Genomic DNA, 56872 nt, shown 5'->3' with positions numbered 1-56872 from the left:
GCACGGTGGTCATCGGATCGCTCGCGCACGGCTTCGAGCTCCTGGCGTCGGATCCGCCGCTGCGGGTGCTCACGGACCACGAGATCTTCCGGCGCGCTCGGCGGGTTCGGCGAGGCCGGCGCTTTCGCGGCGCCGTGGCGTTGGAGTCACTCGCCCAGCTCACTCCGGGGGACTACGTGGTCCACATGGACCACGGGATCGGGCGCTTCAAGGGGCTCGAGACGCTGACCGTCGGGGACGAGTCGCTGGAGGTGCTGCTGATCGAGTACGCCGGGGACGAGACGCTGCGCGTCCCGGTCTACAAGATCGATCTGCTGGAACGGTGGGTAGGCGCCAGCGACGAGGGTCCCGCGCCTGCCCTGCACCGCATCGGTGGGAAGCGCTGGAAGGGCCTCAAGGCCAAGACCGAAGCGGCCATCCAGAAGATGGCGCAGGAGCTGGTGGAGCTGTACGCCACGCGCGCCACGGCGGACGGACATGCCTATCCGCCCGACACACAATGGCAGCGCGAGATGGAGTCGTCCTTCCTGTACGAGGACACACCCGACCAGCGTCAGGCCAGCCTGGACGTGAAGGCCGACATGGAATCGTCCCGGCCGATGGACCGCCTGGTGTGCGGCGACGTGGGATACGGCAAGACCGAGGTGGCGATCCGCGCCGCGTTCAAGGCCGTCCAGGATGGACGGCAGGTCGCGGTGCTCGCCCCCACCACCATCCTGGTGGAGCAACACCGGCACACCTTCGAGGAGCGGCTCGCGGACTATCCCGTGCGCATCGGCGCGCTGTCCCGGTTCCGCCCGGCAGCGGAGCAGGTGCAGCTCCTGGAGCAGGTCGCCGCCGGGGAGATCGACATCGTCGTGGGCACGCACCGCCTGCTGTCCAAGGACGTGCGCTTCCGTTCCCTGGGGCTGCTCATCGTGGACGAGGAGCAGCGCTTCGGCGTGCGCCACAAGGAGCGACTGAAGGAGCTGAAGCACTCCGTCGACGTCCTCACCCTGACCGCCACACCCATCCCGCGCACGCTGCACCTCGCGCTGTCCGGGCTGCGCGATCTGTCGCTGATCCGCACGCCCCCGCGCGACCGCATGCCCATCCTGACCACGGTGCTGCCGTGGCGCGATCCCATCGTGGCCGACGCCATCCGCCGCGAGCTCGATCGCGGAGGCCAGGTGTACTTCCTGCACAATCGGGTGGAGACCATCCACACCGCGGCCGAACGGGTCCGCCAGCTCGCACCGGATGCCCGCATCGGGGTCGCGCATGGGCAGATGCGGCCGGGTGAGCTGGACCACGTCATGCGCGACTTCGTGGAAGGGGACCTGGACGTGCTGGTCTGCTCGTCCATCATCGAGAACGGTCTGGACGTCCCCAACGCCAACACGCTGATCGTCGACAACGCCGACCGGTTCGGACTGTCCCAGCTCTACCAGATCCGCGGCCGTGTGGGTCGCTCCGACCGCCGCGCCTTCTGCTACCTGATCGTGCCCGAGCGCATGACCGACGACGCCGAGAAGCGGCTCCGCGTGCTCGAGCACTACACGGAGCTGGGCAGCGGATACTCGGTGGCCCTCAAGGACCTGGAGCTGCGCGGCGCGGGCAACCTCCTCGGGGCCGACCAGTCGGGATTCGCGCACGCGGTGGGACTGGACACCTACCTGCGGCTGCTCAAGGAGACCATCGAGCGCCTGCAGCGCCCGGACGAACAGCCGGACTTCGATGACCCCGAGATCATCATGGACGGCCCGGCCCTGCTGCCGGACGAGTACATCGCCGACTCGGGACAGAAGCTGCACTTCTACCGCCGGCTGGCCGGCACCGGCACGCTGCCGGAGGTCGACGCCCTCGGCGAGGAGCTGGCGGACCGCTATGGACCGCTGCCCGCGCCCGCGGCAAGGCTGCTCGCCCACGAGCGGCTGCGCATCCTGGGGCGGCGCCTGGGGGTCGAACGGGTCTTCCTCAAGCCCGATCAGGCGCGTCTCGGATTCCGCGCCGAGGCCCGCCCCCGGCTGGCCGCGCTGGCCGGCCCTCTCGGGAACCGCCGGGTGGAGGTGGAGGTACGCCGCATGGCACCGCTTTCCCTGGCGCTGCGCCGCGAGGGACCGGAGCCGCTTTCCGCGACGGTCATCGAGGCGCTGGAGGCGCTCGGGGCCGACGGCGGAGACCCCACCTGAACCCCGGCCGGGCCGTTCGTGGACGGAGCGAAGGCCTGCCCGTGACCCCCCGCAGGCGCGGGGAGGAGATTTCCTTCGGATGAAGAGGACGCTCGCGCTGGTGGTGTGCGCCGCGCTCGTGGCGTGCGGCGACCGGCCGCCGGCCGACGCCGTGGCGGTAGCCGCGGATCACGTGCTCACGGTGGACGAGACCGTCGCACTCCTGGCCGACCATCCCCAGATCCCCGCGGAGCGGGACGTCGTCGCCCAGGTGGCCGACCTGTGGATCGACTATACGCTCCTCGCCGAGACGGCCGGGTCGGACTCGGCCCTGGGCGCGCTCGACCTGAGCAGCGTCGTGCGCCCACAGTTGGAGCGCGAGCTGGTGCAGGCGCTCCGCCAGCAGGCGGTCCAGGTGGACACGGTCCTCGCGGAGGATCAGCTGCGCGCGCTCTACGAGCAGGAGCTGCCCGGCGCGCGCGTCCACGCCCGGCACATCCTGCTCCAGTTCGATCGCCAGCGGGAGGCCTCGCGCGACTCCGCCGTGGCCCTCGCGCAGGCGCTCAAGCGACGCGCGGAGGGGGGCGAGAGCTTCGCCGCGCTGGCCCGCCAGTACTCGACGGACACGGGATCGGCCTCCGACGGCGGCGACCTCGGCTTCTTCGAGCGCCAGACCATGGTGCCGGCATTTTCGCAGGTGGCGTTCGCGTTGGCGCCCGGTCAGGTCTCCGAGCCCGTGATCACGGAGTTCGGCGTCCACGTCATCCGTGTGGACGAGCGGCAGGTGGCTCCGTTCGACACCGTGCGCGAAGCGTTCGCGAACGCCGTCAAGAACCGGCGGGTGGGCGAGGCGGAGCAGGCGTTCGTGCGCTCGCTCCAGGACAGTGCCGACCTCGCCGTGCAGGCCGGCGCCGCGGACGCCGCGCGCGAGCTGGCCGCAGATGTGCCCCGTCCGCTCCCGCGCGCCGAGCGCGAGCGGGTGCTGGTACGCTACGCCGGCGGGGCTCTGACGGTGGGGGACCTGCAGGCCTTCCTGCTGGCGCAGCCACGCGCGCTGCGGGTGGAGATGATCCAGGCCACGGACGAACAGATGGAGCCGTTCCTGGAAGGGGTCACCCGCGGGCGGCTGTTGATCGACGAGGCGCGGCGTCGTGGGATCGAGACCCCCGAGGCGCTGCGGAACTCGCTCACGCTGGACGCGCGCGTGCAGCTCGTCACGGTGGCCGACCAGCTGGGTCTGCGCGACCTGGGGGTGGACGGACCGGGCCGGGCCGCCGCCGTGGATTCGGCCGTGACCGCCAGCCTGGACCGGATCATCCGTGGCGAGGGCGAGTTCGTGGAGCTGGCCGCCCTGTCGGTGACCCTGCGGGAAGCCGCGGGAGGCCGTCTGGTGGAGCCGGGGTTGGACCGGGCCCTGGAGACGCTGCGCGAGGAGCGCCGCGCCCGTGCGCCCGAGTCGTCCACCACCGGCGAGGCCGGGTTGGCGCCGCCGCTGCCGGGCGCCGCCCTCGACTCCACCGCCGCACCCGACACCACCGGCGGAACACGTTGACCCCGCTCCGGTTCTAGGAACGCATGAAGATCTCTCCGATGCGCCCGTTCTCCGGACTGCTGCTCGCCCTTCCGCTGGCGTTGGCGGGCACCGCCCCGGCGTCGGCCCAGGTGCCGCTCCAGACCTCCGAGGAGGTGGATCGCATCGTGGCGGTCGCCCAGGACTCCATCATCCTGCTGTCCCAGCTCCGGGAGCGGGAGCTCCAGCTCGAGCTGAACGGCGCCCCGCTGCCCTCCGATTCGGCGGCGCGCCGCGAGGCGCGCCGGCAGATCCTGGACCAGATGGTCAACGAGCAGCTGGTCATCCAGGCCGCCCTGCAGGATTCGACCATCCAGGTCAACGACGAGCAGCTGGACGAGCAGGTCCGCCAGGACGTCGACGCGCGCATCCAGCGCGCCGGTGGGCAGACCGCCTTCCAGCGCATCCTGGACGATCAGGACCTCAGCCTGCAGGCCTTCCGGGACATGCTCAAGCAGGACGCGCGCGCGCAATCCCTGCAGCAGCAGTACATGGCCAAGCAGCAGCGCACGGTGCGCGTGGCCGAGGTCGACGAGTCGGAGATGCGGGCGTTCTTCGACGCCAACCGCGGACAGCTGCAGCGCCGACCCGCCACGATCACCTTCCGGCAGATCATCGTGGAGCCCTCGCCTTCGGAGGAGGCGGACTCGCTGGCCCTGCAGAAGGCCGATTCGCTCTACTTCGCCCTGCTGGAGGGAGCCGACTTCGAGGAGGTGGCGCGCCGCTGGTCGGACGACCCCGGCTCCAAGCAGCTCGGCGGCGACCTGGGGTGGTTCAAGCGCGGATCGGGCTTCGTGCGCGAGTTCGAGGACGCGGCGTTCGAGCTGTTCAGCGGACAGGTCAGTCCCCCCATCCGCACCCAGTTCGGCTACCACATCATCAAGGTGGACCGCGTGCGCGGTCCAGAGCGCAAGGCGCGGCACATCCTGATCGGCTTCAACCTGGGCGCCGACGACGACACCCGGGCCCGGGCCCTGGCGGACAGCCTGCTGGTGCGCGCCCGGGCGGGCGAGTCGGTGAAGGAGCTGGCCGACACGTACGGCAGCGAGGAGCTCCCCGACTCGCTCACCACCACGCAGGACCAGCTGAGCAGCCTGCCACTGGGCTACGCGGCCGCGCTGGGGAACGCCTCGGCGGGCGACGTCGTCGGTCCCATCCGGCTGGCCAACGGCGGCCAGAACGCCTACGCGGTGGTGCAGGTGGTGGAGATCCGCGAGGAGGGCGACTACACCTTCGCGGACCTGGAATCGAACATCCGGCAGCGGTTGACCCAGGAGAAGGTGCTGGAGGAGCTCATGCGCTCCCTGCGTGAGCGCTCCTACGTCGAGATCCGGATGTGACGACCGCACGGACCCGGGGGCTGGTCCTGACGACCGGCGATCCCCGGGGCGTGGGACCGGAGCTGCTCCGCCGCTCGCTCGAGCAGCTGTCGGAGGACCTGCGCGGGGTCCCGCTCCATGTGCTCGGCGCGCGGGATGCGGGGCCGTTCCCCGGCGCCACCTTCGAGGCGGTCGGTCCGTTCGACGGGTCCGAGCGCTCCGCCGGGGCCGTGTCCGGCCTGGCGCTGACACGGGCCGTCCAACTCTGCCTGGCGGGAGAGGCGGACGCCATCGTGACGGGTCCCGTGCACAAGGGTGCCCTGCACGTGGCCGGGTATCGCACCCCGGGCCAGACGGAGATGCTGGGTGCGCTGGCTTCGGCCCCCCGGGTCGGCATGCTGATGGCGGCCGAGCGCACGCGTCTGGGGGGGCCGCTCCGGGTGCTCCTGGTCACCACGCACGTCGCGCTGCGGCGCGTCCCGGAGCTCCTCACCACGGAGCTCCTGGTGGAATCGGCACGGCTGACCTCGCGTTCGCTCGCGGAACGGTGGGGGATCGGCGCCCCGCGACTGGCCCTGTGCGCCCTCAACCCCCACGCCTCCGACGGAGGCCTGTTCGGGGACGAAGAAGCGCGGGTGCTCATCCCGGCGGTGGACGAAGCTCGGCGGAACGGAGTGGAGCTCACGGGACCCATCCCGGCCGATACGGTCTTCCACCGGGCGCTCCAGGGGGAGTTCGACGCCGTGCTCGCCCCCTACCACGACGTGGGGATGGCCGCCTTCAAGACGGCGTCCTTCGGAGGTGGGGTCAACGTCACGCTCGGGCTGCCGTTCGTCCGCACGTCCCCCGATCACGGCACGGCCTTTGATCTGGTGGGCACCGGTCGGGCCGACCCGTCGTCCTTCATGGAGGCCATCCAGCTGGCGCGCCGGTTGTCGGATCCCACGCTTTGACACGGATTTGGACCGCGGGTAGCATGGGGCCACCGTCCGGCCGGGCCCGGTCGGACACGCAGCGGCCACCCGGCGCCCGGAACGGAACGCCAGGGCACGGAGCGCCGTGATCAAGTTCAACCACGTGACCAAGGACTACCCGCCCCGGGGAGCGGCGCTGAGCGACGTGTCCTTCCACGTCCGCAAGGGTGAGTTCGTCTTCCTGACCGGTCACTCGGGCTCCGGCAAGTCCACCACCATGCGGCTGATCCACATGGCGGAGCGTCCCAGCCAGGGCGAAGTGCGGGTCAGCGGCTTCTCCTCGCTGCGCACCCCGGAGCGCGATCTCTGGAAGGTGCGCCGCCGCGTGGGCTACGTCTTCCAGGAGTTCCGCCTGCTCCCGGGCCGCACCGCGGCCGAGAACGTCGCGTTCGCCCTGGAGGTGACGGGCACGTCCCGCGGGGAGATCGGCCCCAAGGTCCAGCGTCTGCTCTCGCAGGTGGGCCTCGCCGCCAAGGCGGGCGCCCACATCGAGGAGCTGTCCGGTGGAGAGCGCCAGCGCGTGGCCATCGCGCGCGCCCTGGCCAACGACCCGCTGGTGCTGCTGGCCGACGAGCCCACGGGCAACCTGGACGACCGCGCCACCCGCGGGATCCTGGACCTGTTCCTGGAGATCAACGCGCTCGGCATGTCCGTGCTGATGGCGACGCACAACCTCGAGCTGATCCAGAAGCACCCCGAGCTACGCATGATCGAGCTCGACCAGGGGCGGCTGGTCTACGACTCGGAAGCGGCCTGATGCCCTACGCGCTGCGCGAAGCGCTGGCGGCCTTCCGCCGCGCTCCGGTGCTGACGGGACTGTCCGCCGCCATGGTGGGGCTGGCCCTCTTCGTGGTGGGCATCTTCTCGTTGGCCGCGTTCAACCTGAGCGAGGCGCTGGCCACCATCGAGGAACGCGTGGAGATCGTCGCCTACCTGCGCGACGACGCACGTGCGCTCGACGTCACCATGGGGCAGGATCAGCTGCGTCGCCGGCCGGAGGTGCTGGAGGTGCGGCTGGTCACCAAGGACCAGGCGCTGGCGCGGGCCCAGGCCGACCTGCCCGAGTTCCGCGACGCCTTCCGCGGCCTCGACGACAACCCCCTGCCGGCGTCGCTGGAGATCCGCCTGCAGGAGGAATTCCGCACGGAGGAGGCCATCGAGGAGGTCGCGCACGAGGCGACGCTCCTCCCCTTCGTCGAAGACGTGCGCTACGGGCAGGAGTGGGTGCAGCGGCTCTTCCTGCTGCGCCGGATCGCGGGCTTCACGTCGCTCTTCCTGGGCTTCGCGTTCGCATCGGTGGCGGCGCTCATCATCGGGACGGCGATCCGCATCGCCATCTTCGCGCGCAAGGACGAGATCGCCATCATGCGGCTGGTGGGCGCCACCAACGGGTTCGTCGCCCGCCCCTTCCTGCTGGAGGGTGCCGTCACGGGGTTGGCGGGCGGGCTGCTGGCACTGGGGCTCACCTGGCTCACGCACCGCACCATCCGCGGCTTCCTGTTCGAGGTGGCCTTCCTGCCGTCGTCGTGGATCCTGATCGGTCTGGGCGCCGGTGTCGTGTTCGGTACGGCCTCCAGCGCCCTGGCGCTGCGGCGGTACCTGCGGGAAGTTTGAGGATGCGTGCCCTCGTCCCCCGCGCCGTCGCCGTCTTCGCGTTGCTCGCGGCCCCGCTCTCCGCCCAGCAGCAACCGCCGGCGGACGTGCGGCAGCAGATCGCCGAGAGCCAGCGCCGGCTGGAGGAGATCCGCTCCGAGCGGGCTCGGCTCAACACCGAGCTGAACAACCTCCGCTCGCAGGTGCGCGACGTCTCCTCCGAGATCCAGAACATCGAGCGGCAGCTCAACACGTCGCGCTCGGCCGTGGTGGAGATGGACTTCCAGCTGGAGACCGTCTCCTCCGAGGTGACCCGCATCACCACGTCGCTCAGCTCCACACGCGAGGATCTGACCCGCAAGCGACGCGCGTTGGGGACGCGGCTACGCGAGGTCTTCAAACGTGGACCGCTGAACGCCGTGCGCGTGCTGCTCGGAGCGGAATCGTTCGCGGACCTGCTCAACCGCTATCGCTACCTGTATCTGCTCACGTCGTTGGACCAGACGCTCGTGGACCGGGTCGCCACGCTCGAGCGTTCGCTCGTGGATCAGGGCGCCGAGCTGGAGGGTCAGCTCGCCGAGCTCGGCCGCCTGCGTGACGCCAAGCTGCAGGAGGAGCGCGAGCTCGTACGCGTGCAGCGCACCCATCAGGCGACGCTCTCCACGTATCGCCAGAGCGCGCAGGCAGCCGAAGGCCGCCTGGCCGAGCTGGAGGCGCGCGACCAGCGCATGACCGCGCTGGTGGAAGACCTGGAGGAACGGCGCCGCACCGAGGAGCAACGCACGCGGGTGGCGGGAGGACCGGCTCCGGCGGCCTCCACCCTGTCGGCCGCGGACGTGGGGGCGCTGGACTGGCCGGTGGATGGACAGATCCTCTACCGCTTCGGGCTGGAGCAGCGTCCGAACGGCACGGCGCTCCGGTGGAACGGCCTCGGCATCGCGGCCCCGGTGGGCACGCCGGTCCATGCCGTACGGCCCGGGCTGGTCGTCCACGCGGGCCCGCTCGAGGGCTACGGGCCCACCGTGATGCTCAGCCACGGGGAAGGCTTCTACACCCTCTACCTGTACCTGGACGGGGTCACGGTGGCGGAAGGGAGGTCCGTCACGGACGGACAGGTGCTGGGGACGGTCGGGGGCGCCAACACACCCGAAGGGCCCCACCTCGAGTTCCAGGTCCGCATGCGGATCGGAGGCAGTTCGCCCCAGGCGACCGATCCGCTGCAGTGGCTGAAGGCGCGCCCCGGCTCGTGACGCTCCATCCGGTCCTGGGCCACGACGCGCTGCGCCGGAGCCTCGCGGGCGCCTTTGCGCGCGGCGCCCTGCCGGCGGGGCTGCTCCTGCACGGACCCGCCGGGGTGGGCAAGCAGCGCCTGGGCCTGTGGCTGGCCCAGCTCCTCCTCTGCGACGCCCCCGACGCGGAGCGAGGGCCCTGCGGGGCCTGCCGCGCCTGCCGGCTCGTGCTCCGCCTGGAGCACCCCGACCTGCACTGGTTCTTCCCCCTGCCCCGCCCCAAGGGTGCCAGCAGCCCCGAGCGGCTGGAGGACAAGCTGGAGGAGGCGCGGCAGGAGGCGCTTGCCGAGATCCGCGAGGCTCCGCTCCGGGCCGCCGCCCAGGACGAGCCCGTCGGCCTGTTCGTGGCCACGTCGCGCACCATCCGCCGCCTGGCCCACAAGCGCTCCTCCGAGGGGGGGCGTCAGATCTTCCTGGTCGGGTCGGCAGAGGCCCTCGTGCCTCAGGAATCGAGCCCGGAAGCCGCCAACGCCCTGCTCAAGCTGCTCGAGGAGCCGCCGGGGTCGACCCACTTCATCCTGACGTCCGCCGAGCCCCACGCACTGCTGCCGACCATCCGGTCACGGCTGCTCCACCTCCACCTGGCACCCCTTCCCACCCCCGACGTGGAGCGCGCGCTGATCGAGTGGGCCGACGCAGCGCCCCCCGCCGCCGCGGTCGCGGCCCGCCTGGGGCGCGGCTCCCTCGGGCGCGCGCTGGGCTTCCTGCCGGACGCGGGGGGGCCGGGAGCGCTGGAGCGCGTCCGCTCCGAGGCGCTGGGTTTCGTGCGCGCCGCCTTGTCGCCCCGGCCGGACGGCGCCTACGCCTACGCGGTCGGTGCGTCCGTGGCCGGCGGACGCGGCCTGGCGCCGCTCCTGGACGAGACGGCCCAGTGGCTGCGCGACCTGGCGGCGGTGGCCGCGGGACTGGAGGACCAGGTGGTCAGCGTGGACCAGCTGGAGCTGCTGGGGCGGATCCAGCGCGCGCTGGGCACGCCCGCGGATCGGTACGGCCCGGCGGTGGACGCGGTCTTCGAAGCCCGGGCGCTGGCCCAGGGCAACGCCAATCCCCAGCTTCTGCTCTTCCACCTGTCCCAACGGCTGCGCGAGCTCCTGCACGCGCAGGCCGTCGCCTCCTGACCCCGCCTCCCATGGACGCCTCCGGTCACCCGCCCGACGACGACGCCTTGACCCACCTGCGCACGGACGGATCGGCGCACATGGTGGACGTGGGCGGCAAGGCCATCAGCGGTCGCACCGCGATCGCGGAAGGGCGGATCCGCATGAGCGCGGAGGCGCTCGAGCGCGTGATCCGGGGCGACGGCAAGAAGGGCGAGGTGCTGGGGACGGCGCGCCTGGCCGGCATCCTGGGCGGCAAGCGCACCGCGGACCTCATCCCGTTGTGTCACGCCCTGCCGGAGACCTCGTTCGACGTGGACGTCCAGCCCGCCCCGGAGCTGCCCGGCGTGCGGGTGACGGCCACGGCGCGCGTGCACGGCCGGACCGGCGTGGAGATGGAGGCGCTGATGGCGGCCAGCGTGGCGCTGCTGACCGTGTACGACATGGTCAAGGCCGTGGACCGGGGGATGGTGATCGAAGCGGTGCGGCTGGTGGAGAAGTCGGGCGGGCGCTCGGGGACCTGGCGCGCCGGCACCGACTGACGGGTGTGTGAGCCCCGGCCGACGAGGCGGGGCGGCGCACCGACAGCCGTCTGAAGCCGGCTAGTTCCCCCCCACGGGGATCTTCATCTGGTCGCCCGGCCGGATCACCGACCGGAGCGTGAGCCCATTGGCGTCCGCGATCGCACGCGCGCTCACGCCGTGGCGGGCGGCGATCCCCGACAGGGTGTCCCCCGACTGCACCCGGTAGAGCACCACGCGGGCGCCCCGCACCTGGAGACGCGTGCCGGGATGGATCGTCTCGCCCTTGGTCAGCGAGTTCCAGGCGAGCAGATCGTCCACCGGGACGCCGTAGCGCCGCGAGATGGTCCAGGGGTTCTCGCCGCGTTGGACCACGTGGGTGACGTCCGCCCCGCCCGGTGTCGCGACGGCGACGGTGGTCGTCGTGGTCTCCCCGCCGCCCTCGGCCGCGTCCGCGCGGCCCGCGCTCGGCGGAGCGGCCGGCGTGGCGGCCGCGATGCGCGCACGGTCCACCCCGCCGGTCGGGATGATCAGCGTCTGCCCGATCCGCATGCGGCGCGGGTTCACGTTGGGATTGGCCGCTTGCAGGGTGGACACGCGGATGCCGTAGCGGCCGGCGATGTGGGAGAGCGTCTCGCCGCGCGCCACCTGGTGCTGCAGGAAGGTGACCCGCTGGCGTTGGGGCACCTCGGCCAGGCGCTCGGCGAAGCCGACGGTGCGTCCCCGGGGCACGCGTACCGTGAAGGGACGGCCCGGAGGCGTCACGCGCTGCCGCAGATGCGGGTTCAACTCGAGGATCACGTCCTCCTCGGCGTCGATCAGCTCGGCCACCACGTCCAACGACACCGCATCGTCCACCTCCACGGTCTCGTAGTCGAACGCCTCGATCTCGGCGGGGAGCCGGAACCCGTAGCGCTCCGGGTCCATGGCGATCTCGGTGGCCGCGAACAGGCGGGGCACGAAGTGGCTGGTCTCGTTGGGCATGCGATCGGAGAGCGCCCAGAAGAGCGAATCCGTGCGCGGCGCATCCGGCGCGTGACGGCGGATGATGCCGCCGATGCGGCCCGGACCCGAGTTGTAGGCGGCGAGCGCCATGAACCACGATCCGAACTGTTCACGCAGCTCGGCCAGGTAGTCCAGCGCCACCGGTGTGGCGGCCACCGGATCGAGCCGCTCATCCACGATGCCGTCGACGCGCAGGCCCTTGAAGCGGGCGGTGCCGCTCATGAACTGCCACAACCCCACCGCGGCGGCGCGGCTCTGCGCGCCCGGGTTGTAGCCGGACTCGACGATCGGGAGATAGCGCAGCGAACGGGGCAGGCCCCGCGCCTCGATCTCCGCATCCACGAGCGGCTGGTACCGCCCCATGCGGTCGAGATAGCGCTGGAAGTGAGCCGATCCGCGCGTGCTCCAGAAGTTGACCCAGAAGTCGATCCGCTCCCGGATCTCGGGCTGGTTGCGGAGCGGCGAGGAGAGGATCTCGTCCAGGTGGGGATCCTCGGCCGCCGCTTCGGCGACCTCGTCGGGCACGTCCACCCAGACCGGGGCTTCCCCCGCGGGAGTCTCGGTCTCTGCGACGGGAGGTTCGGGCAGCTCGAGCGGCAGGACCTCGTCCGCCACGGGCGCGGGGGCGGGAGCGGGCCCGCCGCCGACCGGCGCGCAGCCCGTCAGGGCCGCGAGCGCGAGGAGACCGGTCCGGGCCCTCACGCGAGCGCCTCCACCGCAACCACGGCGTCCACCCCTTCCAGCAGTCGGTCCACCACGGACGTGCGCGCGCCTTCTCCCATCAGCCCGATCCTCCAGATGCGTCCTTTGGCGGGTCCCAGCCCTCCGCCGACCTCGATCCCGTGCCGCTCCAGGAGCGCGCGTCGCAGCGGCGCCTCGTCCCGACCGCCCGGCAGGGACACGGCGGTGAGCTGCGGAAGCCGGAACCCCTCGGTGGCGAAGAGCCCGAAGCCGCGCTCGACCAGCGCGGCCTGCAGGGATTCGCCTGCGGCGCGGTGGCGCGCGAACCGGGCCTCGAGGCCCTCCTCCTCCACGAGGGCCAGCCCCTCCCGCAGCGCGTACAGCATGTTCACGGGCGCCGTGTGATGATACCGCCGCTCCTCTCCCAGGTAGCCCGCGATCAGCGTCACGTCCAGATACCAGCTCGGACAGGGAACGGTCCGCCGGGCGATCCGGTCCATGGCCTTGGGCGAGAACGTGATGGGCGCCAGGCCCGGGGGGACGCCCAGGCACTTCTGCGTGCCGGCGTAGCAGATGTCGATCCCCCGTGCGTCCACCTCCACGGGGATGCCCGCGAGCGAGGTGACCGCGTCGACCAGGAACAGGGCGTCCGTGTCCGCCAGCGCGCGGCCCACCCCATCGAGAGGCTGCTCGACCCCGGTCGACGTCTCGGCGTGCACCAGGGCGGCGACGCGCGCACCCGGGAGACGACGTACCGCGTCCAGGAAACGCTCCTCCGGGATCGGCTCCCCCCAGGGGGCCTCCACCTCGACGACCCGGGCCCCCAAGCGCCGGGCCATCTCGGCCAGCCGGCCTCCGAAGACGCCGTTGACGCCGATGACCGCGCCGTCTCCCGGCTCCAGCACGTTGGCGAGCGCGGCCTCCATGCCCGCCGACCCGGTGGCCGACAGCGCGAACGTCATGGGGTTCGTGGTGCCGAACACCCGGCGCAGACCCTCCTGGATCTCGTCCATCAGGGCCAGCAGCTGCGGATCCAGGTGCCCGACGGTCGGTCGGGCCAGGGCCGCGAGCACGCGCTCGGACACCGGCGAGGGGCCGGGACCGAGCAGCAACCTCGGGCGGATCTCGTGCGGGCGCATGGCGTGCGGGCTACAGGTGGTAGTTGGGCGCTTCGCGTGTGATGGTCACGTCGTGCGGGTGCGACTCCCGCAGCCCTCCCGATGTGATGCGCAGGAATCGGGCCCGCTCGCGCAGGTCCTCCAGGTCGGACGCGCCCACGTAGCCCATTCCGCTGCGCAGGCCACCCACGAGCTGGAAGACCGTGTCGCCCACGGGACCCTTGTAGGGCACGCGCGCCTCGATGCCCTCCGGCACCAGCTTCTTCGCGTTCTGCTCCCCCTCCTGGAAGTATCGGTCGGCGGAGCCCTGCTCCATCGCGGACAGGGAGCCCATGCCGCGCACGATCTTGAAGCGCCGCCCCTCCAGCAGGAAGCTCTCTCCGGGGGCCTCCTCCGTGCCGGCGAACATCGAGCCCATCATGACCGACGACGCGCCGGCGGCCAGCGCCTTGACGATGTCGCCCGAGTAGCGGATCCCCCCGTCGGCGATGATCGGCACGCGGCCGTCGACGCCGTCGACCGCGTCCATGATGGCGGTCAGCTGCGGCAGTCCCACGCCGGTGACCACCCGCGTGGTGCAGATCGAGCCGGGTCCCACGCCCACCTTCACCGCATCGGCACCCCGCTCGACCAGCGCGCGCGCCGCCTCCGCGGTTCCCACGTTGCCGGCCACGATCTGTGCGTCCGGTAGCGCCGCCCGCGTCCGCTCCAGCGCCTGCAGCACCCCTTCCGAATGTCCGTGCGCCGTGTCGATGACGAGCACGTCCACGCCTGCCGCCACCAGGGCGTGCGCCCGATCCAGGTCTCGGGGGCCGGCGCCGATGGCGCCACCCACGCGCAGACGACCGTGATCGTCCTTGCAGGCGTCGGGGAACTGACGCCGCTTGTAGATGTCCTTGACCGTGATGAGGCCCCGCAGGATGCCGTTGTCGTCCACGACCGGGAGCTTCTCGATCCGGTGCTTGTGCAGGATGCGCTCGGCGTCGTCCAACGTGGTGCCGACCGGAGCCGTGACGAGCCGCTCGGAGGTCATCACGGCGTCGATGGACTGCGACAGGTCCGTCTCGAACTGGAGATCGCGGTTCGTGATGATGCCGACCAGCCGACCGCCTTCCTCCACGATGGGCACGCCACTGATGGAGAAGCGCGCCATCAGGTCGTGCGCGTCCTTCAGCGTCGCATGCGCCCCCAGCGTGATGGGATTCAGGATCATGCCGCTCTCGGAGCGCTTGACCCGGTCGATCTCCTCCGCCTGGCGCTCGATGGACATGTTCTTGTGGACGATCCCGATCCCGCCTTCCCGCGCGATGGCGATCGCCATGCGCGCCTCCGTCACGGTGTCCATCGCCGCGGACAGCAGCGGGATGCGCAGCGGGATGGCCCGCGTCAGGCGCGACTCGAGGACGGTGTCCTTCGGGTGGATCGTGGAGTGGCCGGGGATCAGGAGCACGTCGTCGAACGTCAGGCCCTCGCCGACGATGTGGGACGCGCGCGGGCGCTTGGTGGGCATGCGGATGACGTCGGCGGAGCGGGACGAACGCAGGGTCATGGACAGGGCAGAACGGCGTGGAGGGTGGATACAAAGCGCCCGCCGAACGTCCGTGCCCGAGGCACGACAGTCGGCGGGCGAGAGCCGCTGGGAAACACTGGTCTTCCCATGGGCCATCCTACCGGCGCGGACGCCGGAGTGTCAAGGCGACGAGGGTCCGCCGTTGCCGGGGGCGGGCGGGCGCGGATCGGAGGGCGTCGCGGTTCCCGCGGGACGTTCGTCTTCCACGCCCCCCAGCTCGTTGAGGAGCTTCTTGCCGGCGTTCGACACGCCGGAGAGCACGCGGTCCGCTGCCGAGATCAGCTGGAAGGCCTCGCGCAGGGTGCTCGGGTTCAAGGCCTTGCGCCGGAGCTTGTCCTCGAGGGTGTCGGCGAAGCGCTGCAGGCTGCTGGCCTCGGTTCCGGCGGCCGGGGCGTACTTGGACTGCAGGAACTCGATGTAGTCGAGGACCTGGTAGACCTGGTTCTCCGGCAGGCCCTCGATGGTGCGGAGCAACCGGGTTCTGAGCATGTCGTGCATGTCCGCTCCCTGCGGCTGACGGCGTGGCCCCTGCCCCGACCGGTCGAGGAGGCCAGGTCGGGACCGGGACCCCAGATCGGAACGCTCGACGAAAGGCGGGAGCGGGTCAAGGGAACCGGGCGCGGGCCTCCAGGATTGGCGGAGAGCCCAGGGAGACGCCCGCGCGCCGGCGGGCGACGGGCCCGACCGGCCCGACGGTCCGTCCGGTGGACGCTCGTGCGGCCACCCCGTTGCAGCCCGCCCTTGGAAGCGCCCCACCCGGGGGGTAGTCTTCCCCGGACCCCCGCGCACCCCGGACCCCGAGCCCGATGCCCAACCTGCCGCTCCGTCCTGTCCCTCTCCCGCCCGAGACCGAAGCGGCCTACGACCGCTGGCTGGGCTCCATCGACGCCCGGTTGGAGGATCCCGCCTGCGACCGCTATGCGCTCTGCCGGGAGGTCTTGACGGAGGTGTACGGGCCGTGGCTCCGGGGCACCGACGGGACGTCCGGAGCCACGGAGGTGCTGGCGCTGCAGTTGGACGCGCGCAATGTGACGCTGGAGCCCGAGTATTACGACGAGACCGACCTGGAGCGCTACGACCGGGTCAAGCCGCTGATCTGGCTCTGGGAGATGTTCGACCGCAGCCCGCTCGGGGAGAACGTGCACCTGGGCATCAAGCTGCGCCGCCTGCTGGCCCGCCGGATCTTCAAGCGCTGCGGCACCAACTTCAAGGCCTTCCATCAGGTCAAGCTCAGCTTCGGCTACAACCTGGAGGTCGGGGACAACGTCGTCGTGCACCGCGAGGTGCTGCTGGACGACCGGGGTGGCATCGTCCTCGGAGACAAGGTGTCGCTGTCCGACTTCGTCAACGTCTACAGCCACTCGCACGCCCTGGACGACCCGCGCGACGTGACGCTCGCACCCACCGTGATCGAGCGCGGCGTACGCGTCGCGTACCACGCCACGGTGCTGGCGGGTGTGCGCATGCACGAATACTCCATGGCGGGTGCGGGCGCGCTCATCACCAAGGACGTTCCTGCGGATACGCTGGTGGTCGGCGTGCCCGCCCATCCGCTGCGCGACAAGGGAGGCCGGCCCCGGCCGGGCGGTCGACCGGATCCGCTGGCGACGGAGTAGCGGGTCGGGAGGGCCGTCTCACCCCGACTCGAACATCCTCCGGAGCAACCGGATCTGCCCGGCATGGTAGACGTCGTGGAACGCCGCGCCCAGGATCTGGTCGCGCCGGCTGCGGCGCGGTGCGGGATCGTCCAACGTTCGCGGGTCCAGGGCACGCACGGCCGCGAGCAGGTCGCCGTGCATACGGTCCAGCAACGCCAGGTCCTCCTTCCACGCGGCCTCGTCGGCGCGTTCGGGCACGGTCGGGAAGTTCGCGGGGCTGCGCTCGAACCTCGACTCCAGGCCCGTGATGCGGCACCGCACCCGATGCTTCCAGTACGCCGCATGCAGCGCCAGACCCCAGATGGTGTGGCGGTCCGCGCCCGGCGAGCGCGCGGCTTCCTCCGCCCGGACGCGCCGCAGACTTCCCCGCAGCGTGGGGCCGTGCCAGGCCTCGGCGTCGAAGCCCTCGTGCAGCGCCCGCTCCAGGAACGCCAGCTCGCCCGGGGCGCGTATCTCCTTCTTCCGCGGCATCATCCCCCCTCGCTGAACAGGTCGCGGCGCCCCTCTACGTCCAGCAACCGCCGCTTGTACTCGACGCCCCCGGTGTAGCCCCCCAGCGTCCCGTTGCTGGCCACGATCCGGTGGCAGGGCACCACGATCGCCACCGGATTGGCGCCGAGCGCGTTCCCTACCGCGCGCGCCGCGCGCGGCCGGTCGATCCGGCGCGCCAGCTCCGCGTAGGGGATGACCTCGCCGAACGGGATCCGCGCGGCCTCCTGCAGCACGCTGCGCTGGAAATCCCCCAGGTCGCTCAGGTCCACGTCCACGGTGAAGCGCTCGAGCTCCCGGTCGAAGTAGCGGCTCATCTCGTCCTCCACCGGCTCGAGCGCAACGCGGTCGCGCAGCACCGGGAGCCCGGGGAAGCGCTGCGCCAGCGCCGCCTCGAACGCTTCGGGGTCCGGCTGCTGCCAGCTCACCCGGGCCAGACCGCGCGCGGTCCGTGCCGTGTACAGCGTCCCGAACGGGCTTCGGAACCGGTGCCAGCGCACGGCCTGCTCCGCATCCAGCGCGGCCAGCGCACTCCGGGTCCGCCGCTCGGCCACGGCCCGCGCCCGGCAGCGCGGGCAGCCGGCCACGTGCTCCGCCAGATCCACGGCCTCCACGTCGGAGACCTCGCCGTCCAGGAAGGCGTGGAGCTCGCGCTCCGACACCGCGCAGGCCCGCTCTTCCACTCGCTGCGTCATCTCACTCCTCCTCGGCCAGGTCGGCCAGCGCGCGGCGCAGCCGCTTGAGGCCGTGATGCACGTTGGCGCGCGCGCCTTCCGGCGTGCCGCCCATCCGCTCCGCCACGTCTCCGTAGTCCCGCCCCTCCACGCATCGGAACCACACCGCCTCGCGCTGTCGCGGGGGCAGCTCCGCCAACGCGGCCCGCACCACGCCCGCCGTCCGCTCCGACAACGGGGCGGCGGGCGCGTCCACCACGGTGCCGTCGGGGTCGGCCGCCAGCGTCTGCAAGCGGGCGCGCCAGCGCGTGCGGTAGGCGATCCGGTCGAGCGCGGCGTTGGTGGCCACCCGGTACAACCAGGCGCGCACCTTCACGCCGTCCCCGTCCGGGAAGCGCTGCCACGCCCGCACCCAGACGTGCTGGAGCACGTCGGCCACGTCGTCGGGGTCGTCCACCATGCGCGCCAGGTGTCGTGTCAGCTCCGCCTGGTGAGCCTCCATCCAGCGGGGGATCGGACCCCTCATCCGCATGCGCCTCCGGGCAGCGCCCGCAGGAGCAACTCCACCGTGCCGTCCGACAGCACCGACAGGGTCATCGTCAGCAGCACGGTGCTTCGGGCCCAGCACAGGAGGGAGCGGACGATCCGCGGCACGGGGTCTCCTCGGTTCGGGACGTCGGGGTCTTCATCCCTGGAACGGCCGGGAGGCCGCAGCGTGAAATCGAACCGCCGCTCCCGACGGATGCCGTTGACCGGTACCCTCAGGCGTACAACGCGCGGATCCGCTCCACCTGCCGGCGATGGGCGAGGTCGTGGCCGGCGTAGAGGGAGACCAGGTGGTCGAGGCTCTCTTCGCCCCGCTCCGCGTGCACGCCGACGCGCCGCAGCGCGTCCGGGCCGGCGCGCTCGAGCAGACGGACGTGCACCGAGCGCAGCGCGCGGAATACGTCCAGGGCGAGCTGCGCATCACCGGTGGCGTAGTCGAGCGCGTCCGCCCAGGCGTCCTGGTCGAACCCGTGCAACGTCGGGCGGTCCTCGCTCAGGATCCGCCGCAGCCGGTAGCCCCAGACCAGCTCGGAATCGGCCAGGTGCTGCAGCACCTGGCCGATGGACCATTTCCCGGGCGCTTCCGGTCGCAGGAGCGCAGCCTCCTCCAACCCCGTGACCGCGTCCGCGAACCAGGCCGGGGACGTACGCAGGATCTCGAGGCGGTCGCGGTCCTCCACGAGCCCGAGCACGGCGTCTACGTAGGCGCGGGCGTGCTCGGGCGCTCCCGACGCCGGATTGCTGAAGACGGACATGTGTCCTCCCCGGGAAGGCGTCAGGCCTCGGCGCCTTCCTCCTCGTAGCGGGTCTTGAGCGCCAGGATCACCTCGGGATCGGCGAGCGTGGTGGTGTCGCCGACGGCGCGGCCGTCGGCGATGTCGCGGAGCAGGCGGCGCATGATCTTCCCCGACCGGGTCTTGGGCAGCGCGGCCGTGAAGAGGATGGTCTCCGGCCGCGCGATGGCGCCGATCTTGTCCGCAACGTGCTGCCGCAGCTCCTCGAGCATCGCGTGGGATCCCTCGACGCCTTCCTTCAGGGTGACGAAGGCCGCCACCGCCTGACCCTTGATCTCGTGCGCCTTCCCCACCACCGCCGCTTCCGCCACGGAGTGATGGTCCACCAGGGCGCTCTCCACCTCCATGGTGCCGATGCGGTGCCCCGCCACGTTGAGGACGTCATCGACACGACCCAGGACCCACAGGTACCCGTCGTCGTCGCGCTTGGCGCCGTCGCCGGGGAAGTAGGTGCCCTCCCACCTGGACCAGTACTGCTCGTGGAAGCGCGCGTCGTCTCCCCACACGGTGCGGATCATGGACGGCCAGGGACGCGTGACGGCCAGGTAGCCCGCGTGCGCCTCCTTCCCCTCTTCGTTCAGGATGGTCGCCGAGATGCCCGGGAAGGGGTGGGTAGCACTCCCGGGACGGGTCTCCGTGATCCCGGGAAGCGGCGTGATCATGATGGCCCCGGTCTCCGTCTGCCACCACGTGTCCACGATGGGACAGCGCTCGCCGCCGATCACCCGGTGGTACCACATCCACGCCTCGGGGTTGATGGGCTCCCCCACCGACCCCAGCAGACGCAGACGGGACAGATCGTACCTGGCCGGCCACTCCTCACCCCAGCGCATGAAGGCGCGGATGGCCGTGGGCGCGGTGTAGAACACGCTCACGCCGTACTTCTCGCAAATCTCCCAGAAGCGGCCGCGATGCGGCCAGTCCGGCGCGCCCTCGTACATGAGCACCGTGGCGCCGCACGCGAGCGGCCCGTAGACGATGTAGCTGTGGCCCGTCACCCAGCCCACGTCGGCCGTGCACCAGTAGACGTCGTCGTCCTTGAGATCGAAGACGGTCTTTGTGGTCGCGTACACCTGCGTGAGGTACCCGCCGGTGTGATGCACGACCCCCTTGGGCTTCCCGGTCGTGCCGGAGGTGTAGAGGATGTAGAGGATGTCCTCCGACTCCATCGGCTCGGCGGGACACTCCGCCGAAGCCGCGTCCATCAGCTCGTGCCACCAGTAGTCGCGTCCCTTGGTCATGTGCACGCCGGACACGCGCGAGAGCCCGAAGCCACGTCCCACCACCACGCAGCTCTCGATGGTGGGGCACTTCTCCAGCGCCCGGTCGGCCGCGGCCTTGAGCGGGACCACCTGCCCGCGCCGATAGCCCCCGTCCGCCGTGACCAGCACCTTGGCCTCGGCGTCGTTGATGCGATCGGCGAGCGAATCGGGGCTGAACCCACCAAAGACGACCGAATGGGGCGCGCCGATGCGGGCGCAGGCGAGCATCGCGATCGCCGCCTCCGGGATCATCGGCAGATAGATCGCGACGCGGTCGCCCTTCTCGACGCCGAGCTCCTTGAGCACGTTGGCGAACTGGCAGACCTCGCGGTACAGGTCCCAGTACGTGTAGGTGCGCCGCTCGTCCTGGGGCTCACCCTCCCAGATCAGCGCGGCCTGGTTGCGCCGGGGGCCGCGCACGTGCCGGTCCAGGCAGTTGTACGCGACGTTGAGCGTGCCTCCCGAGAACCAGCGCGCATGGGGCGGCGTCCACTCCAGCACCGTGTCCCACGGCGTGAACCACTCGAGCTCCTCGGCCCAGGACGCCCAGTACGCCTCCGGGTCGGCGGCGGCGCGCGCGTAGACACCCGGGTCGGACAGGACCGCCTGGTCCTTGAAGGCCTCGGACGGCGGGAAGCGGCGGGTCTCGGTCAGCAGGACGTCGAGGGCGTCGCCTGCGCGGTGGCTCATCGGGTCGGACTCCGGATGCTCGGGACCGGGCGCCCCGGGCGCCCTCTCAGGAACCTGAACGGTACCCGCGCCCTTCCAGGGCATGCAAGCGCACCCCGGCACGACCTCCCGGTCACCGGGCCACGCGCGCCCACCGCCCGGTGCGACACGCCATGTTGACAGGTGCGCCGGGGGCGACCGAGCTTGTCGGGATGCCCACATCGAGCGGTCACGGACTGGACGAGCGCCTGCGGCGTGCCCTGGGAGCGCGGGGTCAGCGCTTCACGGAGCAGCGCGCGGCCGTCTATCGCTACCTCGTGTCGACGACGAGCCATCCGACGGCCGAAGACGTGTTCGTGCAGGTGCGCGAAGAGGTGGACGGCATCTCGCTCGCGACGGTCTACAAGAGCCTCGAGGCCCTGGTGAGCTGTGGTCTCGCCCGAAAGCTCTCGCCCATCGATGGGTCGGCGCGGTACGACGGTGACACCTCTCCCCATCATCATGCCCGCTGTCTGGCCTGCGGCTGCATCGTCGACGTCCCGGACGTGCCGGGGCTGCAGGCGGCACGCGATGTGATCCGGGCCCCCGACGGCTTCCACGTCGTGGAGGCGCGCCTGGAGCTGAGCGGCTACTGCCAGTCGTGCGGCGGCCTCCATGCGCGGGAAGCCCGCGCCTGAGCTCCGGGCACCGCGGGCCTTCCGCGGTGGCTTCCACACCGACGCCTCCGCCCGCGACGCGTACGCGGGTTCGCGCGGTCCCGTCCGTCTGCGCCCGTCGGCCGTCGCGCTGCCCCAGGATGCCCACGACATCGCCACGCTGCTGCGCTGGTGCGGCTCGGAGGGCCATCCGGTCGTTCCCCGCGGCGCCGCGACCGGGATGCCCGGTGGCAACGTGGGTCGGGGCGTGGTGCTGGAGCTGGGCGCCCCGTTCCGATGGATCGGCCCGGTGGACGGGGCACGCCGCACGGTGCGCGTGGGCGCGGGCGCGGTGGCCGCGGACGTCGAGCAGGCGGCGGCGCGCGCGGGTCTGAGCTTCCCGCCCCTGCCCTCCAGCGCGGCCTGGGCCACCCTGGGCGGGATGATCGCCGCCAACGCGGCCGGGGCCCGCACGTTCGCGGCGGGAGCCACCCGCGCCTGGGTGGAGTCGGTGGAGGGGGTGCTGCCCGACGGACGGATCGTCGAGGTGGGCTCGACGGCGCTGGAGGGGCTGCCCCCGGTCGGAAGCCCCGCGGTCGATCCGGGACCCGACTGGCCGGCGGTCCGCAAGAACTCCAGCGGATACGCGCTGGACGCGTACGCCTCCACCGGCCGTCCCGTGGACCTGGTGATCGGGAGCGAGGGCACGCTGGCCGTGGTGACGGCGGCGACCCTGCGGCTGGAGCCCCTGCCCCGGGCCACGGCCCTGGCGGTCGTGGCGTGCGCGGATCTTCCGGCCCTGCTCGACTGGACCGCCTGGTGCCGGGACACAGGCACGCGGACGTGCGAGATGCTCGGCCGTCGGCTGCTCGACATGATCGGGCTGGAGAACGATCCGGAGCTCGCCGACCTGGGCGGAGGACAGGAAGCGCTGCTCCTCATCGAGGTGGCCGGCGACGAGGCGCAGGTGGCCGCGCTGACCGCCGACCTGGAGGCTCGCGCCCGGACCGTTGGCGCACCCGTGCGGATCGCACGCGACGCGGCCACGAGCGCCACGCTCTGGGGCCTCCGCCACCGGGCGAGCCCGCTGATCCAGGAAGCCGCCGGACGCGGCCTGCGCTCCTTGCAGTTCATCGAGGACGGGGTCGTGCCCCCGCCTGCGCTCGGACGCTACCTCCAGGGCCTGGACGCGCTGCTCCGCGAGGCGGAGACGGACGCGGTCGTCTTCGGTCACGCCGGGGACGGCCACGTGCACGTCAATCCGCTCGTGGACCTCGAGCGGCCGGATTGGCGCGCCCGCGTCCGCACCCTCCTCGACGACACGGTGGAGCTCATCGCGTCACTCGGGGGCACACTCTCCGGGGAGCATGGCGACGGGCGCATCCGGGCTCCCTACCTGCCGAGGATCTGGGGCGCATCGCGCGTGCGGCGCTTCCAGGGGCTCAAGCGGGCGTTCGATCCCCACGGCCTCCTCAATCCTGGCGTGATCCTCGCAGACGCGGCGCAGGACCCGCTGGACGGCTTCGCCGACTGATGTCCGGAGCGAACTCCCGACCCCGCCTTCGTGTACGCATGGACATGGGATCCCACCGCCGTCTCGGCTCCGTTCTCGCCACCCTCACCGTGGTGGCCGGCGCGCTGGTCGCGGCCCGCACCCCCCCTGCAGGCTCGGATCCGACCCTGCAGGAGGAGTTGTCGGCCGTGCTGCAACGCACGGGGTGGCGGGGCGCGACGTGGGGCATCCTCGCCGTCTCCCTGGAGCGCGGGGATACGCTGTTCGCGCTCAATACCGACCTGCCGCTGATCCCCGCCTCGAACATGAAGCTGCTCACGGCCGCGGCGGCGCTGCACGTGCTCGGCCCGGAGTACCGCTACCGCACGTTCGTCCTGGCGGACGGTCCCGTGGTCGACGGCGTCCTCCAGGGCGACCTGGTGCTGTACGGCACCGGAGATCCTGCCCTGTCGTGGCGCTTCTCCGGCTCCCGCACGGCCGTGGTCGAGGCCTTGGCCGACACGGCCGTGGCGCGCCTCGGCTTGACCGGCATCACGGGCTCGGTCGTGGGGGACGGGACCTTCTTCGATGGACCCGAAGTCCACCCGGACTGGGAGCCCGCGGACCTGGACGACTGGTTCGCCGCGCCAGCCTCGGCGCTGTCGTTCAACGAGAACGTGATCACGTTGCGCGTGATGCCGGGTGCCGACGCGGAGACGCCGGCCCGCTATGAGACCATCCCCGGCGGAGCCCAGGTGGCGGTGGTCAACCGCGCGACGACCGTGGCGGGACGCACGCAGCGCATGTTCGCGGGGCGCAGTGGGGGGACCGGTCCGATCGTGATCCAGGGCGAGCTGGGGACGGCGGGTCCCGAGCGCTGGCGGCTCATCAGCGTGGACGATCCCGCGACCTTCGCAGCCGGTGCGCTGCGCCGCGCGCTCGAGGAGCGCGGCGTGCGCGTCGCGGGGGGAAGCCACGCCCTCGGGAACGACGCCGCGTCCGCGCTGACCGGTCGCAACCGCTGGGCTCCGCTCGACGCCGAAGCGGCGCCGCCGCGCATCGTGGCCGAACACCGCTCCCCCCCGATGGCGGAGCTGGTCGAGGTCATGAACAAGCACAGCCACAACCTCTATGCCGAGCTCCTGCTCAAGACGTTGGGGCGGGCCGTGGAGGGCGAAGGGTCCTACGAGGCCGGCAGCCGGGTCCTCAGGGACTTCCTGGTGGAGACCGTCGGCGCCGATCCCGACGAGGTGGAGATCCACGACGGCTCCGGACTTTCGCGCGGCAACCGCGTGAGCGCCGACGTGCTGGTCCGGACGCTGGCGTACATGCGCGGCGCCGACACCTGGGACGCGCTGTTCGAGTCCCTGCCTCGCGCCGGTGCGGACGAGATGGGTCGCATGACGCGCGGTGCCGCCGCGGAGAACCTGCGCGCCAAGACCGGAACGCTGACGGGCGTCTCGGCACTGTCGGGGGAGCTGCGCACGCTCGAAGGCGAGACGGTGCTGTTCGCGATCCTGCAGAACGATGTGCCGTCCCGGCGCGCAGCGAAGCGCGTGGAGGATGCGCTGAGCGAGCGGATCGCGAGCCTGCGCCGGGCGCGCGAGGGCGCAGGGGTCGAGCTACGGCCGGCGGCCCGGTCCGACGCCCGCCCCGGTGCGGCGGGGACGTCGGGTCAGTAGGGAACCGCGTCGACGTCGGAGCGGCTGAGCGCCCAGCGTAGACGCCGGCGCAGCTCGAGCAGCGACATCGTCTCCAGCGTCCGCTCCGCGGTGCGCTCGCTGTTCCAGCGCACGTCGTCGAGGTCGACCTCGCCGCCGTCCCCCGGATGGGGGCGCAGCACCAGGTGGTAGCGCCCCTTGTAGTTCCCGTCGGGTCGCGCCTCCACGGTCGCCACCCACGAACGGCCCTGCTCGTCGTCGAACTGCCGCATACCCACCTCGCACGAACGGTCCACCGAAGGACCGCGGTCCACGCTGCCGCCCGGGGACTCCCCTGGACGGCGCTCGCGAGAAGGATAGTATCCGTCCGCGTCAGGGCGCGAGGCCGCTGACCCGTCCACCACCGAGCTGGCTCCCCTGCCCCAGGCCCGCGCCACGCCCGCCGCGCCGCTCCCCGACCGGGGCGCCGAGGCGCCCCTGGCCCTGCTGGTCCTGATCTGGGGCCTCAACTTCGCCGTCATCAAGACGGCGTTCGCCTGGGTGCCCCCGCTCGGCTTCAACGCGATCCGCTTCCCCATCGCGTGTCTGGCGCTGTTCGTCGTGCTGCGCGTGCGGGGCCGTTCGCTCCGTCTCCCGCTTCCCGCGCTGCTCCGCATCGGGGTGCTGGGCGTGGTCGGTCATCTCCTGTACCAGGTGCTCTTCATCCGCGGCCTGGAGGTCACCCTGGCCGGCAACGCCAGCGTATTGCTCGCGACCACGCCCATCTGGACCGCGCTCTTCTCCGCGTGGGCCGGGCACGAGCACGTGGACGCACGGGTCTGGGGCGCGGCCCTGGCCAGCCTGGTCGGGATCGTCCTGGTGGCGCTGGGCGGGGGCACGGGCATCGCGCTCGACCGCACCGCGCTCCTCGGAGACCTGGGGCTCGTCCTGGCCTCCGTGGTGTGGTCGGCCTACACGGTCGGCGGGCGCCCGCTGGTCGCGCGTCACGGAGCGCTGCCGGTCACCGCCTGGGCGCTCTGGCTGGGCACGCCGCCCATCCTGGTGGTGGGGCTGCCGTCCCTGACGGACGTCTCCCTGACGTCGCTGCCACTCGCGTTCTGGCTACGCGCGCTCTATGCCGGAGCGTTGGGCCTGGCTGCCGCGTACCTGATCTGGTACCACGCCGTGCGCGTCATCGGCAGCGCGCGGACGGCGCTCTACTCGAACGTGGTGCCCGTGGTGGCCCTCGCCATCGCGTGGGTCTGGCTGGGGGAGCGACCCGCGCCGCTCCAGCTGGCCGGCGCCGCGCTCATCCTCGTCTCGCTGCAACGCGTGCGCGCTCCCCGTTCCGGGCCCCGCTGAGCGGGCCCGCACGCGCGGGACGCCGGCTCAGGCCTTTGGATCCGGCCCCGAGGCCGCGTCCGGCGTCCGTGCCGCCTCGGGCGGGCGCGGCCGGGGCGCAGGACGAGCAGGAGGCAGGCGCTCGGCCGCCGGCGTCGGGGGCAGACCGTTGCGGTACTTGAGCTCGGGGAACTCGTAGAGGAGCAGCCCGCTCTCGGTCACCTCCGAGCGGACGCGGAAGCCGTCGTCCATCTCCATCAGCACCTTCTCGGCCGCCTGCAGGGAGAGGTCCAGCTCCGTGGCCACCTCCGACACGGTCAGCTGCCCGCCCTTCTCCTGCGCCAGCAGCAGGACGCGACGCTCCATGCTCTTGAGGACGGCCTTGCGTCGGTTCTGCAGCGCGGAGTAGCCCCACAGGAAGGAGAGCGAGCCCCCGGCGCCCATCACGCCACCGACGGCGATCATGGCCGCCTCCAGCTCGATGACGCCCATGACGATCATCAAGGCCGCCATGAGCAGCGCGAGCACGCCGGTCACCCGCCGACCGATCCCGCTTCCCGGGAGTGGCTTGGGTGGCTCGATCTCCAGGGGTCGGGGCAGCGCGCCGTTCTGCGGCGCGCTGAGCAACCGGGTGGAGCTCTCCCACCCCAGCCCGCAACTGGGACAGATCCGCCGCTTCCTGCAGACCAACCAGTACGTCAGCCCGCCGATCCCGTACGTGAACAGCGAGAGCCCTGCGAGGACGGCGATGTGGCCGGGGCGGCTGAAGTAGGAGACGCCCTGCCCCCAGTACCCACAGCGGGGACAGCGCCGCACGTTGGCCGTACGGCCGAGCAGACGGGGCGTCGGAGCACCGCAGGTGGGACAGTGGGTGACACCGGCCTCCAGATGCTCCCCGCAGGTGTTGCAGCGCATGGGTCCGTGGGTTGGGGTGCGAAGGGTCCGCCTGGCCCCCGTGTGAGGACAATACGCCATCCCGGCGTCGAAGATTCATCGCTCGGCGGGCGCTCACGCGGCGTTGCGCGACCGGCGCCGGGCCTCGGTCGCACCGCCGTCGCGCGCTAGCGCAGCCGCACCACGCGGAGCTGCACGGCGGCGGACGCGGGAGGCGCGCCGCCCTCGTCCCCGGACAGGCCCAACGCGATCTCCGAGACCTCGTCCCCGGACAGCACGAGATGGGCCAGGGACGAGGGCCGCAGCGTCAGCGGCACGTGCGTCCGTTCCCCCACCAGCGGGATCGGGATCCGCGGCGCCCCGCCCACGGCGGCGCCGACATCCAGGACGGGATAGCCGTAGCGGGGCGGCAGGCCGGGCACGCCGTCGGCCGCCAGCGCCACCCCCCAGTCGCCCAACGCCTCTGCCCAGAGGATCCCGGTGACCTGCTCGACATTGCGGGTGCCGCGCTCGGTCGTGCGGGTGAGCTCACCCAGCACGCGGGTGCCGTAGCGCTCCGTCAGATAGCGCAGGAAGAGCCAGGCGCCCCCCCGCTCCTCCACCGTACCGGCACCCTGCGTGATGATGAGGCTCACGGTGGACGGGTCCCGCAGGTAGTCCCGGCCCCGCACCCGATTCCCTCGCTGGAAGCGATCGCGGCCCGCCAGATCCCCGGCCTGCTCCAGGTGGAGGGCCACCCGATCCTCGGCCATCACGGCGAGCCCCTCCGACAGCCAGGTGGCCTCGGTCCCGGCCGCGGCCCGTACCCGCATCCGCTCGTGGAAGTGGATCAGGTGCTGAAGCTCGTGCGCGATCACGGCCGGCACCCCTTCGAGCACCTCCGAGCGCGCGATGGGCGGCCCGTCGCGGCCGTCGGGATCGGGACGGATCAGGTAGAGCACCTCCCCTTCGTTGGAACCGGGTCGTCCGGGAAGGAGGTCCACGCCGAAGAAGAAGCCCCCCACCCGGCCCTGCCCGCCCGGGGCGCTCAGACCGTTGACCGCTCCCGTGAACAGCAGCGCGACCCGACCGTTGCCGTCCAGGTCGGGCACGTCGCCATAGAGCGACCGGTCCACCTCCCAGATGGGTCCGTCGAAGAGCCCGGCGAGGACGCCCCACGCGGAATCGCCGACCGGCAGCTCGGAAGCGCCCACCTCCGCGTAGAAGACGGCGTGCTCCGCCACGTGGCGCACCTCGGCCTCCACGGGCTCGAAGGTCCCGTCGGCGCGCACCACGTCGAAGGTCCGGGATTCCCCGAGCGCGGGCGTGCGCGCCGGTGGCCCCTTCCCCACCGGGGCGGTGCCCCCGGAATGCGCCGCGGTGGCCTCCAGGCGGGCCAGACGGTCGCGGAGGCCCGCCGGTGCCGGAACGATTCCACCGGGCCGACGGGCCGATCCACGCGGCGGAGCCGTGAGGACGGTGGTGCCGGTCCCGGTCCGGGGAAGGCCGGCGCCGACCAGGACGAACGGCACGGGACCGGTCACCTCGGCCTGGGTCGAGGTCACCTGCACCAAGACCTCGTCCCCGGCGCCCAGGCCCACGCCCACACACGATTGCGCATCGCCCGGGCCCAGCGTCCGGGACTCGCCGACGGCGAGCCGGGGAAGGGCCGCGGCGGCCGTCACCTCCAGGGGCAGCGGGGCGGAGACGCCCGTCGCACCGTGCACCCGGACCTCGGCCGACAGCGCCGGCAGGCAGGGCGGCACCTCGATCTCGAGGCGATCCTGCTCGGCATCCAGCACCCGGCCACGCAGCCCGCCCACCTCGACCCGGCCTCCGGCCGGCGACCAGAGCGCCGCACCCGTCAGGACCAGGGTGCCGCCGGCCGGCGCGGCCGTGGCCGACAGGGCGTCCAGGCGGGGCGCCGCGACGGCCAGCGCAGCGGCCTCCGCCATCGCTCCGCCCTCGAGACGGGCCCGGACGCCATAGGGGCCCGGCACCACGCCGAGCCGAAGCCGGACCCGCGCCCGACCGGTGGCGTCGGTCAGCGCCTCGGTCGGCAGGATGCGCAGCCCGCTTCCCTGCGTGGGCTCCAGCAGGACCCGGCGCCCCGGTGCGCCCGGGCCGCCGCCGCGGGCCCGCACCTCGAGGATCAGGGGCTCGGGCAGCTCCGCGCCGGGGAGGGCGACCTGGCCGTCCCCCGCCACCACCACGATCTCGAGCGGCAGCTCGGAGGGAGCGCTCGGGCCCGCGTCCGCACACGCCGTCAGGCCGAGCAGGGCGAACAGGACCGGCCTGGGCCGGCGGGAGGCGGTCGCTCGCGGATGGGGGAGGACGACGTTCACAAAGCCCGCTCCGGCGCGAACCTGGATGGTCGGCGGGTGTCTTAGCAGAGCGCCGGAACGCGGGAGCGCCCCGGCCTCGGCGGGGCAATGTCGGGCGGGGTGTCCGCGAGCGTCAACGGTCGGGCCGCGCACGATTGGCACTCCACGGCACCGGGGCTAGCTTCCGGCGCGCCACATCCCCGGGGGCGGGCGGATCCAGGAAAAGGAAAGGCACGACGTGATGGTGTGGAAGCGGGTCGGGAAGCGCCTTCGGGTGGCGTGGGCCGTGGTGGGGCTGGCGGCGGTCGCGCAGCCCCTCGTGGCCCAGACGGTGCGCTCGCCGTATCGCGGCATCGAGCGCAGACAGTCCGCCAACGCCTTCGTCGGATACCGGGACGCGGGCACCGGGCGCTTCGGGTATGGCCCCGGCGGAGGTCCGATCTTCGGGCTGCTCTACGACCTGGAGCTCGGCGGGCCCTTCGGCCTGGACGTCATCACCACCGTCCAGTCCACGACGCGCGACGTCATCGATCCCGAGCTTCCCGAAGGCGATCGCGTGACGGGTCAGGCCGACGCGCTGCTCACCTCCATCGAGGCCGGCGTGCGCTTCTCGCTCACCGGACGTCGCACCTGGAACGGCCTGAGCCCCCACCTGCTGATCGGCGGCGGCTGGATCTTCGAGAGCGAGGGCGCCCAACCCGACGACGAGCGCATCCTGGAGGATGATCGCTTCGAGTTCGGGAGCTCGTTCATGACCACGCTGGGGGCGGGCCTGCGCTACCTCCCTTCCCAGCGCCTCATGCTGCGCTCGGACGTGGGCCTGGCGCTCTGGCGTCTGGAGACGCCGGTGGGCTTCGCCGACCCGGACCGCGGCTTCGAAGGGGTCGAGGAGCGGGAGTGGGTGAGCTCCCCCACCCTGCGGCTCACCCTCGGCTTCCGCTTCTGAGCCGGCCCGGCGCGCGCTGCGCGTGACCCCGCTCGACGCCCCGTTCGACACCCGTCCGGCCGACTGGCTGGGCTACGACGAGGCACGGGCGCGGATCCTCGCGGAGGCGCGGCCCCTTCCCGCGGAGCCCGTCTCCGTGCTCGCGGCCCGCGGGCGCGTGCTGGCCGCCCCCCTCACCGCTCCCTTCCGTCTTCCCCCGTGGGACAACTCGGCCATGGACGGCTACGCCGTACGGGCCCAGGACCTGGACCCGCAGGATCCCACTCCCCTCGTGGTCGTGGGCGAGTCCCGTGCGGGCGGGCCGACCGTGGGGCCGCTCGGCGCCGGACAGGCCATCCGCATCATGACCGGGGCGCCGGTGCCTCCGGGCGCGGACGCGGTGGTCCGCGCCGAGGACACCCACCTGGACGGCGAGCACCTGGTCGTCGAGCGAGCGGTGGCGGCCGGGCGGAACATCCGGCGAGGGGGTGAGGACTTCGAGGCCGGCGCCTCCATCGGCGAGGTGGGCGCGCTGCTCACGCCGGCACGCATCGCGCTGCTCGTGGCGGCCGGCTGTACGGAGATACCGGTCCACCGCCGGCCACGGGTGTCGGTCCTGACGTCGGGAGACGAGCTGCTGCCGCCCGGTTCGGTGGACGCCGTGCGCCAGGGACACGGCGTCATCGACAGCAACAGCGCGATGTTGGTGGCGCAGGCGCGGGAGGCCGGGGCCGAAGCCGCATCGACCCTTGCGCTGCCCGACCGTGCCGATGCGCTGCGCGCGGGGATCGAGCGCGCCTGTGCCGGGACGGACCTGCTGGTCACGGTGGGGGGCGCGTCGGTCGGCGCCCACGATCTCTTCAAGCGGGTTCTCGACGGCATGGGCTACCGACCCTCGTTCTGGCGCATCCGGATGCGGCCGGGGAGCCCCGTCTCGTTCGGACATCTGCCCGGCCCCGACGGTCCGGTGGCCGTGCTCGGCCTGCCGGGCAATCCCAGCTCGGCCTTCGTGACCTTCGAGCTGTTCGGGCGTCCCTATCTCGAGGCGCTGGCCGGGCTCCGCCAACCAGGGCCGCGCACCGCGCGCGCGCGGGCCGGCGTGGCGCTCGTGGGCGCGTCCGGTCTGACCGTCTTCGCGCGGGTGCGCGTCCGGGACGACGGAGCCGAGCGTGTGGTGGAGCCCACCGGTCCCCAGGGCTCCGGGCTCATCTCCCCGCTGGCCAGCGCCGACGCGCTGGCGCTCATCCCCCCCGATCCCGGCCGGATCGCGGCGGGCGCGCCCTGCGACATCCTGTGGTTGGGGCGCTCCCCCGGCGCACCGGACGCATGAGACCGGCTGCCGCCGCCCTGGCCGCCCTCCTGGCCGTGGGCGGGTGCGTGCTGCCCACGTGGCCGGTGGGGTCGCGGGTGACCTCCCCGTTCGGCGTGCGGTGGCGCGGCGGACCGGACCTGCATCGAGGGGTGGACCTGGAGGCTCGTCTCGGCACGGACGTGCGCGCGATGGCCGGCGGACGAGTGCGCTTTGCGGGTACGATGCGTGGCTACGGGACCGTGGTGTGGCTGGACCACGGCCGCGACATCCTCAGCGTGTACGCGCACCTCTCGGTGGCGCTCGTCGACGTGGGACGCGAGGTGGAGCGCGGGGAGATCATCGCGCGCAGCGGTCAGAGCGGGGACGCGACCGGCCCCCACCTGCACTTCGAGGTGTGGAAGCGCGGTCGCGAGGTCGATCCCGTGATCTGGCTGGGCGGTTTCCCGTGAACCATGCGGCGGGAGGCATCGCGCCCCCCGTCGCGCTGCGTCAGTCCGTGCGCAGGCGCGCCACCTCTTCGGTGAGTCGCGGCAGCACCTCGAACAGATCCCCCACGATCCCGTAGTCGGCGACCTGGAAGATCGGCGCGTCGGCATCCTTGTTGATGGCCACGATCGTGCCGGCGGTGCGCATGCCCGCGAGATGCTGGATGGCGCCGCTGATGCCGGCCGCGATGTAGAGCCGCGGGGAGACCGTCTTGCCGGTCTGCCCGACCTGCTCGCCGTGGGGCCGCCACCCCGCGTCGACGACGGCGCGCGATGCGCCCAGCCCGGCCTCGGAGCCCAGGGCCGCCACCAGCGCTTCGAGCAGGGGCCAATGCTCGGGGCCGCGCATCCCGCGCCCGCCCGAGACCACGATCGACGCCTCGGCGACATCGACGGCGTCCCCGGCAGCCGCCTCGAAGCCGACGACCCGCGTCCGGAGCGCGGCGTCGGGCACTTCCGGCGTGAACGTCTCCACCGCCGCCTCGGTCGTATGCTCCTGGGCCGGCACGGAGTTGGGCCGTAGCGTGAGCAGGGCCGGCTCGGCCTGGAGCTGGACCCGCTGGAACGCCTTGCCCGCGTAGACCGGTCGGACCGCGTGGACGTTCCCGCCGTCGACCGCGATCTCGGTCACATCCTGCGCGAGCGGCACGTCCAACAGGGCCGCCACGCGCGGCGCCAGGTCCTTGCCAGTGGCGCTCGCCGCGAACACCACGGCCCGCGCGCCCGCGGAACGGACGGCCTCCGCCACGACGGCCGCGTAGGCCTCGGGGCGGACCGTCTCCAGCTCGGCATGCTCGGCCACCCGGACCCGGGTGGCACCCCAGCGACCGGCGTCCCCCGCCGCGGCGGAGAGGCCCGGTGCGCCGACGAGGAGCGCCTCGCAGGTCGTGCCGAGCGCGTCCGCGAGCGTGCGGGCGGCGGTGAGGACCTCGGCGGCGGAGCCACGCGGCGCGCCACCCTTCTGTTCGATGAACGCCAGGACTGGACCCATGGATCTTCGCTTTCTTCCGGAGAGGGCTTTCTAGAGGACCTTGGCTTCGTCGCGCAGCAGACGCACCAGCTCGGGCACCGCGTCGGGGCCTTCGCCCACGATGCGTCCCGCGGGCCGCTCGGGCGGCAGCGTCATCGACGCCACCGTCAAGCGAGGCGGCGCGACCTCGACGGCCTTCTGCTCGAGCGGCTTCTTCTTGGCCGCCATGATCCCCTTGAGCGAAGGGTAGCGCGGCTCATGCGGGCCCTTGGTCATGCTCACGACGGCGGGCAGGGGGAGCTCGACGGTCTCGGTGCCTCCTTCGACCTCGCGGCGGCAGCGCACGACGGCGCCGTCCACCTCGAACGACGAGACCGACGTGGCGCAGGGTCGGCCCAGCAGCGTGCCGACCATGGGGCCCACCTGCTGCTGGTCGTCGTCGATGGCCTTGATCCCGAACAACACGAGCTCGTCCTGCCGGCCCTCCAGCTCCGCGGCCAGGGCCTTGGCGACCGCGAGACCGTCCGCTCCGGCCGCACCTTCGAGCAGGACGGCCTGATCGGCGCCCATCGCCAGCGCCTGTCGCAGGGTCTCCGCTGTCGCGGCGTCTCCGAGCGAGAGCGCGGTCACGGTCGCATCGACGCCCGCTTCCTTGGCCCGCAACGCCGCTTCCAGGGCGAACTCGTCGTACGGGCTCACCACGAACTTCACGCCGCTGGGATCGATGTCGGTCCCGTCCTGGGCGACGCGGACACGCGTCTCGGTGTCGGGCACCCGCTTGACGCAGACGACGATGTTCACGCCCTGCTCCTTTCGTTTGTTGCGTCCGGACAACGGTACGTCGGGCCCGGCCACGCCGGGCCGGGCCGCTCTACCCGCGGGTCACAGCGAGGGTCCCGGTGCGGCGGTCGACCCCGGACGGATCGCCGAGAAGCGTGCGCTCCACGGGGACACCGTCCACTCAGAGGCCGGCGCCCACGAGCGCGAAGCACAGGGCCGCGGCCCCGCCGGCGATCAAGGCGTAGGGCAGCTGCGTGCGCACATGGTCGATGTGATCGGTCGCCGCCGCCATCGAGGCGATGATGGTGGTGTCGCTGATGGGCGAGGCATGGTCGCCGAACACGCCACCGGACAAGGAAGCCGCCACGAACGGCGCCGCCGGCAGCCCGAGCGTGGCCGCCGCCGGCACGGCGATCGGGAGCATGATCGCGAACGTGCCCCAGCTCGTGCCGGTCGAGAACGCGATGCCGGCGGAGACCGCGAAGATCAGCGGCAGGAACAGGACCGGCGGCAGGAGCCCGGCGGTGACGTGGGCCACGTAGGCGCCGGTGCCGAGCTCCGTGGTGACCGCGCCGAGCGCGAGCGCCAGTTGGAGGATGAGCGCGAGCGGCACCAGACCGCCCGCGCCCTTCAGCGCGATGCGCATCAGCTCGTCCAGCGTGAACGCGCGCTGGGCGAGCAGCAGGATCCACGACAGCGCCAGGGCGGACAACACCGCCCACAGCACGGACGTGGAGCCTGAGCCGTCGCGCAGGTCGCCGTTGCCGGTGATGAACAGACCGATCGGCATCATCACCACCATGAACACGATCGGCAGGATCATGTTCAGCGCGCGCGGGGGGATCCGGTCGGTCGCGGGTGGCGCCGTCACGTCCTCGCTCACCATCGGCTGCGCACCTTCGCGCAGCACCAGTCCGGTGGCGGCCCGTTGTTCGGCACGCTTCATCGGGCCCAGGTCGATCTTGAAGAGGATGGTCAGGGCCGCCAGCCCCACCGCGAAGAACGCGTAGAAATTGAAGGCGATCGAGCGGACGAACACGCCGAGCGGGTCCTCGACGCCCAGCTCGGTCAGGATGCCGAGGTTGTAGGCGCCCCACGCGTTCAGGGGGATGAGGATGCAGATGGGCGCGGAGGTGGAATCGATGAGATACGCCAGCTTCTCGCGCGAGGCGCGGAAGCGATCGAAAAGCGGACGCGAGACCGAGCCGGCGACCAGCACCGTGATGTTGGACTCGATGAAGATGACGACGCCCACCGCCCACGCGAGCCACTGCGCGCGGGTGGCGTTGTGCACGAAGCGCCCCTCCTCGAGCCGGTGCACGAAGCCGCGCACGCCACCGGACGCCTCGAGCGTGCGGATCAACGAGCCGATCACCAGCGTGAAGAGGATGACCTTCGCGTTGCCTGCGTCGCCCACGACGTCGACCACCCCATCGATGGCACGGCCGAGGCCCGTGCCCACGTTCCAACCGGAGAGCATGGTCCAGCCCAGCCAGACGCCCGCCGCCAACGACAGGTAGACCTGCCGGGTCGCGATCGCGAGAACGATGGCGAGCACGGGAGGGAGCAGGGCCAACCAACCGGGTTCGATCATGACGTCTCCAGGGTGGCGAGCGCGTCGAGGAAGGAGGAGGACCGGCGAGCAGGACGACCGCGGGCGCGGGAGACGGCCGGCTCATCCCGGACGCTGAAGCGGAGCGGCCACTCCCCGGCGCGGGAGATCCCCACGCGGCCGCCGACGCGCACCGCTGCGGGCGCGACGTCCCAGCCGGCCGTCAGGTGGAGGGGGGGTCGGTCCAGGGGATGTCCGTCCAGATCCAGGGTGATGCCCAGCGCGCGACAGAGTCGGGCCGGACCGGAGCAGAGGTCGTCGGCCCGATCCCGGCGGCGGGCCATCGACGCCCGGCCCTCCAGAGGATGCAGGGCGCGAACGAGAACGGCCAGAGGGCGGCCTACGGGACCGGTGACGACGTTGACGCAGTCGTGCAGACCGTAGATGCGGTAGACGTAGGCGGTGCCCGCAGGCCCGAACATGGTGGCGTTGCGGGCCGTGCGCCCGATGCGGGCAGCCGCGTGCGAGGCAGGGTCGGCGGGGCCGATGTAGGCCTCCGTCTCGACGATCACCCCGGAGGTGCGCACGCCGCCCACGTCGGACACGAGCACGGCGCCCAGGAGGGCCCGCGCGGCCTCGACCGGGGAGGCCGGCAGCGTCGGCAGATCGAACGGCGCCTGGACCGGGGGACGGTCCGCCCCGGTCCAGGGCGGCGTTCGGCTCACTCGCTCGCGGGTGATCCGTCCGAGGGCGCGCTGCCGTCCGACTTCGGCGCCTTCACGACCTGGCCTTCGAGCAGCGGCGGCGGGCCTTCACGCCCGCGCGTGCGCTTCTGCTGGCGCGGGGTCAGGCCCCCGCTCCGACCCGACGAGGCCGGCGCCTCGGCCGTACGGGTCGCCGAAGCGACCTCGACCGCGGCGCGTTCCACGGGCGGCTCCGGCTCGGCCGCGTGCTGCGGCTCCGGGTCCGGTTCGGGCTGGGCCCGTGCGGAGCGCCGGGGCTCGCGCTCCGGCCGCTCGGCAGGCGCATCCTCCACGTGGGCCTCGGGCTCCACCGGAGCGGCCTCGGCCGGTCCGCGGGACGCGCCGTCCTCCGGCTCGTCGACCTCCGAGGAGCGGTCGGCCGCCGCGGAGCGCCGCCCGCGGCCGCGCTCCGGCGCCTCCGCCTGGGGCTCGTCGTCGCCGTTGCGGCGCCGCCGGCCACGCCGGCTCTCGCGCCCGCCCTGGTCGTCGTCCTCGGAGGCGGCGGCTTCACGCTCCCGGCGGCTTCGACGCTCGCTCCGCGGCGACTCGTCCTCCTCCGCCGGCTGGCTGTCGCGGTCCCGCCGGCCGCGCCGGCTCTCGCGCTCGTTCCGATCGTCGTCGTCGGAGGCGCGTGCTTCACGCCCGCTGCGACCACTCCGGCCGCGGCGGCCGTTGCCCTCACCCTCCTCGCGCTTGTCGTCGCGCTTGCGACCGCGGCCGTCCCGACTGCGACCTCCGCTGGCGGAGCGCCCGCCTCCCGGCAGGGCGACCTCGTACTGGCCGTTGTCCAGGCGCTCGATCTTCACGATGCGATCGTCGTGCGCCTGCTTGAGGAACTTGCTGAACTTGGGAAAGCCCAGCTCGCCCTCGTCGAACGACGAGCGGAGCTGCAGCATGCGGCGCTTGACGTCGGAATCCCGGGCCGGATCGCGCCCCGAGTCCTTGAGCTCCTGCACGGCCTCGCGCAGCAGGCTGTAGGCGCGGTCCAGGGTGTCCGGGCGGGACTCGACCTCGACCACCTCCAGGTCTTCCTGCTCGTGGGCGACCGACGGCTCGACGTCGGCATCCGGCAGCGAGGGCTCCGCCCGCACCGCGCGTACCGAGCGCCGCGTGCGCTTCTGCGAGCGCTTGCCGCGCCCCGGGCCGACCTCGTACTGGCCGTTGTCCAGCTTCTTGAGCTCGATGAGCCCCTTCCCCGCGGCCTCGGCCAGGAACTTGGAGAACTTCGCGAAGCCGAACTTGCGCTCCTCGAAGCTGGCGTCCAGCTCCACCATGACCTGCTTGAGCCGGTCGGAGCGCATCACGTCGCTCCGTTCGACCATGCGCTCCACGGCCTTCTCCACCAGCACCCACGGGTCGAATTCCACCCGCTCGGCGTCTGTGGTCTTCTGCAGGCCGGTCAGCGTGCTGTACGAGTAGTACTCGTCGCAATTCTGGACGAGGATGTCGGAGCTGGACTCCTGGAGCCCGACCCCGATCACGTACTTGCCGTACTCCTTCAGCTTGAGCACCAGGCTGGAGAAGTCGCTGTCTCCGGAGAGCAGGATGAACGTGTAGATCTCGGGCCGGATGAACACGAGCTCGAGCGCATCGATCGCGAGCCGGATGTCGGTCGCATTCTTCTTCGAGCTGCCGTAGGCCGGCGCGAAGATGAGGTCGATGGACGCCTCGGACAGCGGCACGATGTACTGCGGATACCGGCGCCAGTCGGCGTAGGCTCGCTGGACCGCCACCTTCCCGCGGATCACCTCCGAATTCAGGAGCAGCTTCAGCTCCCGGGAGAGATCACTGCGGATCCCCATGGTGACGTTGTCGAAATCGATGAGGAGAGCGGCGTTGTGCCCCCGATCGAGGGCGCCGTGCAGGGGCGTCGCGACGTGCGGAGCCCGATGGAATGGGTTGTTCATGTCCTTCTTCTGTGCTTTCGCAGCAAAGTTGTAGATGTGCCGCGAAGCCGCCTCGCCCGCCCCACTCCTCTCGGACGTGGGACGTGGTGGAGGGAGCCTCACGCCTCCAAGTTGGCGCCAGAGCTCGTGCCGGCGGCAAGCCGCCGGGCGAGGTCCTGGCGCCGCACCTTACCCGTACCTGTAAGGGGCAATGCGTCGAGGAACGTCACCGCGTCTGGAATCTTGTACGCCGCCAACGTGACGGCGCACCAATCGCGGATCTCCTCGTGCGTGACGATCGCGCCCTCTTCCGGGACGACGCACGCATGGATGGCCTCACCCCGGACGTGATCCGGGACGCCGACCACGGCAATGGCGCGCACCGAGGGGTGGTCCTGGATACGGGACTCCACCTCGAGAGGGTACACGCTCAAGCCGTCGCGAATGATAACGTCTCGCCGACGGCCCACCAAATGGAGGTACCCGTCCTCGTCGAGGAGGCCCAGGTCGCCCGTCTGCAAGAATCCGTCCGGATCCATCTGGTCGGCCGTCAGGCGGGGCTGTCGATAGTACCCGCGCATGAGGCCGGGGCCCCGCACGGCGATCTCCCCCACGCTCTCGGGCGGAAGGGGCCGTCCATCGGGGCCCAGGACCCGGATCTCCGTCCCCGGCAGGGGCCGCCCGACCGTCTGCCGTCGCTTCGGTGCCGGATCGCCCGGACCGGTCAGGGAGACCGTGGAGCTGGTCTCCGTCACGGAGTAGGCGACCTCGAGGCCCGGACAGAGCTCGCTCCGGAGCGCGTCCAGGAGATCCTCCCCCAGGGCCGCCCCCGAGACGATGCCGGCCCGCAGCGAGGCCAGGGCGCGAGGACGGGTCCGCTGCTCCAGCAGCTCCGCCCGGAGCAGGGGCGGTACCCCGTAGTGGACGGTCACCCCGTGTCGCTCGATCAGATCGAGGGTCTCCCCGACCGCGGAGCTCTCCTGGAGCACGAGGCTCGCACCGGCCAGAACGGTGCCCAGCAGGCCGGGCCCGATGCCGAAGGCGTGGAAGAGCCCCGTGACGCCGATCACGCGATCGTAGGCGTCCAGACCGAGCAGACGCGCCGTGGCCGCCGCGACGGCCAGCACGCTCGCGTGCGTCAGCTCGACCGCCTTGGGCTTGCCGGTGGTGCCGGCCGTATACAACAGGGAGAACGACTGCGTGCCCGGATCGAGCGGGGGCGCGTCATAGTCCCGCCCCGCTCCGGCCGAGAGCGCATCCTCGAACTGGTAGATGCGGTCGTCGTACCAGAGGTCCTCGCTGCCGACCGTGACCAGATGTTGCAGGTCGGGCAGGCGGGGGAAGAGATCCTCGAAGCGGGCCAGGTAGTCGATGTCGTCGACGCCCTCGACCACGACGGCGCAGACCGCCTGCGAGTGACGCAGGACGAACTGGAGCTCCGGCGCCATGATGCGCGGGTTGATCGGAACGACCACCGCGCCGAGCTTCGCGGCCGCGAAGAGGGAGATGACGTATTCGGGCCAGGCCGGCAGCACCAGCGCGACCCGGTCGCCGGCCCCGATGCCGAAGCCCGCGAGCGACGCGGCGAGCGCCTCGGCGCGCATCTCGACGCGCCCATAGGTCAGCACGTCGTTCCCGAAGAAGAGGAAGGGATCCTCGGGATTCGAGGTGGCCCGGCTGGCAAGCGCCGAGGCGACCGTCAGATCAGTGACGCGTTCGAACAGCGCCATCCGACTCCACGTGCATGGTGCGATGGATGCCGTCTCCGGCGTCGGGAGGATAACCCGGGGCGGGCACGTTCGTCACCCCCGCGCGTGCAGCACCGCAACCACCGCCTCTTCTTCCGGGGTGTGCAGCCAGCCTGCGCCGGGGGCCACCACGCCGGCCCGCTCCAGCAGGACGTAGCGCGCGCGCCCTTCCTTCCCCTTCTTGTCCGAGCGGGTGGCGGCCACGATGGCCTCGGCGGGCCAGCGGGTCAGGGGCTCGCCGTCGAGGCCCAGCGCGGACAGCGCGGTCGTGATCCGCTCGGCCGTGCCCGCGTCGCTGACGCCCAGGGCCTCGCCCAGCCGCGCCTCGGCGATGACGCCGGCCGCCACGGCCGTCCCGTGCGGGAGCGCGAAGTCGCTCAACCGCTCCAGGGCATGCCCGATGGTGTGCCCGAAATTCAGGATGCGCCGCAGCCCCGCTTCGCGCTCGTCCTGGCCCACCACCTCCGCCTTGATGGCGATGGAGTCGCGGACGACGGCCGCGGTCTCCTCCACGTCTCCGGCCAGGAGGGCGGCGGCGGCGTCTTCGATGCGGCCCAGATGGGCCGCGCTGCGGATGGCTCCGTGCTTGACGGCCTCGACGAGCCCCTGTGCGCGCTCGCGGACGGGCAAGGTGGCTCCCAGGGTGGGATCGATCACCACGGCGCGGGGCGCATGGAAGGCCCCGACCAGGTTCTTGCCGACCGGCGTGTTGACGCCGGTCTTGCCGCCCACCGACGAGTCGATCATGGCCAGCAGCGTGGTGGGCACCTGCACGACCGGAACGCCGCGCATGAACGTCGCTGCCACGAAGCCGGCTAGATCCCCGGTCACACCCCCGCCCAGCGCGATCACGAGCGAGTCCCGGTCGTGCCCGTCGGCGAGCAGCGCCCCGGTGAGGCGGGCCCATTCCGCCACGGACTTGGAGGGCTCGCCGGCGGGGAAGGTGTACAGGTCGCTCGGTCGCGCGCAGCCGGCGCGCACCGCATCCGCGTGCAGCGCGGCCACGGTCGCGTCGGCGATCACGGCCAGTCGGGCTCCCGGAGCGACGTCCTCCAGCAGGGGCGCCAACGCGCACGCTCGTCCGGCCTCCACGTAGAGCGGGTAGTCACCGGCTGCCGCAGTCGAGCGGACGACCCGGGCGGGCGGGAGGATCACGGCACCGACAGCTCCACCCCGGACGGAGGCTCGGCACCGATGCGCACGATCGCCACCGGCCGGTCCGAGACCGTGCGCGCCTCCAGCGCCCACTCCCCCCCGGCGAGGGTGTCCAGGAAGGCGTCGCGGGCGGCGGGGTCGTCCCAGACGGTGGCCCAGACCAACCCGCTCTGACCGCCCTGCTCCCAGAGGAGGAAGCGGTCCCCGTCCCATCCGCGCGCGGCCGCCCCCGCCATGGTACCCGCCCGCTCCTCCAGCAGGATGCGCGTTCCGAGCTGCCCCAGCTCGTCCTCGATCCGGATCTCGACACCGGGCGCGGTCAGCGCGAGCGCCGTGGGGTCGTCGCGCTCCCCCACGAAGCGCGCAGGATCGTCCACCTGCTCGGTCGACTGCGGAAGATCGCGGCCGAAGGGAGCGGGCCGACCGCCCTGCGCCTGCCAGAGCGCCTGCACGAAGCCGGCGCCCGCCAGATAGGGGTAGAGCAGCGATTCCTGGATGACACGCGGTGCGGAGGCGAGCGCCGGATACTGCGTGCGCGCCTGCTCGAGCAGGGGTCGGATGCGCCCCTGGAAGTCGGTCACCGTGGAGAGGTCGAGCGGCTCGCCGCGCATCCCCTCGGCCATGAACTCCAGCATCACCAACGTGGCGTGCCCTTCGATGGCGGCTTGCGCCGCCGTCTGCCGGTCGGTGCCGCGCTCGCGCGCGGTGATGGAATCCAGCGACGTGGTCTGGTCCTGGATGGCGTGCACCAGCTCGTGCACCAGGATGGTCCGCGTCATCGCCTCCGGCTGCTCGCGCATCACGAACAGCGCCGTGGAGTCGGGGTCGTAGAAGCCGGCCACCTGCTCGAGGTGCACGTCCAGCAACAGGGCCCGCAGGTCCACCGGTGCGGGGAACAGGCCCAGGAGCCCGTAGGCGTCGGACAGGGCCTGCGCCCGCGCCACCGGCAGCTCCTCGTCCACCTTCACCCGCAGATAGCGCTCCAGCTCCTCGCGGCTCCGCCATTCCACCCGGACGGGCTCGGTCAGGGCCAGGTTGGCCTTGGCGGCGAGCGCCGGGAGCAGCTCCCCCGCCATGCGCGCCAGCGCCGGATCGGAGGAGCGCACCCAGGTGGTGTCCGGGGGGGCGGCGCAGGCGCTCACGAGGAGGGCGGCCGCCAGCGTCAGCATGGGACCGCGCCTGCCCATTCGGGCGCCTCCACCCGCACCACCTCCGTGCGGTCCGCGGGCGCCAGGCGCTCCAGCAGGCCCGCCACGGAGAGGTCGGTCTCGGGATCGACCCAATCGGCAGCGATCTCCGCCAGGGGCTCCAGCACGAACGCCCGCTCCCGGAAGCGCGGATGCGGGATGCGCAGACCGGCCGCCTCCAGCGTGCGCGCGCCCAGGAGCAGGACATCCACATCCAGCGTGCGCGGGCCCCAGCGCTGGGTGCGGATCCGGCCCGCCGCGGCCTCCAGGCTCCGGATCCAGTCCGCCAGCTCGGAGGGGCCCGCCCCCGTCTCCCCGACCACCACCGCGTTGAGGTAGGGGGCCTGGGGCACGTCCCCGACGGGCTCGGTCTCGTACAGCGAGGACACGGCCGCCCGGTGGAGGCGGCCGCAGAGGGCGTGGGCCGCCGCCGTCAGGTGGGCCCGACGATCCCCGACGTTGGACCCCAGCGCGAAGGCCACCCGGGTCAACCGGCCTCCGGCACGGCGGCGCGACCGTAGCGGTCCTCCAGCCGGACCACGTCCTCCAGGTGCGGCGTGGACGCTTCCAGCATGGTGCAGTCCGTGACCGCCACCATGCGGTGCACGGTATGGGGCCGGACCCGGAAGTTGTCGCCCTTCTCCAACGTCAGCTCCTCGATGTCGCCTCCGACCGGGCCGGCGTAGAAGCGCAGCACGCCCTCCAGCAGGTAGAGCGTCTCGTCCTTGATCTCGTGGTACTGCAGCGAGAGCGCCTCCCCCGCGTTGATCTGGAGGATCTTGCCCACATAGTGCTCCGTTTCGGCCCAGATGAGCTCGTGGCCCCACGGCTTCTCGACCCGTCGCGGTCGTCCCTTCATGCGCTCCCGTCCATCCTTCCGGGCGCCTGCCGGCGCCATTGTTCCGCCAGCCTACCCATACGCGGTCGGGCGGATCCCGGACCTCGGTAGCTGGCTCCGTGTACTGGCTTTAGCTTTGCAGTTCGGTTCCCGTTCGCCCACCGGGCTCGCCCGGTCGCCCGTTGTCCCGCACCGGGCCAGGCCCGCCATGTGGAAGAAGCCGCTCGCCGTCGTCAAGCGCTTCGCACAGGTCCCCTACGTCTGGATGCCGGCCGTCTTCCTGGGCTTCGCCGCCCTGGGCGGCGCCCTGGGCTCCTGGCAGAACCTGTGCGCGACCTGTCCGTCGATCGCCCAGATCTACAACTACGAGCCCACCCAGACCAGCAAGGTCTACGCCCGCGGGGGCGAGCTCATCGCGGAGTTCGGCGAGGAGGCACGCACGCCCGTCGAGATCGCGGACCTGCCGCCGCACGTCCCCCACGCCTTCGTGGCGGTCGAGGACAAGCGCTTCTACCGGCACAACGGGCTCGACTTCATCGCCCTGCCCCGGGTGGCCTTCGGCGTCCTGACCGGCACCTCCGGGCAGCGGGGCGGCGGCAGCACCATCACGCAGCAGCTGGCCCGCAACATGTTCGAGAGCATCGGCTCCGAGCGGCGGGACATCTGGAAGCTGATCGTGCGCAAGTTGAAGGAGGCCCGGGTGGCCATGCAGCTCGAGGAGGTCTACACCAAGGACCAGATCCTCGAGGCCTACATCAACCAGATCAACTACGGCCAGAACTGGCTGGGCATCCAGACGGCGGCCCGCAACTATTTCGGCAAGAACGCCTCCGAGCTCACGCCTTCGGAGGCGGCCATGCTGGCGGCGATCCCCAAGAGCCCCACCCGCTATTCCCCGCTCAACAACCCCGACCTCACGCTCGAGCGCCGCAACCTGGTGCTGCAGCTCATGGCGGAGCAGGACTATCTGGAGCGGGCGGACGCGGAGCGCTACAAGCAGGAGCCGGTGCCCACGGTGCGGGCCCAGATGGACAAGGGCATCGCGCCCTACTTCGTGGAGTGGGTCCGCGGACAGTTGGACGACCGCTTCGGCTCCCAGCTCTACACCGCCGGCCTGCGCGTCCATACAACGTTGGATGCGTCCATGCAGCGAGCGGCCAATCTGTCGATGGAGCACGGCTTCGTGGCCGTGGAGGGGCGTCCCGGCTTCCGCCACCCGCGCTATGCGCAGTTCGCCGATTCGACCTCGCTCTCCATGGCCAACAGCCCCTACGTCCAGGGCGCGTTCGTCGCGCTGAGCCCCCAGACGGGCGAGGTGTGGGCCATGATCGGAGGGCGGGACTTCCGCCACTCGAAGTTCAACCGCGCCACCCAGGCTCGTCGCCAGGCCGGATCGTCCTTCAAGCCGTTCGTCTACACCTCCGCCATCGCCAGCCGCATCCCGGCGTCCCACGTCATCATCGACGCTCCCGTCGTGATCCCGCAGCTCGACACCACCGAGTGGAAGCCCAAGAACTTCAGCGGCGAGTTCGCGGGACCGATGACGCTGCGCGAGGGACTGCGCACGTCCACCAACATGATCGCCATCAAGCTGGGCATGGAGGTGGGCCTGGAGACCGTGGCGCAGACGGCGCGGCGCATGGGCATCCGCACCGAGGTCGAGCGCTTCGAATCCACCGCCATCGGAGCCGTGGAGGTCGTGCCCCTCCAGATGGCGGAAGCGTACAGCGCGTTCGCGACGCTCGGCACCAAGTCGGTTCCGCACGGCATCGCGCGGGTCGAGTCGGCGACGGGCGAGGTCCTGTGGGAGATCGAGCCGGAGCAGGCGGAGGTGCTCGACCAGCCCGTCGCGCGGATCATGGTCTCCATGATGGAGGACGCGGTGAACCGCGGTACGGGCACGGCGGTCCGCACCACCGCGGGACTGCCCTACGACGTGCGGGTGGCGGGAAAGACCGGCACCACCAACGACGCGACCAACACCTGGTTCATCGGGTACACGCCCAACCTGCTGGCGCTGGTGTGGTTCGGGATGGACCTGCCGCAGACCACCCGCCCGAATGCCACCGGAGGCGGGGACGCCGCGCCCGTGTGGGGCGAGTTCGCGCGCCTGGTCTACTACGGCAACACGGACGAGGACTCCGACCCCGGCTTCGAGCCGATGCTGGAGATCCCGGCCGAATGGCCGATGGTGGACGGACTGACCACGCGGCTCGTCGACGCCAAGACCGGGAAGCTCGCGTCGCAGTGGTGTCCGGAGGAGGACCAGTACACGGAGCTCTACCTGCCGGGAACCGAGCCCACCGACCTGTGCGACCGGTCGGGCGAGGGTCTGCTCCGGCGCCTCCGCATCCCCCGCTGAGGGGACGCGGAGGCGCGCAGGGTCAGCGGCCCCGCCAGCTCAGACGGCCTCCCAGCTCGACCCCCCGTCCGGGCGCGTCGAAGCCGAACACCTGCTGATAGCGTGCGTCGAAGGCGTTCGTCACGCGGACGAACAGCTCGGCCTGATGGGGTGACTCCTCTGCGGCCACGCGCACATCCACGCCCGCGGCGACCGTCGTCCAGGCCCGGAGCGTGACCGGAGCGGCCGGGAAGGCCGTGAAGTCCCGGTCCGCGCGTTCGCCCGAGTACACCAGCCCCAGATGGGCACCGGCCCGACCCTGGCGCGCGCCCAGATCCACACGCACCTGGTCGGCGGGACGGCGCAGGAGCGCTTCACCCTCCACGAAGGTGGCCCCGACCCCCTCGTCGAACCCGGCATCGGTCACCTCCGTCCACAGGTGTGTCCAGTCGATGCGCGCGCGAAGCGTGCCGTCGTCCCAGCCGGCTCCCACCTCCAGGCCGTCCGAGCGCGCGGCCGCCACGTTGTCGTAGTTGGGCCCGCCCGGTGTGGTCGGCACGAACGTGTACTGGATCAGGTCGCGGAAGGACTGCCGGAAGGCCGTGCCCTGCAGCTGGAACCGCTCCCCGAGGAACGAGCGCTCCAGGCCCAGCTCCCAGGACGTCGAGCGCTCGGGGGACAGGTCCGGATTCCCCCGGGTGAAGCCCGTCGCGAACGTCTCGAAGAAGGTCGGCTCCTTGATGCCCCGCCCCACCGCCGCCCGCAACCGGGTGGACGGCGCCGGGCTCCACGATGCCGACCCCTGCCACGTGGAGAAGCCGCCATAGCGCTCGTTGTCCTCGTGTCGGGCTCCCAGGTTCACGTGCACCGGACCCAGCTGGGTTCCCAGGTGCGTGTAGGCCGCGCGGTTCGACCGTGCGTTGGCATCGCGGCCCGTCGAGGGTCCGAACTCCGATTCGGAGAGCGTGAAGGAGCGGACCCCCTGTCGTTCCAGCTCCGCCCCGAGCGTCCAGCGCATCCGGTCGGAGGCGCGCCATCCGACCCGTACGTCCAGGGCGCTGCGTCGGTAGCTGTCCAGGCTCTGGAAAGCGTAGAAGCCCACGCTGTCGGCTGCGGAGTCGGCCTTGTCGTCGGTGCCTCCGTCCGTCGTGAACGTGCTCGCCACCGCCCGCAGGTCGACGCGGGCGCCGAGGGATCGCGCCCAGGTGAGCGACAGCGCCGTCTCGTCGGCGAAGGTGTACTGGTTGCGATCCACCACGGATCCGTCGGACGCGGTCGGGAAGTGATAGCGCCGCTCGCCCACGCGCGCGCTGACGTCCAGGCGGCCGCCGTCTTCGAAGCGCAGCTGCCCGTGTCCCTGGAACACCGTGTTCCGGTGTCGGTTGTTGAAGGGAAGGATGCCGTCGGTGTCGTAGCGCGCGAGGCTGGCCGCGAACGAGGCTCGCTCGCCGCCTCCGCTCAGGTGTACGGTCCCGTCGCGCCGTCCCCAGGTCCCGCCGCGCAGGAGCACGTCGGCGCGCGGCTCGCCCCGCCCGGCGCGGGTGACGATGTGGATGACCCCGGCCACCGCGTCGGATCCGTGTAGCGCGCTGGCGGGCCCTCGCACCACCTCGATGCGCTCGATCGCCTCCACGGTGAGCCCGGCGAAGTCGAAGGCCCCGCCGGGCTGGTTCACCTGCACCCCGTCGACGAGAACGAGCGTGTGATCGCTCTCGCCGCCGCGGAAGAAGAGCGAGGCCACGCTCCCTTCCGGGCCGTTCTGCGCGATCGTGATCCCCGGCACGGCGTCGAGGGCATCGACGACCCGGGTGATGCCCCGCGCACGCAGGTCGTCCCCACCCAGCACGGTCACGTGGTTTCCGACGGTGGTCGCGGAGACGGGGAACGGGCTCGCCGTGATGACGAACCCTTCGAGGGTGTAGGGCTCGGGCTCCTGTGCCTGCAGGGGCCCACAGACCAGGGACGACAACAAGACACTGCCGACGGTGCGGCGCATTCGGATGGCTCTCCCGTCCCGCCCGCGCGGGACCCGTGGCCTGGCCCGGAACGGGGAGCGCCGCCGGCGAAGCCTGCGCGTGCGCGCGGACCTGCACCGGTCACGCCGACCTCCGCCCACGAGCGGCCGGGTGGTTGTGGTGCGCGGGGGTCAGGTCTCCTGGCTCGAGGCCGTCCTGCCCTGCCTTCCCGGAGGAACCCTCCAGTGGCGTGATCCAGGCGGACGTTCCGGAGCGTGCTCCGGACCTCTCACAGTGGCGGGGCCGCGCCGGCTTCTCACCGGCTTCCGGGATGACCCCCCGCGGTTTTCGTGGTGGCCAACATGCCGGGACCGGGGACGGGCGTCAATGCGCGGGCGGCGCTCCGCGCACGCGGATGGCTTGGGCGTCGATGCGCTCGAGCAGGAGGGGCAGCGGGGGTGGGCCACCGTCCTCTCCGATGTCGATGGCGGCCTGGAGTCGGGCGATGCCGCGCTCCAGGTCCGCCGGGGTGCGCGCATGCACGATGCCGAGCGCCTCCCCCACCGAGACCGACCCGCCGGGCCGCGCCTGGATCTCGAAGCCGACCGCGGCGTCGATGGCATCGTCGGCGTGGCGGCGTCCCCCTCCGAGCTCGACGGTGGCCCAGCCGAGGGCGCGCGCATCGATGCTCCGCACCACGCCGCTCGATGCCGCATGCACGACGGCCCGCTCCGGAGCCCGCGCCAGGAGCGCGGGGTCGTCGACGACCCGGCGATCCCCTCCCTGCGCCTCCACCAGCGCCGCGAAGCGCTCCCGCGCTCGACCACTGGCCAGCGCTGCGCGACAGCGGCTCCGGGCCGTGTCCAATCCGGCCTCCACCCCGCCCGTGACGAGCATCTCGGCGCCGAGCTCCACGCACAGCTGCACCAGGTCCTCCGGGCCTTCGCCCGAGAGCGCGCGCACGGCCTCGGCGACCTCGAGCGCATTCCCCACCGCATGCCCCAGCGGACGGTCCATGGCCGTCAGCCGCGCCACCGTGGGCACACCGCGCTCGGAGGCCACCCGCACCATCGTGCGCGCGAGCGCGCGCGCGTCCTCCAGGTCGGGCAGGAACGCGGCCTGGCCGACCTTCACGTCGAGCACGAGGGCATTGATGCCCTCCGCCAGCTTCTTGCTCAGGATGGACGCGGTCATGAGGGCCGGGGAGGGCACGGTCCCCGTCAGGTCCCGGAGCGCGTAGAGGCGCCGGTCCAGCGGAGCGATCCGCTCGCTGGCGCCGATCATGGCGCAGCCGACCCGCCCCAGGACGCGCTCGAACTCCCCGAGGTCGAGCCCGGTGCGGAACCCCGGGATGGACTCGAGCTTGTCGAGCGTGCCTCCGGTATGGCCGAGCGAGCGGCCCGACATCATCGGGACCATCCCCCCCAGGCAGGCCACGAGCGGCGCGAGCACCAGCGACGTCTTGTCGCCGACCCCGCCCGTCGAGTGCTTGTCCACCCGGTGGGGGGACAGATGCGAGAGATCCAGCACCGCGCCGGACTCCAGCATGACGGTCAGGAGGGTGGCCAACTCCTCGTCCTCCAGCCCGCGGAAGACCACCGCCATGAGGAACGCGGCCATCTGGTGCTCGGGGACCTCGCCCCTCGCGTATCCGGTAAGAAGCTCCGTGAGCTGCTGCGGGGACAGGGTCTGCCCGTCCCGCTTCGCCTCGATCACTCGCTGGGGGATCACGCGTGCCGCATCCGCGTCGAAGGGGCCTGTGGCCCGCCCTGCCCCTGCTGGGCCTGATCCTCCTGCCCGCCGGCGTCGGCGCGCAGGACGCCGACGGCTGGATCACGGCCGCGGAGGCCTACCGCCGCCCCCATCGTCCCGACTCGGCGCTGGCCATCCTCTCCCGCGGGCTCGACGTCGAACCGGGCACCTACGCCCTGCTCTGGCGCGCGGCCCGCGAGGCCGTCTCGTCGGCGATGCTGGCCGAGGGTGAAGCGCGCGCGCGCGGCTTCGCCACGGCCGTGGAGCTGGGCCGCCGGGCCGTGGCCGTCCGACCGGAAGGGACGGAAGGCCGCGCGTGGCTGGCGGCCGCGCTGGGGCGGCACGCCCTCGACCAGGGCGCCCGCACGCGGGTGCAGATGGCCAACGAGATCTACCGGCTGGCCACGGCCGTGGTGGAGGTCGAGCCGACCAACGGCGTGGCCCAACACGTCCTGGGGCAATGGCACGCCGAAGTGCTCCGGGCCAACCGCCTCACGCGCTTCCTGGCCCGGAGCCTGCTCGGGGGTGACACGTTCTCGCAGGCCTCCTGGGAGGAGGCCGTGGCCCACCTGGAGGCGTCCGTCCGGGCCGAGCCCTGGGCGCTCATCCACGGCCTGGAGCTGGCGCGCGTCTACCACGAGGTGGGCCGGAGCGACGAGGCCCGTCGCGAGCTGGAGCGCATCCTCGCGCTTCCCGACTCCGAAGCCACGGACCCGCAACATCGGGATCGCGCCGAGCGTCTCCTGGGCGAGATGCGTTGACGTCAGGTGGGCAGTCGCTTGCGCGCCGCCCGCACCGTATCGTCCACCCGCTGCTTCATGTCGTCGGCCAGGTCGTCCCAGCGGTCGACGGCGCCGTCCTTCAGGGTGTGCGCCGCACGGCGGATCCGTTTGCGCGTCCGCGTCCCCGGCTGGGGTGCGGTCAGGAGCGCGACGCCGGCGCCGATCGCCGCACCCAGCACGAGACCCGCGAGGAATGGGAGGACCCGCTCCGTGCCGTCGTGATCGTCCATCGAAGCCTCCAAGGAGATGCGGAGAAGCCTTGGGGGTGCTCCGTAGGAACGGTCACCGACGCGCGAGCGCCGGGCCGAGCCGCGAAGGCCCCCACTTGTGCAGAGCGTTCCTCCTAAGATAATCCAGAACGAGGCGCCTCGGGGGCGCCCGCCCCGCCCCGGTCCCGGAGCCCACCATCGCGCCGCCCACCGCGCCTCATCCTGGAGCCACCCGCCCATCCGGGCGCTTCCTGGGGATCGACTTCGGGGAACGGCGGGTAGGGGTGGCGGTCAGCGACCCCACCGGCCGCCTGGCGTCGCCGCTCACCACGCTGGTACGCCGGGCCGGCAAGCGCCCCCCCCTGGCCGACCTGGAGCGCATCGCCCGCGAGCAGGAGGCGGCCGGGCTCGTGTTGGGACTGCCGCTGGATCTCGACGGCGAGGAGACGGAATGGACCCAGGAGGTGCGGGCGTTCGGCGTGACCCTCGTCCGCCGTCTCGGGATTCCGCTCCACTTCCAGGACGAGCGGTTGACGTCGGTGCGCGCGGAGCGCGCGATCCGCAGCTCCGGTCTGCCGCGGGGAAAGCGGGAGGACCGCACCCGGGTGGACGCGGCCGCCGCCGCGCTGATCCTGCAGCTCTGGTTGGACCGCACGCCCCTGGACGGAGGCGACCGTTGAACCGCCGGCTGGTCCTGGCGTCCCTGTTGTTGAGCGTGCTGCCCGCGACCGGGTGCCGTACGGAGGGCCAGGGCGCCGCCGTGGAGGTCACCGTTCCCGCGGGCTCCCCGTTCGTGGCGGTCGTGGACTCGCTCTCCGCGCGCGGTCTGGTGGACCAACCGCTGCTGTTCCGCGTCTACGCCCGGGTGCGGGGCGCCGAGAGCCAGGTCCGCTCGGGCCGATACGCATTCCGCACCGGGGACGGCTGGGCGCGCATCCTGGACGACATGGTGGCCGGTCGGGTGATGACCGTCGCCATGACCATCCCGGAAGGGTTCACGCTTCGACAGATCGCTCCGCGCGTCGCGGCGCTGAGCGAGGCTTCGGAGGACTCGGTGCAGCAGGCGTTCCGCGCTGCGGATGTGGAGTCCGTGTACGAAGTGCCGGGCCCTGGCCTCGAGGGCTACCTCTTCCCGGACACGTATCGCTTCGCGGCCGGAACGCCGGTCCGCGCGGTGCTGGACGCCATGACGGACCGCTACCGCGCCTTCTGGACGCCGGAGCGGCGCGCGCGCCTCGCAGCCTTGGAGATGAGCGAGCGCGAGCTGGTCACGCTGGCGTCGATCGTCCAGGCCGAGGCACGCCGCCCCGACGAGATGCCGAGCATCGCCTCCGTCTATCACAATCGTCTGGAGCGCGGGTGGAGGCTGGAGGCCGATCCCACGGTCCTCTACGCGCTCGGCGGGCCTCGGGCACGCCTGCTGTACGCCGCGATCGATTCGGTGGCCGACCACCCCTACAACACCTACCGGCAGGCCGGCCTCCCGCCGGGGCCCATCGGCGCGCCGGGAGAAGCCGCGCTCGACGCCGCCCTCCACCCGGCGCAGGAGCCCTACCTCTTCTTCGTGGCCCGGCCGGACGGATACCACACCTTCACGCGCACGTTGTCGGAGCACAACCGCGCCAAGGCCGAGGCCCAGCGTGCGTTCCGCGAGCGCAGGCCCTCGTGATCCCCGATCGTTTGCGCCTGATGGTCCTCACCGACCGGAGCGCCGCCGGAGGGCGGGCCGTCGAGTGGGTCGTCGAACGCGCGTTGGCTGCGGGCGCCCCTGCCGTACAGCTTCGCGACAAGAGCGCATCGGCGCGCACGCTGATGGAGAGCGCCCGCCGGCTGCGTGCCCTGACGGCGGAGTACGGAGCGCTGTTCCTCGTCAACGACCGGTTGGACGTGGCTCTGGCCTCCGGCGCCGACGGTGCGCACCTGGGTCCGGAGGACCTCCCGCTCCCCGCGGCGCGCGCGCTGGCTCCGGAGGGATTCGTGCTCGGATACTCCACGGACGACCCGGACCGCGCCCGCGCGGCTGCATCCGAAGGAGCCAGCTACATCGGGTGCGGCACCATCTTCCCGACGCATAGCAAGGCGGACGCGGGCGCGGCGGTGGGGCCGGACCGGGTCCGTGCGGTCGCGCGGGCGGCAGGCATCCCGGTCGTCGCCATCGGCGGCATCGACACGCACAACGTGGCAGCGCTCGCCGGGTGTGGTGCGGCGGGGATCGCGGTGCTCGGGGCCGTCATGTCCGCGCCGGACCCGGGCGCGGCGACGCGGGCGCTGCTGGAGGGCGCGGCCGCGCTGGCGACGTGCGATGTCAGTTGACGGAGCGGCAGGACCGCACGATGTAGCGGTCCCTCCGGCCTTCGGAGCGGAGCATCTCGAAGAACGATGCGAGATAGTCGCGCGCTCGACCCTGGTTGCGCCGACTGAGGCCCGGAACCGCGTCCACCAGGGCGAGCACATCGGCTTCGCGGGCCAACAACTCGGCGAAGACGGGGAGGTAGTCCATCCCTTCCACGCAGAACCCCCGGTAGGCGCGCTCGCGCACGCTCTCGATCCCCAGCGTCGGATTGACCACGGCGTACGGCGCGTCGACCAGCCCGCTGAAGTCGAAGTCGTAGACGAGCGGCACGAAGCTGCCGTCCGCCAGATGCAGCAGGTGCGCGTTGTGGAATTCGACGATCGACCAGTCCGTGTTGCCGATCATGAACTGGAAGAGCGAGGTCAGCACCTGGGCCCGCGGCACGTAGCCCGTGGGATCGAACAAGGGGGTCTTCTGGAGGGTGCCACCGAGGCGCTGCGCCGCAGCCTCTTCGTCCTCGATCAGGAAGCCGTACCGGGTCACCGGATCCTCGCGACCGCGGAGGTCGGCGTAGGTCATGCGCACCAACCGCACACGCAGGGCCCAGGGGCTCACGAGGGTGTGCACGCGGTAGGCGAGATACTCCTCCAGGACGTCCTGCTCGGAGTCGTTCTCGTCCCGGCAGAAGCTGACCAGCTTGAGCTTGTCCTGCCCCTCGAAGACGGTGCCTGCGAGCTGGCTGCGCGGCAGATCCAGGCGCAGCGGCGGGAAACCGCACGTGGAGCGGCGCAGGCGGAAGTTCCCTCGGGTGCGCAGATCCACGGGCAGCGTGTGACCGGTGGCTTCGAGGAACAGCAGGCCCGGCCGCTCGGGCGCGTCTTCGCTCCGGTCACCGGAGATCGCGTCGACGTCCAGCACCAGCCGCATCACGAGCGGCTCGTCCTCCGCGAACAACGGTGCGGCCGGGGCCGCCGGCGCCTGGGCGGCGGCCGGCAGGGCCGTCAGCAGCAACAGCGCGCACGCCCTTCCGATCATCGTCCTCCTCCCGAGGCCGGGGCATATCCGACCGGGGAACCTAGGACGCGAACACCCGGCGCTCCAGCGCGGCGTCATCCGACGCGACGGCGCACCGGAACCGCCGCGCTCCTCCTGGCCCTCTCGGCCGCTGCCTGCGGGGGACCCGGCACCGCAGGCACACCCTCCCCGCGGCTGCCGCAACCGGATCCCGGGCTGATGGTGCTGATCGTCGTGGACCAGCTGCCCTACCGGCTGTTGGAGCGGTATGACGACCTGTGGACCGGCGGCTTCCGGCGGCTGCGCGACGAGGGCCGCTCGTGGACCAACCTCACGCACGACCATGCGGTGACGGAGACCGCGCCCGGACACGCGAGCCTCTCCACCGGGACGCACCCGTCGCGGCACGGGATCGTCGCGAACGGCTGGCTGGAACGGGACTCGACCGGGTGGCGCACGGTGGAGAACATCGTCGACGGCGAAGCCCCGCTCGTGAGCGCACCGGAGTACGCCGGGGGCTCTCCCGAGCGGCTCCTTCAGCCCGGTCTGGCCGATTGGATCCGCCAGGTCGACCCCGACGCCCGGATCGCCTCGGTGGCCGGGAAGGATCGCGCGGCGGTGCTCCTGGCCGGGCGGGCGACCGGCTTCGTCTACTGGTACGATGCGCGCGTGGCCCGCTTCGTCACCTCCGCATGGTATGCCGCTCGGGATCCCGGCTGGCTCGACCGCGTCCAGTCCCGGGTGCTGCCCCCGCTGCTGGCCGACTCGGTGTGGGAATCCACCGTCCCGGCGGGCGTGGTGGAGCGCGCCCGGCCGGACGCGGCCGCCTGGGAGGGGGATGGGGTGCACACGACATTCCCGCACCGGCGCGACGTCGAGGGCTCCTCGCCGGGCCTCTGGCTGGCACGGACGCCGGACCTGGACCTGGCCACGCTGGCGGTGGCCCGCGCGGCGGTCGAGGAGCTGCAGCTCGGCGGCGGGGACCGGTTGGATTACCTGGCCGTGGGGCTCTCGCAGACGGACCGCGTCGGGCACGCCTTCGGGCCGCTCTCCCAGGAGCAGCTGGACAACCTCCTGCGCCTCGATGCGGCCCTCGGCGCGTTCCTGGGCTTCCTCGAGAGCGCGGTCCCGGACGGGCGCCTCCTGGTGGCGCTCACGTCCGACCACGGTGTGCTCGACGCACCGGAGTGGCGGGCCTCCCAGGGCCTCCCCGGCCGGCGTCTCGACCTGGACGACCAGCGACGCTTCTCCGACGGCGTGCGCGGCGCCCTCCAGGGCGGCTCCGAGCCCGTGTCCGCCCTGGTCGACACCCTGCGCGCGCTGGACTGGATCGGCGGGGCCTGGCCCCGCGAGACGCCGACCCCGGACACGTTCGCGGTGCTGGAGCGCAACGCGATCTTCCCCGGCCGGTACGGCAGCACCCTCGAGCGCTACGGGGTGGGGTACCGCCTGACCGAAGGCACGCTCGACTGGGGCTGGCCCCGTGGCACCCAGCACGGATCCCCGTACCACTACGACCGGCACGTGCCCTTCGTCCTGTGGGGAGCGGGGTTGGACCCCGGGCTGGAGCCGACGGCTGCCTCCGCGGTCGACGTGGCGCCGACCTTGGCCACGTGGATGGGTGTGGCGGTCCCGGACGGGTTGGACGGGGGCCCGCTCCTGGGCCGGAGACCTTCCGCCCCCAGGGACTCCGCCGCGCTCGGTGGGGCACCGGGCGCGCGCTGACGTCCTCAGTCGTCGTCGGCGTCCGGGCGGCGGGTCTTGAGGCCGGAGAGCGAGCGGATCTCGGCTGCGAGGACATGCGTTCCGCCGTCGGCACGGATGGCGTCCAGCAGCTCGCCCGGGGTGTACTCCTCCCTCAGCCGGACCAGGTACTCGAGCACCGACGTCGAGGCGTCTCCCGGGACGATCTCCGCCAGGCGCCAGCGGAAGCACATGCGCTCGAGGAGCGTCTCCACGAGGCGCTGCGTGATGCCCACCGCTTTGGCCTGCACGATCAGGACGGAGTAGCGCCGCTTCTCCTTCTGCGAGGACGCTTCTGCGTCCAGATGACCCTGCATGCGGGCGATCCGCTCGGCGACGTCACGCAGGTCGCGTGGCGTCAGGGCCTCGAGGAGGCGTCGGTCGCCGATGCTGACCGCGCTCTTCCCCGAACCGGGCCCCGCCAGCGTCTCGCCCAGGTTGAGCGCACGCGTGCGACGCGCACTGTCGGCGTAGATGTTCCCGAAGTCCTGCGCCCAGAGCACGAGGTTGATGGCGTTGAAGACCACCGAGACCACCGCGGCCACCCCGATCGCCTGGACGCCACACGCCAGGCCCACCCCGATGGCGAGGAAGACGTAGACGCCGTCCTTGACGTCCTTGAGGGTGGTGCGGAAGCGCACGGCCGCCACGATGCCGGCCAGGCTGAACGCGAGCGCGAGCGAGTTCTGGACGATCAGCACGATCCCGGTCACCGCCACCGGCAGGACCAGGAGGGTGTGCACGACCGATTGGTCGTAGTCCCCTCGGCGCTTGATGAGGATGTAGGTCCACGCGACCGGGAGCATGATGAGCAGCGACGAGACCACGGACAGGAAGACCGTGAAGAGGTCCAGACCGACCGTGACGTCGGCGGAGGCTTCGGGAGCCGTGAGATCGCGCAGACGCTCGAGCGAATTGGCCGACCACACCGACGGTGCGGCGCGCGCGAGGACGACGAGCAGACCCAGGAGCGCAGCGTAGTACAGCGCCAGGCGCAGCAGGGAGCTGCGGTTCGCCATGTCGTGCGATCGTTCGCGCCGCGGGCCGCTCATCGGCGCGCCTCGCCACCGAACTCGTCCACGAGCAGGTCGTCGAACTGGTCCGCCTGCTCGGAGGTCCACAGCACCAGGTCGACGAGCTCGGAGGGATCGAGGTCCTCCATCGGGCGACCGGCCACCAACCGCACCCGGTCATCCCCACCGACCCAGAAGCTGGCCCGACCGAACAGCGTGCCGTTCAACTCGAGCAGACGTCGGAAGAAGGCACCCCGACCGTCCGGAGGCACGGCCATGATCTCGAGCGTGATCAGCAGGAGCGGGACGCTCGGGTCCCGCGGGTTCGGGACGATGGAGATCTCCCCTTCGGCACTGCCCCGTCGGAGGGGCCGGGTGAAGCCGGGCGCGAGGGTCCCATCCTCCAGACCCTCCACCAGCTCCGCCACCAGCGCCCCCAGGGCAGCGATCGGCTTGGGCATGCAGCGCCTCTCCTGGATACGCACGAGGGGAACGAGCCGGCTGTCGCCGGTCGTGACACGTCCTTGGGCGGGCTCTGCGCCAGCGCCGGGAAGGCGCTCAACTTCGGGGCAGCGAGCCCACCGCGGCAACTCCGGTGTGGCCGGCGCCACGGCGGTCGCAACGCGGCGCGGGCCGTGGGGGGTGTGGGGATGGGAAAAGGAAGCGCCCCGCCGCGGGCGAACCCGGGCGGGGCGTTTCGGAGATGAGGCTGGCGGCGTCGTACTCTCCCACCGAGCTGCCTCGGCAGTACCATCCGCGCTGTGGGGCTTAACGGCCGTGTTCGGGATGGGAACGGGTGTGGCCCCCACGCCATCGCCACCAACCACATGTGACGGGGTGTTGATCCGGGCGCAGGAGGTCGTCCGGCTCCGGGGGCCTCCCTGCGACGTACCATACAGGTACGT

Annotated in this window: 52 protein-coding genes, 1 rRNA gene and 1 riboswitch (1 of these 54 running past the window's edge); of the genes, 23 read left to right on the top strand and 30 right to left on the bottom strand. The window is 72.2% G+C overall.

Translation table 11 applies throughout. The features are described 5' to 3' along the window. The 9 genes from mfd to moaC form a co-directional block, all read left to right on the top strand. Positions 1 to 2171: the 3' portion of a transcription-repair coupling factor gene (gene mfd, locus R3E98_06140; GenBank protein MEZ4422966.1), read on the top strand. Its footprint begins 1150 nt before the window's first position; only the last 2171 of its 3321 coding nucleotides appear in the window; the start codon falls outside the window, past its left edge; the stop codon is at positions 2169 to 2171. 79 nt (positions 2172 to 2250) lie between these two features. Beyond that, positions 2251 to 3702, top strand: a complete 1452-nt coding sequence (locus R3E98_06135; GenBank protein ID MEZ4422965.1) for a peptidylprolyl isomerase — start codon at positions 2251 to 2253, stop codon at positions 3700 to 3702. Positions 3703 to 3725: 23 nt separating this feature from the next. After that, a complete protein-coding gene (locus R3E98_06130; GenBank protein ID MEZ4422964.1) occupies positions 3726 to 5060 on the top strand; it encodes a peptidylprolyl isomerase in 1335 nt (444 codons plus the stop codon). Beyond that, the gene (gene pdxA, locus R3E98_06125; GenBank protein MEZ4422963.1) at positions 5057 to 5992 is read left to right on the top strand and encodes a 4-hydroxythreonine-4-phosphate dehydrogenase PdxA; all 936 of its coding nucleotides are present in this window, start codon (positions 5057 to 5059) and stop codon (positions 5990 to 5992) included. The genes R3E98_06130 and pdxA overlap by 4 nt, the downstream gene beginning before the upstream one ends. Positions 5993 to 6098: 106 nt before the next feature. Continuing rightward, positions 6099 to 6770: a cell division ATP-binding protein FtsE gene (gene ftsE, locus R3E98_06120; GenBank protein MEZ4422962.1), complete on the top strand. Its 672-nt coding sequence runs from the start codon at positions 6099 to 6101 to the stop codon at positions 6768 to 6770. Further along, entirely contained in the window at positions 6770 to 7627 is an 858-nt protein-coding gene (locus R3E98_06115) for a permease-like cell division protein FtsX (protein ID MEZ4422961.1), read from the top strand. Before ftsE ends, R3E98_06115 begins: the two co-directional genes overlap by 1 nt. Before the next feature lie 2 nt (positions 7628 to 7629). Then, positions 7630 to 8856 (top strand): peptidoglycan DD-metalloendopeptidase family protein, encoded by a 1227-nt coding sequence (locus R3E98_06110; protein ID MEZ4422960.1) that lies wholly within the window; start codon positions 7630 to 7632, stop codon positions 8854 to 8856. Continuing rightward, on the top strand, positions 8829 to 10013 hold the full coding sequence (locus R3E98_06105; GenBank protein ID MEZ4422959.1) for a hypothetical protein: 1185 nt from the start codon (positions 8829 to 8831) through the stop codon (positions 10011 to 10013). Before R3E98_06110 ends, R3E98_06105 begins: the two co-directional genes overlap by 28 nt. Positions 10014 to 10024: 11 nt before the next feature. Next, positions 10025 to 10534, top strand: a complete 510-nt coding sequence (gene moaC / locus R3E98_06100; GenBank protein MEZ4422958.1) for a cyclic pyranopterin monophosphate synthase MoaC — start codon at positions 10025 to 10027, stop codon at positions 10532 to 10534. Between the two features lie 60 nt (positions 10535 to 10594). Here the strand turns inward: moaC and R3E98_06095 are convergent, their stop codons facing one another. The 4 genes from R3E98_06095 to R3E98_06080 form a co-directional block, all read right to left on the bottom strand. Then, positions 10595 to 12220, bottom strand: a complete 1626-nt coding sequence (locus R3E98_06095) for a LysM peptidoglycan-binding domain-containing protein (protein ID MEZ4422957.1) — start codon at positions 12218 to 12220, stop codon at positions 10595 to 10597. After that, positions 12217 to 13338 (bottom strand): aminotransferase class V-fold PLP-dependent enzyme, encoded by a 1122-nt coding sequence (locus R3E98_06090; protein MEZ4422956.1) that lies wholly within the window; start codon positions 13336 to 13338, stop codon positions 12217 to 12219. Before R3E98_06090 ends, R3E98_06095 begins: the two co-directional genes overlap by 4 nt. Positions 13339 to 13348: 10 nt before the next feature. Continuing rightward, the gene (gene guaB / locus R3E98_06085) at positions 13349 to 14827 is read right to left on the bottom strand and encodes an IMP dehydrogenase (protein ID MEZ4422955.1); all 1479 of its coding nucleotides are present in this window, start codon (positions 14825 to 14827) and stop codon (positions 13349 to 13351) included. A gap of 180 nt (positions 14828 to 15007) precedes the next feature. Then, the gene (locus R3E98_06080; protein MEZ4422954.1) at positions 15008 to 15376 is read right to left on the bottom strand and encodes a DUF2281 domain-containing protein; all 369 of its coding nucleotides are present in this window, start codon (positions 15374 to 15376) and stop codon (positions 15008 to 15010) included. A gap of 317 nt (positions 15377 to 15693) precedes the next feature. Between R3E98_06080 and R3E98_06075 the strand changes: the two genes are divergently transcribed. Beyond that, positions 15694 to 16503, top strand: coding sequence for an acyltransferase (locus tag R3E98_06075; GenBank protein ID MEZ4422953.1), 810 nt, complete (start codon positions 15694 to 15696; stop codon positions 16501 to 16503). An 18-nt stretch (positions 16504 to 16521) separates the two neighbouring features. On the opposite strand, the gene R3E98_06070 is transcribed toward R3E98_06075, so the two are convergent. From R3E98_06070 to acs, 6 genes are all read right to left on the bottom strand, one after another. Next, positions 16522 to 17019 (bottom strand): DinB family protein, encoded by a 498-nt coding sequence (locus tag R3E98_06070; protein MEZ4422952.1) that lies wholly within the window; start codon positions 17017 to 17019, stop codon positions 16522 to 16524. Beyond that, positions 17016 to 17729: a methylated-DNA--[protein]-cysteine S-methyltransferase gene (locus R3E98_06065; GenBank protein MEZ4422951.1), complete on the bottom strand. Its 714-nt coding sequence runs from the start codon at positions 17727 to 17729 to the stop codon at positions 17016 to 17018. Before R3E98_06065 ends, R3E98_06070 begins: the two co-directional genes overlap by 4 nt. Position 17730: 1 nt before the next feature. After that, a complete protein-coding gene (locus tag R3E98_06060) occupies positions 17731 to 18234 on the bottom strand; it encodes an RNA polymerase sigma factor (protein MEZ4422950.1) in 504 nt (167 codons plus the stop codon). Next, the gene (locus R3E98_06055) at positions 18231 to 18362 is read right to left on the bottom strand and encodes a hypothetical protein (GenBank protein MEZ4422949.1); all 132 of its coding nucleotides are present in this window, start codon (positions 18360 to 18362) and stop codon (positions 18231 to 18233) included. Before R3E98_06055 ends, R3E98_06060 begins: the two co-directional genes overlap by 4 nt. Before the next feature lie 107 nt (positions 18363 to 18469). Further along, complete coding sequence (locus tag R3E98_06050; protein ID MEZ4422948.1) at positions 18470 to 19009, bottom strand: DinB family protein; 540 nt, start codon at positions 19007 to 19009, stop codon at positions 18470 to 18472. Between the two features lie 20 nt (positions 19010 to 19029). Further along, entirely contained in the window at positions 19030 to 21000 is a 1971-nt protein-coding gene (gene acs / locus R3E98_06045) for an acetate--CoA ligase (protein ID MEZ4422947.1), read from the bottom strand. Positions 21001 to 21191: 191 nt separating this feature from the next. Between acs and R3E98_06040 the strand changes: the two genes are divergently transcribed. The 3 genes from R3E98_06040 to dacB are packed head-to-tail and all read left to right on the top strand — an operon-like array spanning position 21192 to position 24788. After that, complete coding sequence (locus R3E98_06040; GenBank protein ID MEZ4422946.1) at positions 21192 to 21656, top strand: transcriptional repressor; 465 nt, start codon at positions 21192 to 21194, stop codon at positions 21654 to 21656. Continuing rightward, a complete protein-coding gene (locus R3E98_06035; protein MEZ4422945.1) occupies positions 21634 to 23148 on the top strand; it encodes an FAD-binding oxidoreductase in 1515 nt (504 codons plus the stop codon). The genes R3E98_06040 and R3E98_06035 overlap by 23 nt, the downstream gene beginning before the upstream one ends. A 38-nt stretch (positions 23149 to 23186) precedes the next feature. Next, positions 23187 to 24788, top strand: coding sequence for a D-alanyl-D-alanine carboxypeptidase/D-alanyl-D-alanine-endopeptidase (dacB, locus tag R3E98_06030; GenBank protein ID MEZ4422944.1), 1602 nt, complete (start codon positions 23187 to 23189; stop codon positions 24786 to 24788). Here dacB and R3E98_06025 read toward each other — a convergent pair. Next, on the bottom strand, positions 24782 to 25039 hold the full coding sequence (locus tag R3E98_06025; protein ID MEZ4422943.1) for a hypothetical protein: 258 nt from the start codon (positions 25037 to 25039) through the stop codon (positions 24782 to 24784). The genes dacB and R3E98_06025 overlap by 7 nt on opposite strands. Before the next feature lie 136 nt (positions 25040 to 25175). Here R3E98_06025 and R3E98_06020 point away from each other — a divergent pair, with 136 nt between their 5' ends. Then, positions 25176 to 26108, top strand: a complete 933-nt coding sequence (locus tag R3E98_06020; protein MEZ4422942.1) for a DMT family transporter — start codon at positions 25176 to 25178, stop codon at positions 26106 to 26108. A 27-nt stretch (positions 26109 to 26135) separates the two neighbouring features. On the opposite strand, the gene R3E98_06015 is transcribed toward R3E98_06020, so the two are convergent. Together R3E98_06015 and R3E98_06010 are read right to left on the bottom strand one after the other, a co-directional pair. Then, on the bottom strand, positions 26136 to 27002 hold the full coding sequence (locus R3E98_06015) for a hypothetical protein (GenBank protein MEZ4422941.1): 867 nt from the start codon (positions 27000 to 27002) through the stop codon (positions 26136 to 26138). A gap of 146 nt (positions 27003 to 27148) precedes the next feature. Further along, complete coding sequence (locus R3E98_06010; protein ID MEZ4422940.1) at positions 27149 to 29305, bottom strand: hypothetical protein; 2157 nt, start codon at positions 29303 to 29305, stop codon at positions 27149 to 27151. 217 nt (positions 29306 to 29522) lie between these two features. On the opposite strand from R3E98_06010, the gene R3E98_06005 reads away from it, so the two are divergent. The 3 genes from R3E98_06005 to R3E98_05995 are packed head-to-tail and all read left to right on the top strand — an operon-like array spanning position 29523 to position 31970. Further along, on the top strand, positions 29523 to 30230 hold the full coding sequence (locus R3E98_06005; GenBank protein MEZ4422939.1) for a hypothetical protein: 708 nt from the start codon (positions 29523 to 29525) through the stop codon (positions 30228 to 30230). Between the two features lie 22 nt (positions 30231 to 30252). Beyond that, on the top strand, positions 30253 to 31539 hold the full coding sequence (locus tag R3E98_06000; GenBank protein MEZ4422938.1) for a molybdopterin molybdotransferase MoeA: 1287 nt from the start codon (positions 30253 to 30255) through the stop codon (positions 31537 to 31539). Then, positions 31536 to 31970, top strand: a complete 435-nt coding sequence (locus R3E98_05995; GenBank protein MEZ4422937.1) for a M23 family metallopeptidase — start codon at positions 31536 to 31538, stop codon at positions 31968 to 31970. Before R3E98_06000 ends, R3E98_05995 begins: the two co-directional genes overlap by 4 nt. Positions 31971 to 32010: 40 nt before the next feature. On the opposite strand, the gene R3E98_05990 is transcribed toward R3E98_05995, so the two are convergent. The 10 genes from R3E98_05990 to R3E98_05945 form a co-directional block, all read right to left on the bottom strand. Next, complete coding sequence (locus R3E98_05990) at positions 32011 to 32997, bottom strand: electron transfer flavoprotein subunit alpha/FixB family protein (protein ID MEZ4422936.1); 987 nt, start codon at positions 32995 to 32997, stop codon at positions 32011 to 32013. 30 nt (positions 32998 to 33027) lie between these two features. Next, positions 33028 to 33777 carry an electron transfer flavoprotein subunit beta/FixA family protein gene (locus tag R3E98_05985; GenBank protein MEZ4422935.1) on the bottom strand — a complete coding sequence of 250 codons (750 nt, stop codon included), beginning with the start codon at positions 33775 to 33777 and terminating at the stop codon, positions 33028 to 33030. Positions 33778 to 33937: 160 nt separating this feature from the next. Next, positions 33938 to 35350 carry a Na+/H+ antiporter NhaC family protein gene (locus R3E98_05980; protein ID MEZ4422934.1) on the bottom strand — a complete coding sequence of 471 codons (1413 nt, stop codon included), beginning with the start codon at positions 35348 to 35350 and terminating at the stop codon, positions 33938 to 33940. Beyond that, the gene (locus tag R3E98_05975) at positions 35347 to 36033 is read right to left on the bottom strand and encodes a DNA-3-methyladenine glycosylase (GenBank protein MEZ4422933.1); all 687 of its coding nucleotides are present in this window, start codon (positions 36031 to 36033) and stop codon (positions 35347 to 35349) included. Before R3E98_05975 ends, R3E98_05980 begins: the two co-directional genes overlap by 4 nt. Continuing rightward, positions 36030 to 37958 (bottom strand): NYN domain-containing protein, encoded by a 1929-nt coding sequence (locus R3E98_05970; GenBank protein ID MEZ4422932.1) that lies wholly within the window; start codon positions 37956 to 37958, stop codon positions 36030 to 36032. The genes R3E98_05975 and R3E98_05970 overlap by 4 nt, the downstream gene beginning before the upstream one ends. A gap of 98 nt (positions 37959 to 38056) precedes the next feature. After that, a complete protein-coding gene (locus tag R3E98_05965) occupies positions 38057 to 39667 on the bottom strand; it encodes an AMP-binding protein (protein ID MEZ4422931.1) in 1611 nt (536 codons plus the stop codon). 72 nt (positions 39668 to 39739) lie between these two features. After that, positions 39740 to 40840, bottom strand: coding sequence for a 3-dehydroquinate synthase (gene aroB / locus R3E98_05960; GenBank protein ID MEZ4422930.1), 1101 nt, complete (start codon positions 40838 to 40840; stop codon positions 39740 to 39742). After that, positions 40837 to 42027, bottom strand: a complete 1191-nt coding sequence (locus R3E98_05955; GenBank protein ID MEZ4422929.1) for a DUF6782 family putative metallopeptidase — start codon at positions 42025 to 42027, stop codon at positions 40837 to 40839. Before R3E98_05955 ends, aroB begins: the two co-directional genes overlap by 4 nt. Further along, on the bottom strand, positions 42003 to 42509 hold the full coding sequence (gene folK / locus R3E98_05950; protein ID MEZ4422928.1) for a 2-amino-4-hydroxy-6-hydroxymethyldihydropteridine diphosphokinase: 507 nt from the start codon (positions 42507 to 42509) through the stop codon (positions 42003 to 42005). Before folK ends, R3E98_05955 begins: the two co-directional genes overlap by 25 nt. 5 nt (positions 42510 to 42514) lie before the next feature. After that, on the bottom strand, positions 42515 to 42886 hold the full coding sequence (locus R3E98_05945) for a cupin domain-containing protein (protein ID MEZ4422927.1): 372 nt from the start codon (positions 42884 to 42886) through the stop codon (positions 42515 to 42517). 187 nt (positions 42887 to 43073) lie between these two features. Here R3E98_05945 and R3E98_05940 point away from each other — a divergent pair, with 187 nt between their 5' ends. Further along, positions 43074 to 45227 carry a PBP1A family penicillin-binding protein gene (locus R3E98_05940; protein MEZ4422926.1) on the top strand — a complete coding sequence of 718 codons (2154 nt, stop codon included), beginning with the start codon at positions 43074 to 43076 and terminating at the stop codon, positions 45225 to 45227. Between the two features lie 22 nt (positions 45228 to 45249). On the opposite strand, the gene R3E98_05935 is transcribed toward R3E98_05940, so the two are convergent. Together R3E98_05935 and R3E98_05930 are read right to left on the bottom strand one after the other, a co-directional pair. After that, the gene (locus R3E98_05935; GenBank protein ID MEZ4422925.1) at positions 45250 to 47202 is read right to left on the bottom strand and encodes a TonB-dependent receptor; all 1953 of its coding nucleotides are present in this window, start codon (positions 47200 to 47202) and stop codon (positions 45250 to 45252) included. Between the two features lie 154 nt (positions 47203 to 47356). Beyond that, positions 47357 to 47489, bottom strand: a riboswitch (cobalamin riboswitch). Between the two features lie 56 nt (positions 47490 to 47545). Continuing rightward, positions 47546 to 48892 carry a thymidine phosphorylase gene (locus R3E98_05930; GenBank protein ID MEZ4422924.1) on the bottom strand — a complete coding sequence of 449 codons (1347 nt, stop codon included), beginning with the start codon at positions 48890 to 48892 and terminating at the stop codon, positions 47546 to 47548. 2 nt (positions 48893 to 48894) lie between these two features. Here R3E98_05930 and R3E98_05925 point away from each other — a divergent pair, with 2 nt between their 5' ends. Further along, complete coding sequence (locus R3E98_05925; GenBank protein ID MEZ4422923.1) at positions 48895 to 49674, top strand: hypothetical protein; 780 nt, start codon at positions 48895 to 48897, stop codon at positions 49672 to 49674. A 2-nt stretch (positions 49675 to 49676) separates the two neighbouring features. On the opposite strand, the gene R3E98_05920 is transcribed toward R3E98_05925, so the two are convergent. After that, positions 49677 to 49925, bottom strand: coding sequence for a YtxH domain-containing protein (locus R3E98_05920; protein ID MEZ4422922.1), 249 nt, complete (start codon positions 49923 to 49925; stop codon positions 49677 to 49679). A 176-nt stretch (positions 49926 to 50101) separates the two neighbouring features. On the opposite strand from R3E98_05920, the gene ruvX reads away from it, so the two are divergent. The 3 genes from ruvX to thiE are packed head-to-tail and all read left to right on the top strand — an operon-like array spanning position 50102 to position 52217. Further along, entirely contained in the window at positions 50102 to 50584 is a 483-nt protein-coding gene (gene ruvX, locus R3E98_05915) for a Holliday junction resolvase RuvX (protein ID MEZ4422921.1), read from the top strand. After that, positions 50581 to 51573: an endolytic transglycosylase MltG gene (mltG, locus tag R3E98_05910; protein ID MEZ4422920.1), complete on the top strand. Its 993-nt coding sequence runs from the start codon at positions 50581 to 50583 to the stop codon at positions 51571 to 51573. The genes ruvX and mltG overlap by 4 nt, the downstream gene beginning before the upstream one ends. Next, positions 51570 to 52217, top strand: a complete 648-nt coding sequence (gene thiE, locus R3E98_05905; protein ID MEZ4422919.1) for a thiamine phosphate synthase — start codon at positions 51570 to 51572, stop codon at positions 52215 to 52217. Before mltG ends, thiE begins: the two co-directional genes overlap by 4 nt. Here the strand turns inward: thiE and R3E98_05900 are convergent. Next, positions 52210 to 53232, bottom strand: coding sequence for a hypothetical protein (locus tag R3E98_05900; protein ID MEZ4422918.1), 1023 nt, complete (start codon positions 53230 to 53232; stop codon positions 52210 to 52212). The two genes, thiE and R3E98_05900, sit on opposite strands and share 8 nt — an antisense overlap. A gap of 198 nt (positions 53233 to 53430) precedes the next feature. Here R3E98_05900 and R3E98_05895 point away from each other — a divergent pair, with 198 nt between their 5' ends. Further along, on the top strand, positions 53431 to 54936 hold the full coding sequence (locus R3E98_05895) for an alkaline phosphatase family protein (protein ID MEZ4422917.1): 1506 nt from the start codon (positions 53431 to 53433) through the stop codon (positions 54934 to 54936). A gap of 5 nt (positions 54937 to 54941) precedes the next feature. On the opposite strand, the gene R3E98_05890 is transcribed toward R3E98_05895, so the two are convergent. From R3E98_05890 to rrf, 3 genes are all read right to left on the bottom strand, one after another. After that, positions 54942 to 55973 carry a DUF4956 domain-containing protein gene (locus R3E98_05890; GenBank protein MEZ4422916.1) on the bottom strand — a complete coding sequence of 344 codons (1032 nt, stop codon included), beginning with the start codon at positions 55971 to 55973 and terminating at the stop codon, positions 54942 to 54944. 29 nt (positions 55974 to 56002) lie between these two features. Then, on the bottom strand, positions 56003 to 56428 hold the full coding sequence (locus R3E98_05885) for a hypothetical protein (protein MEZ4422915.1): 426 nt from the start codon (positions 56426 to 56428) through the stop codon (positions 56003 to 56005). Between the two features lie 246 nt (positions 56429 to 56674). Beyond that, positions 56675 to 56791, bottom strand: a 5S ribosomal RNA gene (gene rrf / locus R3E98_05880). Positions 56792 to 56872: the final 81 nt, after the last annotated feature.

Source organism: Gemmatimonadota bacterium, from assembly GCA_041390125.1.
Classification (GTDB): Bacteria; Gemmatimonadota; Gemmatimonadetes; order Longimicrobiales; family Gaopeijiaceae; genus JAGQIF01.
This window is presented reverse-complemented; position numbering and strand designations above follow the sequence as displayed.

What these genes read in the sequence shown, in the direction of transcription:
- R3E98_06135 (MEZ4422965.1), top strand. Translation starts at nt 2,251, where the DNA reads ATGAAGAGGACGCTCGCGCTGGTGGTGTGCGCCGCGCTCGTGGCGTGC.
- R3E98_06130 (MEZ4422964.1), top strand. Translation starts at nt 3,726, where the DNA reads ATGAAGATCTCTCCGATGCGCCCGTTCTCCGGACTGCTGCTCGCCCTT.
- R3E98_06115 (MEZ4422961.1), top strand. Translation starts at nt 6,770, where the DNA reads ATGCCCTACGCGCTGCGCGAAGCGCTGGCGGCCTTCCGCCGCGCTCCG.
- R3E98_06110 (MEZ4422960.1), top strand. Translation starts at nt 7,630, where the DNA reads ATGCGTGCCCTCGTCCCCCGCGCCGTCGCCGTCTTCGCGTTGCTCGCG.
- moaC (MEZ4422958.1), top strand. Translation starts at nt 10,025, where the DNA reads ATGGACGCCTCCGGTCACCCGCCCGACGACGACGCCTTGACCCACCTG.
- R3E98_06090 (MEZ4422956.1), bottom strand. Translation starts at nt 13,338, where the DNA reads ATGCGCCCGCACGAGATCCGCCCGAGGTTGCTGCTCGGTCCCGGCCCC.
- guaB (MEZ4422955.1), bottom strand. Translation starts at nt 14,827, where the DNA reads ATGCCCACCAAGCGCCCGCGCGCGTCCCACATCGTCGGCGAGGGCCTG.
- R3E98_06080 (MEZ4422954.1), bottom strand. Translation starts at nt 15,376, where the DNA reads ATGCTCAGAACCCGGTTGCTCCGCACCATCGAGGGCCTGCCGGAGAAC.
- R3E98_06075 (MEZ4422953.1), top strand. Translation starts at nt 15,694, where the DNA reads ATGCCCAACCTGCCGCTCCGTCCTGTCCCTCTCCCGCCCGAGACCGAA.
- R3E98_06070 (MEZ4422952.1), bottom strand. Translation starts at nt 17,019, where the DNA reads ATGATGCCGCGGAAGAAGGAGATACGCGCCCCGGGCGAGCTGGCGTTC.
- R3E98_06065 (MEZ4422951.1), bottom strand. Translation starts at nt 17,729, where the DNA reads ATGACGCAGCGAGTGGAAGAGCGGGCCTGCGCGGTGTCGGAGCGCGAG.
- R3E98_06060 (MEZ4422950.1), bottom strand. Translation starts at nt 18,234, where the DNA reads ATGAGGGGTCCGATCCCCCGCTGGATGGAGGCTCACCAGGCGGAGCTG.
- R3E98_06050 (MEZ4422948.1), bottom strand. Translation starts at nt 19,009, where the DNA reads ATGTCCGTCTTCAGCAATCCGGCGTCGGGAGCGCCCGAGCACGCCCGC.
- acs (MEZ4422947.1), bottom strand. Translation starts at nt 21,000, where the DNA reads ATGAGCCACCGCGCAGGCGACGCCCTCGACGTCCTGCTGACCGAGACC.
- R3E98_06040 (MEZ4422946.1), top strand. Translation starts at nt 21,192, where the DNA reads ATGCCCACATCGAGCGGTCACGGACTGGACGAGCGCCTGCGGCGTGCC.
- R3E98_06035 (MEZ4422945.1), top strand. Translation starts at nt 21,634, where the DNA reads ATGCGCGGGAAGCCCGCGCCTGAGCTCCGGGCACCGCGGGCCTTCCGC.
- dacB (MEZ4422944.1), top strand. Translation starts at nt 23,187, where the DNA reads ATGGACATGGGATCCCACCGCCGTCTCGGCTCCGTTCTCGCCACCCTC.
- R3E98_06025 (MEZ4422943.1), bottom strand. Translation starts at nt 25,039, where the DNA reads ATGCGGCAGTTCGACGACGAGCAGGGCCGTTCGTGGGTGGCGACCGTG.
- R3E98_06015 (MEZ4422941.1), bottom strand. Translation starts at nt 27,002, where the DNA reads ATGCGCTGCAACACCTGCGGGGAGCATCTGGAGGCCGGTGTCACCCAC.
- R3E98_05995 (MEZ4422937.1), top strand. Translation starts at nt 31,536, where the DNA reads ATGAGACCGGCTGCCGCCGCCCTGGCCGCCCTCCTGGCCGTGGGCGGG.
- R3E98_05990 (MEZ4422936.1), bottom strand. Translation starts at nt 32,997, where the DNA reads ATGGGTCCAGTCCTGGCGTTCATCGAACAGAAGGGTGGCGCGCCGCGT.
- R3E98_05980 (MEZ4422934.1), bottom strand. Translation starts at nt 35,350, where the DNA reads ATGATCGAACCCGGTTGGTTGGCCCTGCTCCCTCCCGTGCTCGCCATC.
- R3E98_05970 (MEZ4422932.1), bottom strand. Translation starts at nt 37,958, where the DNA reads ATGAACAACCCATTCCATCGGGCTCCGCACGTCGCGACGCCCCTGCAC.
- R3E98_05965 (MEZ4422931.1), bottom strand. Translation starts at nt 39,667, where the DNA reads ATGGCGCTGTTCGAACGCGTCACTGATCTGACGGTCGCCTCGGCGCTT.
- R3E98_05955 (MEZ4422929.1), bottom strand. Translation starts at nt 42,027, where the DNA reads ATGGGCAGGCGCGGTCCCATGCTGACGCTGGCGGCCGCCCTCCTCGTG.
- R3E98_05945 (MEZ4422927.1), bottom strand. Translation starts at nt 42,886, where the DNA reads ATGAAGGGACGACCGCGACGGGTCGAGAAGCCGTGGGGCCACGAGCTC.
- R3E98_05940 (MEZ4422926.1), top strand. Translation starts at nt 43,074, where the DNA reads ATGTGGAAGAAGCCGCTCGCCGTCGTCAAGCGCTTCGCACAGGTCCCC.
- R3E98_05935 (MEZ4422925.1), bottom strand. Translation starts at nt 47,202, where the DNA reads ATGCGCCGCACCGTCGGCAGTGTCTTGTTGTCGTCCCTGGTCTGTGGG.
- R3E98_05920 (MEZ4422922.1), bottom strand. Translation starts at nt 49,925, where the DNA reads ATGGACGATCACGACGGCACGGAGCGGGTCCTCCCATTCCTCGCGGGT.
- R3E98_05900 (MEZ4422918.1), bottom strand. Translation starts at nt 53,232, where the DNA reads ATGATCGGAAGGGCGTGCGCGCTGTTGCTGCTGACGGCCCTGCCGGCC.
- R3E98_05895 (MEZ4422917.1), top strand. Translation starts at nt 53,431, where the DNA reads ATGGTGCTGATCGTCGTGGACCAGCTGCCCTACCGGCTGTTGGAGCGG.
- R3E98_05890 (MEZ4422916.1), bottom strand. Translation starts at nt 55,973, where the DNA reads ATGGCGAACCGCAGCTCCCTGCTGCGCCTGGCGCTGTACTACGCTGCG.
- R3E98_05885 (MEZ4422915.1), bottom strand. Translation starts at nt 56,428, where the DNA reads ATGCCCAAGCCGATCGCTGCCCTGGGGGCGCTGGTGGCGGAGCTGGTG.